Genomic DNA, 56,271 nt, shown 5'->3' on the forward strand with positions numbered 1-56,271 from the left:
CAGCTCTTTGGGGATTTTGGGCAGGTCACGCAAGGGTTTCTTTTTGGTTGGCATATATGCACCTCTTACTCATGTTATGCCCGAACACAAAATTTCTGACACCCTCCAGGCCTTACGCCCGATGACAAACGGTTTGATCGCTCTTTCGGCCGCATTGTTGTCGAATGGGCGGGTCACTGACCGCATCGTGGCCGCCCCGCAACGACAGCTGGTCAGCCAGACCCAGCGGGTTGTCCCAGTCCAGGTTCGCGCCCCATTGCTGCTCGCCGGTGCTGCGCTGGCCGCCGTTGTGCCGCGACAGGCCGACACGCCAGGGCTTTTGCGCCGTGTTCTTGACCAGGACTTCACTGCCGCCCACGGCTTTGCCCGGTGCCAGTTCCATTTGCGCCTGGTTCGACGGCAGGCGGTTGAGCTGATCGACCATCTGCTCGATTTCGCGCAGGTTAAGCAGCTCCCCGGTCTTGCCTGGAAAACTCATGGCCAATTGACGGTCGGTGATGCCGCTGCCCTCGGCCCCCTTCAAACCTTCGAGCTTGCCTTCAACCACCTGGATTTTGAGAGTGCCGCTGGAAAGGTCTTGCTGAGGCAGGTAAGCGCGGCTGGTCACCAGGCCTTTGGCGAGGTAACGGTCGGTGATGACCTTGAGTACTTCATTGAGTTGCGGCACGCCCAGGCATTGGCCGATGTAGGGCTGGACCAACTCGTGGCGTTCGGTTTCCGAGAGCGCGTCGGCACCCACGAGTTCGATGGTTTTGATGGGGAAGCAGCGAGTGTCGACCGGTGCCACTGGAGTTGCTGGCGCGGCTGTTTTGCCAGGCAGCTCTTTGAGCTCTTCGAGGCGGCGCTGCTGCTCTTCAAGCAGACGGTCCTGCCGATCACGAATCAGGTCGGTGATACCCGGAGTGCTCTGTGGGGGGGCTGCTTGAGCGCCGCCGGCTGCGCCCAGGCAAAAAAAAGCGGACAACAGGCAGAGCCTGGTCCGACGTAGCAAATGCCACATTTAATAGATCCCTCTACATGGCACCGAGCCATTATTGAGCGGCGATCATAGGGTGGCGATATAGTGGCGTCAATTAAATGTATAAATTTGTTTCATAGTGGATACAGAGCGTGTTCTCCTGAACCGCGGGGCTTAGAAACGGCTTCATGCCGCTTACGCTGCGCGCTGTGCTCCCCCTGGAAAAATCCAAGGCAAAAAAAAAGCCTGCATCTCTGCAGGCTTTTCTCTATCTGGCTCCACGACCTGGACTCGAACCAGGGACCCAATGATTAACAGTCATTTGCTCTACCAACTGAGCTATCGCGGAATGCGGCGTATCTTACTGATTAAAAAGGGGAAGTCAAGCAGCACATGACTACGTGGGCAGCGGTTCGTGCATTTCCTTCGCAAGGTCCAGCCAGGCACGCGCCGCGGGGGGCAGGTGTGCGCTGGCGCGCCAGGCCAGGGAGATGTGCCAGTCGGTGTGGGGTTCGTCCAGTTCGATCAGCACAATGCCCGGGTGTTGATGCTTTTGCGCGAGCATGCGCGGTAGAAACGCCACGCCCAGGCCTGCCGACACCAAGTCCACGATAAAGTCGATCTGGCCGCTGCGCGCGGTCACGCGGGGGGCGACGCCTTTTTTCTCGCACGCGGCCATGATGATGGCGTTCAGCGCAAAGCCCACCTCAAACAATATGAACGGCGAGTCGGCCAACGCGGTGAAATCCACGCGCTTGCGCCGGGCCAGTGGATGGTCCACGGGCATCACCACCACCAGCGGCTCCTTGCGCACTTCTTGATGATCGAACGCGTCGCTCACCGGCAGCAGTAACGCCGCCAGGTCGACCTCGCCCGCTTCCAGGCATTCGCGCAGGCGTTTGCTGCCGTATTCGATCAGTTCGATGTCGATGTTGGGGTAGCGGCTGCGGTAGGTCGCGAACATCGCCGCAAACAATACGCCGCACCCTACCGGCGGCAAGCCCAAGCGCAAGGTGCCGCGCTTGAGGCCGCGCAGGTCGTTGATCTCGGCTATCAGGTCGCTGCGCTCGGCCAGCAGCACCAACGCACGGCGGTAGGCGATTTCGCCAGCGGCTGTCAGTTCGCTGCGATGGCCGAGGCGGTTGAACAGGGGCGTACCCAGTTCTTCTTCCAGGGTCTTGACCGCCTTGCTCACGGTGGACTGGGTCAATGACACCACTTCTGCCGCCTGGGAGAACCCGCCCTGGCGGACCACTTCGACAAACGCGCGCAATGTTCTGAGGTTCATAAGTATTCCAATTGCGACTTATAACAAGAAATAAAAGTTGTTTTTATCATACTCAAGGATTGCCTATCGTGGCCCTGCCTCAGCGACACCGCCGAGCCCCCTAGCCTTTCAGGAATCATCACCATGATCATTTCATCCGCCTCGGATTACCGCGAAGCCGCCAAACGCAAATTGCCACGTTTTCTGTTCGATTACATCGACGGTGGCGCCTATGCCGAACACACCCTGCGCGCCAACGGCGCAGACCTCGCAGGCATCAGCCTGCGCCAACGTGTGTTGCGCAATGTCGAACACCTGAGCCTCAAGACCACGTTGTTCGGCAAGCCTCAAGAGTTGCCGATCATTTTGAGCCCGGTGGGCCTGACCGGCATGTATGCCCGGCGCGGTGAAGTGCAAGCGGCCATGGCGGCGGCCAACAAGGGTATCCCGTATTGCTTGTCGACGGTGTCGGTGTGTTCGATCGAGGAAGTCTCGTCCCAAAGCCCGCAGTCGATCTGGTTCCAGCTCTACGTGCTCAAAGACCGTGGTTTTATGCGCAACGCCCTGGAACGCGCCCAGGCGGCGGGCGTCACCACGCTGGTGTTTACCGTGGACATGCCCACGCCCGGCGCCCGTTACCGTGATGCCCACTCCGGCATGTCCGGCCCGTTCGCTGCGTCCCGGCGCATTCTGCAAGCCACCACCAAACCGGACTGGGCCTTTAACGTCGGCATTCTCGGCCGGCCGCACGACTTGGGCAATATTTCCAAATACTTGGGCAAGGCCACCACGCTTGAAGACTACGTGGGTTGGTTGGGCAATAACTTCGACCCCTCGATCAGTTGGAAAGACCTGGAATGGATCCGCGAATTCTGGAAAGGCTCGATGATCATCAAGGGCATTCTCGACCCGCAGGATGCCAAGGACGCGGTGAGTTTCGGGGCTGACGGGATTGTTGTCTCCAACCACGGCGGCCGCCAACTCGACGGCGTGCTGTCCACCGCCAAGGCGCTGCCCCCGATTGCGCAACAAGTGGGCGATGACCTGACGGTGCTGGTGGACTCGGGCATTCGTTCGGGGCTGGACGTGGTGCGCATGCTTGCCTTGGGCGCCAAGGGCTGCCTGTTGGGCCGCTCGACGGTGTACGCACTCGCTGCCGACGGCCAGCGCGGGGTGGAAAACATGCTGGATATTTTCGCCCAGGAAATGCGCGTGGCGATGACGCTGACGGGGGTGACGTCGATTGATCAGATCGACCGCACCGCCCTGGCCAACGTTGATGTTTAACGCCCCGGCCATGACCCGCATGCGGCTCTCCCAGGCCTCTGAAAACCTGCGCCGCGTGCCCGTGGGCTACGCGGTGTGCGGAGGCATCGTGTGCACCGCCCCCGCGCTGTTGGCGGCGGGTTTGCACGACCCGTTGTTCAGTTGGTCGGCGATTGCGGCGTTCTGGAGCTACCTGTCGCTCCCCGCCGCCAAGGCCACGGCGCGCGGCGCGTTCGGCCTGTGTTTTGGGGTGGTGGGCGCCCTGGCCTCCGGGCTCGGTGCCTGGACGGTGGCTTGGCCAGACCTGGCTATTGTCCTGGTGGCGTTGTTCGGGTTTGCCGGGGCCTACGCCCAGGTGTGTGGTAAAACCATCGGTTTTCCCGCGTTGCTGGTGGCCACCGCCTTTGCCGTCTCCACCGCGTTTGCAGGCAAGGATTTCGCCCACGGCCTGAACTACGCTCGCTACTTTCTCTACGGCAACCTGTGGGCCACCGGCATCGGGCTGCTGTTTCAACGGCCCGTGGTCGATGCGCACACACGCTTGCGGGTATGGGCGGTGCTGAAGGAGCACTTCACGCCCACTTCCCACGCGTTTCTGCACGGTTTGCGGGTGGCGATGGCCGGTGCGCTGTCGGTGGGGCTGGTGCAGGTGTGGTCCCTGGACCACGGTTACTGGATGATCCTGACGGTGTTTCTGATCTTGCAACCCCACGTCGTCAGCACCTTGAAAACTTCGCTGGAGCGTGTCGGCGGCACGGTGTTGGGAGGCTTGATTGCGGCAGCGTTAGGCCATGTCATCCACGATCCGCTGTGGCTCGCCGCGTTGGTCCTGCCGATCTCGATCGGCACCCTGGCAGGACGCGCCATCAGCTATGTCGCCTACATGTTGTTTCTCACTCCCCATTTCATTCTGGTGGAGCAGTTGGCTCAACCCGGTGGCTCGGAGGTTGGCCTGACGCTGCTGCGGTTGTTCAACAGCGTGGGCGGTGCCTTGTTGGCGGTAGGCATTTCGCTGCTGGTGTGCCCTCGGTGGCGGCCACTGGCCCCAAAAACCCAGGCAGGCCCAGGTTTATAAGACGTGCGGCAGTCATTGCCCCGCGCAAACCCGGCTAAACTGTAGAACAGTCCTACGGAACTGAAGGAACAGTATTACGCTCTCAAAAGCCTGTAAGACAGAGCCACCTGCTTAGAGGCCCGCTGATGAAAACACCCACCCAGACCAACGCAATTGACTTTGACAGCGCCAAATTGCAACGCCTGGGCTTTGGACAGCCTTCCCTCCTCACGCGACGCCCCGCCACAGTGGCTCAGCTTCGCCAGCAACTGAGCCTGCTGCTGCAAACCAGCCTTGAACCGGAGCGCATCCTGGGTGTGTTCTTTCGCGAAATCCAACGCCTGGTGCCATTGGACGCCCTGCACTACCGGCACGACGGCAGCGATTTGCGCCTGGAGTTCGGCCATCGCGGCCATCATTCAGTCAGCTATGCGCTTAGCCATGAGGGCGAACACTTGGGCGAACTGGTGTTTCGGCGCAATCAACGTTTTATAGAAGACGAGTTGACCAAGCTCGAAACCCTGCTGGCCACCTTGCTGTACCCCATGCGCAACGCCCTGCTCTACCGCGCGGCCACCCGCAGCGCGCAGTGTGATCCGCTCACGCAAACCGGCAACCGCATCGCGATGGACCAGGCCCTGCAACGGGAAATAGAGATGTCACGGCGGCATGTGCAACCCCTGTCGTTGCTGATGCTCGACATCGATCACTTCAAGCACATCAACGACACCTACGGTCACGCCGTGGGCGACCAGGTGCTAAAAGCCGTTGCCACGGCGATCAAGAATCAACTGCGCAATGTCGACATGGTGTTTCGGTTCGGCGGGGAAGAGTTTCTGATTTTGCTCTCCAACACGGGCCGCGAGGCGGCATCGATGGTCGGCGAGCGCCTGCGTCAGGCGGCGCAGGCCCAGAATTATCGGGCGGATGAAGTGCAGATCGAATTGACGGTCAGCCTGGGCTGCGCCACGTTGCTGGCGGCAGAGTCGGCCGAAAGCCTGTTGCGCCGGGCGGACAATGCGCTGTACGTGGCCAAGCGCGAAGGTCGCAACCGCTTGGCAATGGCGGGTTGAGCCCGCCATTGCCAGGCTGGCTCAGGCCTCGCTGGCGACTAGCACCGGCTGCTTGCCGGGGCTCGCCGAGGCTTTTTCCAACTGCATGCAACGCTCCAGGAACAGGAACATGTAGTCATAGCTTTTGCACACGGCCTGGCGCAACTCCACCTGCAACGCCTTGCTCGGGTTGTTCCCGGCCAGGGTGCAGATGATTTCCAGGGCTTCCCATGGGTGCGCATCATCGTACTGGGCGTGCATCTTCAGCCATTTCATGGCGCGCTTGCGCTCTTCTTCGGGGAACGCCGCGGCGTACACGCCGGTGGAACACACCACCGCGGACCACTCGCCCGTGGCCCCTTCAATGGCATAGTTAGTGGCGGCAATGGCCACGATCAGCGAATCGGACGAGCTGGTGTGCCAGCACCAGTGGCTCAGCGCGTGCAGCTCAGGCGGCACGTTCTGCGCCTGCAGCTCCTCCAGGCTGACGCCATGGGCGCGGGCCCAATGCACCCAATAATCGGCATGGTTGAGCTCCACGCGAATATTGCGCATCAGCCAGCGGCGCGCCATGTCTTCTCCAGGATGGCGGGCAAATTTGGTCTTGGTCAGGTTCTGTGCCATGTACAAGGCAAACTGTTCAACCACCGGCCAACCACCAATCACGTAGTGACGCATCGTGGCAGCGCTGAGCTTATTGTCGCGCATGCGCTGGTACAGCTCATGCTCTACAACGCGGCGCTTGCTCTCGCTACAGTCCTGGATGAGCTGTTGCGCCCAGGCAGGGTAACTGGAGGCTTCCATAAGCGGGCCGGTTCTGTTGAATGTATCGATCACTGTCTAGCTCCTTTTGATGTGATTGGGTACAGACCAGAAAGTGTTTCACCGGAATGTGCCGGGCGCCTTGAACAACAAGGGTCGCGGCCGCACAGGTCGACGCAACAGGCTGTCATGGGTAAACAACTGCGGTCGTTCGATCAGGTAACCCTGAGCGTAGTCCACGCCAATCTCGAGCAAGGCCTGCTCGATTTGAGGGGTCTCGACAAACTCTGCAATTGTGCGCTTACCCATCACGTGGCCGATGTGATTGATCACTTCAACCATCGCGCGGTTAATCGGGTCGTCCAGCATATCCTTTACGAAACTTCCATCGATCTTCAGGAAGTCTACAGGTAAATGTTTAAGATACGCGAACGAAGACATTCCGGCGCAAAAGTCATCCAGAGAGAAGTGGCACCCTAACTCTTTGAGCTCATTGATAAAGCGAATGGCACTGCCCAAATTGGCAATGGCGCTGGTTTCGGTAATTTCAAAACAAATTGTGTGAGGCGGTATCCCGTAGGCGCTGAACTGCTCGCGCAGGAACCCCAAAAAGTCCTCGTCGCCAATGGTCGTGCCCGACAGATTGATCGCACACATGGCCATCGACTGCCCCGGGTGCTCCTGCAAGCAACTGGCGATGATCTTGAACACGTTTTCGACCACCCAGCGGTCCAGCGAGGTCATCAGCCCGTAGCGCTCGGCCGCCGGGATAAAGCTGTCGGGGAGAATGATCCGCCCGGCCTCATCGTGCAGCCGCAGCAGGATCTCGACATGCCCGCCCCCCGGTTCGGTGTGCCCCAGCGCAGCGATTTCCTGGGCGTACAGGCAAAACCGGTCCTCCTCCAGGGCCATGTGCAAGCGCTGTACCCAGGCCATCTCGCCAAACCGCAGGGACAGTTCCGAGTCATCGGCGTGATAGACCTGCACCCGGTTGCGGCCTTTTTCCTTGGCCATGTAACACGCCATGTCGGCGGCCCGCAGCGAGGTTTCGAGCGTGGTCGGGGCTTGTGTGATGTGGACCAGGCCGATACTCACGGTGGTGACAAAAGGCCGGCCTTTCCATACAAAATGCAGGCTTTGCACGGTCCGACGCAGGCTCTCGGCGATTTTTTCGGCCACCGGCGCCGGGCAATTTTCCAGGAGGATGCCAAACTCGTCGCCCCCCAGCCGAGCCAGGGTGTCGCCCTCACGCAGGTCGGACTGCAACAGCGCACAGATATGCCGGAGCAATTCGTCCCCGGCGGCATGCCCGCACGTGTCATTGACCAGCTTGAACTGGTCGAGGTCCAGAAACATCAAGGCATGGTGCCCGGCGCGGTGGCGCCCCACGTTCTGCAACGCCTGCTCCAGGCGGTACTCGAATTCGCGGCGGTTGGCCAGGCCAGTCAGGGCATCGTGCGTTGCCTGCCACGACAGGTTGGCGATGTATTGACGCTCTTGCGTCATGTCATGCAACACCAGCACCGCGCCGCTGACCTTGCCCGCACTGCGGATCGGCGCGCCCACCAGCGTCACCGACACCGTGGTGCCGTCCAGCCGCTGGATCAGCTTGGAATGCTCACTGCCACCGCCGAGCTGGCCCGCCAGGATACGCTCGATCAGGTTGAACCCTTCGGCCTGGGCATTTTCATCCAGCAGATTAAACAGCGTAGCCAGTGGCAAGCCATGGGCCTGGGAGGCTTTCCAGTGGGTGAGGGCTTCGGCTGCCGGGTTCATGTAGGCAATGGAGCCCTCGACATCGGTGGTGATCACCCCGTCGCCAATCGATTCCAGGGTGATCTGCGCCCGCTCCTTCTCCACCTGCAGCGCGTCGGCGAAGGCATGCCGCTGGGCCAGCAGCTTATGGGTACGCAACAGCGCCAACACAATCAGGCCCAGCGCCGTGGCCAGGTTGGTGATCAGCAACAGGTTCAACACCATCCGCGAGCCTTCGCCCAGCGCGTCGCTGAACGCCTTGGCCGCAGGCGTTACCCCGTCGTTGATCGCAAAAATGCGCGCTTTCCAGCCATGCACCTGCGCGGCGCTCGCTTGATTGGCAAGAATGGAGCGGTGCATCTCCTGCGCCAGGTCATCGAGTTGCGCCAGGTACGCGTCGCCGACCGTCCATTGCTCGATGGCCGTTTCCAGGTAACTGAAGTGGCGAAAGTTGAGGTACAGCCAGATCAGGCTTGAAACATCGTCACGGTGGTTCCCGCCCTTGAGGATGCCCGCGCGCGCGGCCGCAAGGTCCGGGGTGGGCTGGTCCAGGGCCAGCCGCAGTTCGTGCCCGCCCTGGGGCACGGCGATGGCGCTGCTGTATTTGAGGAACGTGGCTTCGTCGCGGTTATCGGCGTACAGGTTCAAGTAGTAGATGGCGTCCTTCTGGCCCTTGGACCACAGGCTCTCGCCCGCCACATAGCCGCGCACCGCCGAGAGCACGTAAAGACTGACGCAGCCCAACAATGCCTGGAACAGCACGACAGCGATAAAAGGCCAGACGATGCCCAATAACCGCGGGGTTCCGAGAGTCCGCTTCTGCTTCATGAGGCCCCTTGCACATGCACCGCCAAATACGCACGCGAGTGATACCCGCTCCCAAGAGCAACGCCCGGTCAAGTCAACGCACTTGTTGCAGATGTCCGTAAAGCTTTGCATACAGACCGCCATCAGCGATCAACTGCTGGTGGTCGCCATCTTCGGCGATATGCCCACCATCAAACACTAACACCCGGTCAGCCTGTTTTACCGCCGACAGTCGGTGAGCGATGATCAGTGTAGTACGACCGCTGAGAAACCGCGCCAATGCCTGGTGCAGGTTGTACTCGGTGGCGGCGTCCAGCGCCGAGGTGGCCTCGTCCAGAATCACCACCTTGGGCTCGGCCAGCACCATGCGCGCAATGGCCAGGCGCTGGCGCTGCCCGCCGGAAAACCGCACGCCGGAGCGCCCTACCACGCTGTCCAGGCCCATGGGCAAGGCCCTGACGGTGGCGTCCAATTGAGCAATTTCCAGCGCCTGCCAGCACGCCTGGTCACTGCGCTCGCGCCCCATGGTCAGGTTGGCGCGCACGGTGTCGTTAAACAGCGCCGGGTGCTGCAACACCACCGCAACGTTTTCGCGGATCGTTTCCAGGCCGATCTCCGGCTGGGTGGCACCGCCAAAACGAATACTGCCCGCCTGCGGCGTATAAAGGCCGAGCAACAGCTGCACCAGCGTACTTTTACCGCCGCCACTGGCGCCTACGATGGCGACCTTTTCACCGGGCGCAATCGTCAGGTCCAGTTGATTGAGCACCAGGTCCTCGCCATAACCGAAGTTCAGGCCGCTGACCTCAATCCCCACCGTCTGGCGCCCGCGAAACGGGTCCTGGCCCCCGGCGTATTGCGGCTCGTCCGCCCGCGCCAGCAGCTCGTTGATACGCGTCACCGCCCCGCCAGCCGCGTAATAGGCGTATTGCAGGTTCAGCAGTTGCTCCACCGGGCCGATCATGAACCACAGGTAGCTGAACACCGCGAGCATCTGGCCGATGGACAGGTCGGAAAACAGCACCGTGAGCATCGCCGCCGCGCGAAAAATATCGATGCCGAACTGGAACAACAAACCGCTGGCCCGGCTGGAGGCATCGCTTTTCCACTGAGAATTGACCGCAAAGTCGCGCACCTCACGCGCCCGCAGGCTTAAACGGCCGAGGAAAAAGCCCTGGCGGTTGCCGGCGCGCACTTCCTGGATGGCGTCCAGGGTTTCGGTCAGGGCCTGGGTAAACCGTGAGGTGCTGTCGTTTTCCAGCTTTTTGAGGTGCTTGATCCGCTTGCCCAATTGCACCGTGGCGTAGATCACCAAGGGGTTGAACAGCAGGATCAACAACGCCAGCTGCCAGTGCATCCACACCAGAATCGCCGAGGTGCCCACCAGCGTCAGCATCGCCACCAGGAAGCGGCTCAGGGTTTCACCGACGAACTTGTCCAGCGTGTCCAGGTCGGTGACCAGGTGCGTGGTGACCGTGCCGCTGCCCAGGCTTTCGTATTCGCCCAGGGAAATGCGCTTGAGCCGCTCGATCAGCCGCACGCGAAGGCGATAGACGATGTCTTTGGCCAGCCGCGCAAACAGCCGCGCCTGCAACACGTTGAACACCAGCGCCCCGCAGCGTAGCAGTAACGTCACCAGCAGCATCAGGCCGATGTAGCCCGCCGCCTTCTGCCACCCCAGCGGCAACGCGTGGTTCATCACTTTTAACGCCGCATCGCCCCGCCCCAGCAGGACTTCGTCCACCAGCAGCGGTAATAGCAACGGGATCGGCACGCTGCACAGGGTCGCCAGCACGGCGACGCCATTGGCGATCCAGAGGGAGGATTTATGGCCCAGGGCCAGGCGGCGGACTTCGGCCCAGGTCAGGCGGTCCGGGCGCGGGGGCTGTTTGACGCGGTCCGGCTGGTCATGCACAGGCGGCTCGCTCCAGCCACCGTGCGAGCAACGGCGACAGCTCGGACAGCGGCTGGTAGCCATTGGTCAGCAAGGCCAATTGGCCGTTGCGCTCGGCCAGCAGGGTCGGAAACCCGGCGATGCCCAGGTCTTGCACCCAGGTGAAGTCCGCTGCGGTGGCCGCATGCTGATCGGCGCGGTCAAACGCCTCGGCAAACTCGATACGCGGCACCCCGGCTTTTTCGGCCAACTCCACCAACACATCCGCCCGGGTCACGTCGCGCCCTTCGACATAAAACGCGTGCTGGATCAGCCCCAACAGTGTCCACGCAAGGTTCGGCGCCAGACTGCGCGCCGTGACCAGCGCACGGCATGCAGGCTCAGTGTCGTAGACAAAACCGTCGGGCAACGCGCCCTCCTGCTTGAACGGCTGGCCGGTGGCCTGGGTGACCGCCTGCCAGTGTTCCAGAATGTAGCGCCGGGTGGTCGGCTCCAGCGCCGCACCGCTGCCGGTGCGCAGGCCGCCCACCACCAGGTGCAGTTCCACCCCCGCCGCGCGGGCCTGCTCAACCAAGGCATTGGCCACCGGGGCAAAGCCCCAGCACCAGGAACACATCGGGTCCATTACATAGAGCAGGCGCGCGGACATGGCTCAGGCCTCGGGAGATGGTTGCTTGTAGTTGTAGCCAATCGGGTGCGGCAGGTTGCGGGCCTTGGCCAGCTCGATCTGTTTTTGCCGGTCGGTTGCGCTACGGCGGGTTTTCTCCGCCAGCGTATCCCAGCAATGTGGACAACTGATGCCCGGTACGTAGTGTTCGGATGCCCGGTCTTGGATGCTCACCGGCGTGCGGCACGCATGGCATTGATCGTAGTCGCCTTCGCTCAGGTCGTGGCGCACGGTCACGCGGTTGTCGAACACAAAGCAGTCGCCCTGCCACTTGGTTTCTTCCTGCGGCACCTCTTCCAGGTACTTGAGGATGCCGCCCTTGAGGTGATAGACCTCCTCGAACCCTTCGCCGAGCATGTAGCTGGAGGCTTTCTCGCAGCGGATGCCGCCCGTGCAGAACATGGCGACTTTCTTGTGCTTGGCCGGGTCGAAGTGGGCTTTGATGTAGTCAGGAAATTCGCGAAAACTGGTGGTTTTCGGGTCGATCGCGCCTTCAAAGGTGCCAATCGACACTTCGTAGTCGTTACGGGTGTCGATCAACAGCACCTCAGGATCGCTGATCAGCGCGTTCCAGTCCTGGGGTTCTACGTAGGTGCCGACCTTTTTGTTGGGGTCAACGCCGTCGACGCCCAGGGTCACGATCTCTTTCTTGAGCTTGACCTTGGTGCGGTAGAACGGCTGCTCGTCGCAGTAGGATTCTTTGTGGTCCAGGTCGACCATGCGCGGGTCGTTCTTGAGCCAGGCGATCAGACCGTCGATGCCTTCGCGGCTGCCGGACACGGTGCCGTTGATGCCTTCTTCGGCGATCAGCAAGGTGCCTTTGATGCCGTTCTCGACCATGGCATTGAGCAGGGGTTCGCGCAGGGCGACGTAATCTTCAAGGGTGACGAACTTATACAGTGCCGCCACGACAATCGGGTGTGTCATGGGTATGTCTCCAGGTGGCTACCCTCGTAAAGGGTGAACCGGATGCAAAAAAAACGCGCCGACTCAGCGGCGCGTTGCGGATTCTAGCAAATGACCGAAGTCATAAACACTAGTCATGTCCGCCAGCGCAGGTCGGCGAGGCCGGGGCTGCGTCGATTTTCGCCCATTCTTGCGGCGTGTAAGTGTGCAGCGCCAGCGCATGGAACTCGCCCATCAGGTCACCCAGGGTGGCGTAAACCGTCTGGTGGCGCTTGACGCGGCCCAGCCCCTCGAACTGCTCGCTGACCAGCACGGCCTTGAAGTGGGTCTGTAACCCACGGCTGTGCAGGTGGCTTTCATCCAGCACGTTCAGGTGTTGCGGGCTCATGGCGGCCAGGGCCGATTCGATACGCTGTTGCATGCTCATCACTTACTTCTTCTTGGCCGGGGCTGGGGCTTTAGGCGTCAGCTCGTTGGTCATGTCGTCCAACAGCTTGTTCACCACCGGCACGGCGCTTTCCAGCTTGGCCTGGGTCATCTGGGCCGATTGCTGGGTCAGCTGCGGCATTTTTTCCAGGACTTTCTTGCCCAGTGGCGACTGGTAGAAGGCAACCAGGTCCTTGAGTTCGGACTCGCTGAAGTTGTCGGTGTACAGCTTGATCATGTCCGGCTTGAGCTTGTTCCAGCCGATGGCCTGGTCCAGGGCGGCGTTGGCCTTGGCCTGGTAGGTGTCCAGCACGGTCTGCTTGGACGCAGGTGCCTTGGTCTGCTCGAAACGCTGGGCGAACATTTGCTGCACTTGCATGTAAACCGGCGTGCCCAGCTTGTCGGCATGGGCCAGGGTCAGGAAGGCTTCGGCACTGGCGTTGTGGCTGGCGGTGTCGGCGAAAACCTGGCCGCTGGCACAGACCAGAGCAACCGCGGTACAGATGGCACGAAGACGAGTCATCGAGTGTCCTTTTTCTAGCTGGCGAGGTAAGACCCCAAGGGCGCCCATTCTGCGCCTAACGAACCTCGGCGCTCAACCCCACCCCTCGTCAGGCCCGTCAGGGCGGCGCTTGCACTGGATGAAATGTCTTTTATGGAACCCGTCCAGGCGATCAGGGCCTAAACTGCCCTGACGAACCTTGAGGAGAGTGCCCGATGAGCCGTATCGAAACCGACAGCCTGGGAGACGTTAAGGTCCCGGATGACGCTTACTGGGGCGCGCAGACCCAACGCTCGCTGGTGAACTTCGCCATTGGCGAGCAACGCATGCCACTGGCGGTGTTGCACGCACTGGCTCTGATCAAAAAGGCCGCCGCCCGGGTCAATAACCGCAATGGCGACCTGCCCGCCGACATCGCCCGCCTGATCGAACAGGCCGCCGACGAAGTGCTCGACGGCCAGCATGACGACCAGTTCCCCCTGGTGGTCTGGCAGACCGGCAGCGGCACCCAGAGCAACATGAACGCCAATGAAGTGATCGCCGGTCGCGCCAACGAACTGTCGGGCAAGCCCCGTGGCGGCAAGAGCCCGGTGCACCCCAACGATCACGTCAACCGCTCGCAGAGCTCCAACGACTGCTTTCCCACCGCCATGAGCATCGCTGCGGTGCAGGCGGTGAACGCGCAACTGCTGCCGGCCATTCGTGAACTGTCCGGCGGCCTGGCCGAGTTGTCGGCCCGCCACGCCAACCTGGTGAAGACCGGCCGCACCCACATGATGGACGCCACCCCCGTCACCTTTGGCCAGGAAGTGTCAGCCTGGATCGCGCAGCTCGACTACGCCGAACGGGCCCTGCGCGCCGCCCTGCCCGCCGTGTGCGAACTGGCACAGGGCGGCACTGCCGTGGGCACCGGGCTCAATTCGCCCCATGGGTTTGCCGAGGCGATTGCCGCGGAATTGGCCGCGTTGTCGGGCCTGCCGTTCGTCACCGCGCCGAACAAGTTCGCCGCACTGGCGGGCCATGAGCCCATCGTCACCTTGCACGGTGCGCTGAAAACCCTGGCGGTGGCCCTGATGAAAATCGCCAATGACCTGCGCCTGCTGGGCTCCGGCCCACGTGCGGGGCTGGCCGAAGTGCGCTTGCCAGCCAACGAGCCAGGCAGTTCGATCATGCCCGGCAAGGTCAACCCTACCCAGTGCGAGGCCCTGTCGATGCTGGCCTGCCAGGTGCTGGGCAATGACGTGACCATCGGCCTGGCCGCCAGCCAAGGGCATTTGCAGTTGAACGTGTACAAGCCGGTGATCATCCACAACCTGCTGGAGTCGATCCGCCTGCTGGCCGACGGCAGCCGCAACTTCCAGGAGCACTGCATTGCAGGCCTTGAACCCGACGCCGAGCAAATGGCCGCGCACCTGGAGCGCGGGCTCATGCTGGTGACGGCGCTCAACCCGCACATCGGCTACGACAAGTCGGCAGAAATCGCCAAAAAAGCTTACGCCCAAGGGCTGACGCTACGGGAGGCCGCGCTGCAACTGGGCTACCTCACCGACGCCGAGTTCGACCAGTGGGTACGCCCGCAAAACATGCTGCACGCCGGTCACTGAGCCCGCCGTCGTGCGCGCCGGGCCTTGAGCCCGGCGAGCAATGACGGCGCCAGCGCCACACTCGCCGACCCCAGCACCACCAACAACGCGCCGCCGTACCCCAGCGCGTTGATCTCTTCGGCGTGCACATAGTCGGGCCACCACCACGCCGCCAGCGCCACCGCGACAAAGGTCACCAGCGGGGTAATCGCCAGCGTCGCACTCACCCGCGACGCCTCCCAATGCGCCAGCGCTTCGGCAAACGCGCCGTACGCCACCAGGGTGTTCAGGCAGCACGCCAGCAGCAACCAACGCTGCACCGGGCTCAACTGCAACGCCGCAAGCGGATGCGCCCACGGCGTCAGCAACGCCGCGCAGCACAGGTAGATCACCATCATCACTTGCAGCGAACTCCACACGGTCAGCAATTGCTTCTGGCCCAGGGCGTACATCACCCAAATGGTGGTGGCGAGCAGAATGGTCAGCACCCCCGCCGTGTAGGTGCCCAGCGACATCAACAACTCGGCCAGGCGCTGGTTGAAAAACAGCGCGAACCCCACCAGCAGCACCAGCAGGCCCATGCCCTGCCCCAGGCTGAAACGCTCCTTGAACACCAACACGCTGGCGATCATCAAAAAGATCGGCCCCATTTGCACCACCAGTTGCGCCGTGCCGGGGCTGAGCAGCTTCAGGCCGATGAGGTACAACACGTAGTTGCCCATCAGCCCGCCCACGCCCATCGCCACCAGCCAGCCGCCGTGTGGGCCAAGGGCGCGCAGGTCGGGCAAGCGTCTGACGGCGGCCAGGTACACGAACAGGCAAGAGCCCGACACGATCAGGCGAAACCAGGTGACGGTGATGGGGTCCACCACCTGCAACACCTGTTTGAGTTTGATCGGCAAAATGCCCCACAGAAACGCGGTCAACAGGGTCAAGGACAAGCCATAGACCCAGCGACCGGAAGAGATGTGCATGAGCGCCCCGAATGCCTGAGGTAGAGGAGCCCCATTCTAGAGGGAGGCGGGGCCCTGGCCGCTACTTCTTTTTCTTTTTGTCGCGCTTGTCGGTCTGGTCAAAGGCGTCTTCCAGCGCGCGGTTGATCGTGCGCAGCACCTTGACCCGGGCCCAGCGCTTGTCGTTGGCTTCCACCAGCGTCCAGGGCGACACGTCGGTGCTGGTGCGGTCCACCATGTCGCCCACGGCGGCGCGGTACAGGTCCCACTTGTCGCGGTTGCGCCAGTCGTCCTCGGTGATCTTGAACCGTTTGAAGGGGATGTTCTCCCGCGCCTGGAAGCGTTCCAACTGGGTGTCCTTGTCGATGGCCAGCCAGAACTTGACCACGATCACCCCGGCATTGCGCAATTGCTCTTCAAAGTCGTTGATCTCGCCATAGGCGCGCATCCAGTCCGCGGTGCTGCAAAAACCCTCCACCCGCTCCACCAGCACGCGCCCGTACCAGGAGCGGTCAAACACGGTGAATATGCCCCGCGCCGGGATCTGCCGCCAGAACCGCCACAGGTAAGGCTGGGCCCGCTCGTCTTCGGTGGGCGCGGCAATCGGTACGATACGGTACTGGCGCGGGTCCAGCGCCGCCGCGACACGACGGATCGCCCCGCCCTTGCCCGCCGCGTCATTGCCTTCAAACACCGTGACCAGCGCGTGCTTGCGCATGCGCTTGTCGCGCATCAGGCCCGAAAACCGCGCCTGTTCGGTGACCAGTTGTTCTTCGTAATCAGCCTTGTCCAGGCTCAGGCGCATGTCCAGGCTGTCGAGCAGGCTCAACTGGTCGACCGCTGCTGGCAACGGCGCCGGGTTCATGCCGCTGGCCTTGCCCTTGGCGACGCTCAAGGCGTTTTGCAGGCCTTCGAGCAGAATGCGCCCCACCGTGAGCCCCCGATAATGCGGGTCGACGCCCTCGATCACATGCCACGGCGCGTAGTCGCGGCTGGTGCGACGCAGCACGCGTTCGCCGATGTGCACAAACTTGTCGTACGTCTCGGACTGCTGCCAGTCCAGCGGGCTGATGCGCCAACGGTGCAGCGGGTCGTCCTGCAGGGCCTTGAGCCGGGCCTTCATCTGTTTTTTGGAGAGGTGGAACCAGAACTTGAAGATCAATGCGCCTTCGTCGCACAACATCTTTTCCAGGCGCTCGGCCCCGGCGATGGCCTGGTCCAGGCGGGCGTCCTTGATCTCGCCGTGCACCCGGGCCTGGAGCATCTGGCTGTACCAGTTGCCGAAGAAAATCCCCATGCGCCCCTTGGCGGGCAACTGGCGCCAGTAGCGCCAGGCGGGTGGGCGGGCCAGTTCTTCGTCGGTCTGCTCGTCAAAGGTCCGCACCTCGATCAGGCGCGGGTCCATCCATTCGTTGAGCAGCTTGACCGTCTCGCCCTTGCCGGCGCCTTCGATGCCGTTGATCAATACAATCACCGGGAAGCGCTTCTGCTGCTGCAGCTCGTATTGCGCCTCCAGCAAGGCTTCGCGCAGGGCCGGGACCTCGGCGTCGTAGGTGTCTTTGTCGATGGTGTGACCGATTTCGGCAGACTCGAACATAGGCGGCTTCCCTCCAGGAATTGAGCAAGACTAGCGGATTGGGCAACGCCACGCAGGAGGAAATTCCACGACCACTTGCGCAAGCGCCATGGCTGCCCGGTTGATCGGCTAGAATGGCCGCCTTGTGTTTGCCGAGTCCGCCATGAACCCCGTATTGCCCCATGCCCAGCTCGACTGGGACGACCAGGGACGCCCCCGCTCGCGGGTGTTCGACGATGTGTATTTTTCCGACCAGTCGGGCCTGGACGAAACCCGCTACGTGTTCCTCCAGCAAAACCGCTTGCAGGAACGCTTTGCCGCCCTGCCCCCCGGCGGGCGGCTGGTCATCGGCGAAACCGGGTTTGGCACCGGCCTCAACTTTCTGTGCGCCTGGCAGTTGTTCGCGCAACACGCAGTGCACGGCGCACGCCTGCATTTTGTGAGCGTGGAAAAATACCCGCTGAGCCACGCCGACCTGCAACGCGCCCTCGCGCTGTGGCCTGACCTCAAGCCGTTCGCCGATCAACTGCTGGCGCAGTACATCGCCATCCACCCGGGTTTCCAGCGCCTGGTGCTGGACAACGGCCGCGTCACGCTCACGCTGCTGATCGGCGATGCACGGGAGCAACTGCCCCAGCTCGATGCGCAGGTCGACGCCTGGTTTCTCGACGGCTTCGCCCCGGCGAAAAACCCCGACATGTGGACCGCCGAACTCTTTGCCGAACTGGCCCGCCTGGCCGCGCCGGGCTCGACCATCAGCACCTTTACCAGCACCGGCTGGGTACGGCGTTTGCTCAACGCGGCCGGGTTCAAGATGAAGCGCACCCCGGGCATCGGCCATAAGTGGGAGATCCTGCGCGGCGAGTTTCTCGGCTGGCCCGCCGACACCCCCGCCCCGCCCGCCATCAAACCCTGGTTCGCCCGCCCACCCGCCCCTGCGGGCGAGCGCCGCGCGCTGGTGATCGGCGCAGGCCTGGCCGGTTGCGCCAGCGCCGCCAGCCTGGCGGCGCGCGGCTGGCAGGTGAGCCTGCTAGAGCGCCACGACGGCCTGGCACAAGAAGCCTCCGGCAACCCGCAGGGCGTGCTGTATTTGAAGTTGTCGGCCCACGGCACGGCGTTGTCGCAGATGATCGTCGCCGGGTTCGGCCACACCCGGCGCCTGCTGGAACACCTGCACCGTGGCGTGGACTGGGACGGCTGCGGCGTGTTGCAACTGGCCTTTGATGCCAAGGAAAGCGAGCGCCAGGCCCAACTGGCCCAAGCCTTTGCGCCAGACTTGCTGCACCTGCTGGACCGCGAACAGGCCCAGGCCCGGGCAGGCATTGCGCTGGCCCACGGCGGGCTGTTTTTCCCGCAGGGCGGTTGGGTGTACCCACCGGCCTTGTGCGCCTGGCAAGCGCAGCAACCCGGCGTGAGCGTACTCACCCATCACGATGTGCTCGCGCTGCGCAAAGCCGACGATCAGTGGCAAGCCTGGGACGGCGACCGCCTGCTGGCCAGCGCGCCCGTGGTGGTACTGGCTGGTGCGGCCGAGGTGAAACGCTTCGCAGACCTGCCCCTCAAACGCATTCGCGGGCAGATCAGCTACCTGCCGCAAACCGTCGGCAGCCAGGCGTTGGCGACGGTGGTGTGCGCCGAGGGCTATATCGCCCCTGCGCGCCTGGGGGAACACACGTTGGGCGCCAGTTTCGACTTCAAGAACGACGACCTCACCCCCACCGTTGCCGAACACGCGGGCAACTTGCAGATGCTGCAGGCCATCTCCGAAGACCTCGTCCAGCGCTTGCAGGCCGACGCCCCCGACCGCCTTGAAGGGCGCGCTGCCTTTCGTTGCACCAGCCCCGACTACCTGCCGATCGTGGGGCCGCTCGCTGACAGCCCGGCGTTCGCCGAGGCCTATGCGGTGCTGCGTAAAGATGCCCGACATGTGCCGGACACGCCCTGCCCCTGGCTGGACGGCTTGTACGTCAACAGTGGCCACGGCTCACGCGGCCTGATCACCGCGCCGCTGTCGGCCGAACTGCTCGCCGCCTGGCTCGACGACGAGCCCCTGCCCGTGCCCCGCAGCGTCGCCGAGGCCTGCCACCCCAACCGCTTCGCCGTGAGGACGCTGGTGCGCAGCAACGCCAACAAAGCCTGAAGCTGGTCAACGCAGCACGCAGCCGCCGAGGTCGTCGAGCTTCAGCGCCGCCTCGGTCTGGCGCACCACTTCGGCGTGCTCCGCTGCCTGTTGCTCATGCTGGATCAGGTTCATCTGCTCGCGGTAACTGGCATCGTCCAGCGTCTGGGCCTGGTCGAACACCGCCTCCAGGCGCCTGGCAAACGGCTCATTGACCTCGGCGAACCGGTTCGCCGCCGTGCGCTTGAGGTAGCTGATCCAGAACGGCAGTTTGGCCAGAAACTGCAACCGCTGCGCCGACAGGTCGGCCGCACGAAGTTGCGTCTCGGCGTCCATCAGCGCCTTGGGCGTCACCCCGCCCAGGCTTGCAAACCGCATGTTCCGGGGTTGGCCGGGCAAGTGCAGTTTTTCTGCAAGCCCGGTCCGGTAGGCCAGGCTCACCTCGAGCGGGTCGGCGCCTGGGTTGTCGGCGCTGTGCCGTCGTGCAATCGAACCCAGCATGTCCAGGCGATACAGGCCCTTGCCCAGTTCCAGCAGGGTCTTGACCGGTGGCGGCTGGCCCTGAAACGCGGCGGCCTCGTGCAACTCCACCAAAATTTCCAGGTTGCCGAAACTGTCGGCGGCGGCGTCATCGCAGTTAAGCGGCGTGGCGGCGCGCTGGAAGATTTCGTCACGCAGCCCCTCGTGCCCGGCCCCCGCGCGCAACACACGCCAGATCCGCTGGTTGAGGTCTTCGCGCACCTGCGAGGCGTCCGCCGTACCGCCCAGGTCGGCCAACAGCTTGAACAGCGCGTCGGACCCCGGCTCGTCCTTGAGCCCGTTCCACACCCGCTGCTTGTCCTCAAAGGCCTCCACTCCGGCATCGGGCAGCCACAATTCTTTGGCCCGCTGTTCGTTGAGCCTGGGGATGTCATCTTCGGCGTACCCCATGCCGGTGCCGACACTGTTGCGGTAGTCCTGGACCAACTGCTGGTTGAGCGCATCCAGCGGGTTGTTGCGCAGGTTGAAGCTTTCGGCCTGGCGCCGCGCCAGCTTGAACAGGCCGTCGGGCAAGGTGCGGATGTCGTTCTGGCGCAAGTCGACGAGTTCCAGGTACGGCAGGCGCAAGGCGCCGTCGGGGAAGGTCTTGAGGCGGCAGTTGCGCAGTACCAATTCGCGCAGGTCGAACATGCGGTTGATCAGCGGCGGGTCCAGCAGCGGGTTGTCGCTCAGGTTGAGAACTTCCAGGCTGCGCAGTTCCGCCAGCCGGGCCCGGGCGTAGGGGGTCATTTGCAGGTTGTTGTTGGCCAGCACCAGTTGATTCAGGTACGGCAGTTGCGTGAGCACTTCGGGGACGCGGGTCAATTGGTTGCCGCTGAGGTCCAGCACGCGCAGCCCTTTGAAGTGCTTGATGAAGTACGCCGCGTCATCGTCCAGCGCAAGGTTTTGCAGCGACAGGTAACGCACATGCTCAAAGCTCACCTGGGGCGGCAGCGTCGGCAGCGGGCCCTTGAGCATGCCCGTCAAGACCAGCCCCGGCGCTTTCACGCCCTGTCGGTCGGCCACCACGACCATACGCTGCCAACAGCGCTCGATCATTCTGGCCACCTGGTGGCGGCTGAGCCGGTAGTCCCACAGCGGGCCGTCCTGCTCGGTGTAGCTTGTGCGGTCCTTGCGCCAGGTTTTCAGGGCGCGGTGCAGGGCTTGGTGCTGTTCTTCCAGCGCCTCGACGGCGTGCGCACGGGACAGATGATCGCTGCCCGTATGCTGGATAAAACTCGCCACCTGCCCATCGTCGAACAGCGGGTAGAGCTTGGCGACCTTGCGCACCAGCCCTGTGGGCCACGGCGCGTCCACCGGGGACTGCGCCTGTACACAGGCCGCCGGTTGCGCCGACGCCCCCTCTTTGGCGGGCCGCAAGAGCCCGGCAACACGGTCCCGGCGCTCCTGGCTCGCCAGGCGCAGCTGATTGCGCAGCCGCTCGGCGGCCGTCGAGGTGTGCAGGCCCAGTGCGGGGCGTTGGCGGGCGGGCACGGTATCGACCAGGGCCTGGTAAAACCCGTCCGGCCCGGTGCGTACCGCGCCCAAGGCGGCACCCACCTCGTCCACCGCCTGAAACCCGCCCGGCGTCTTGAGCACGCTGCATCGCACCCGCGCCTGCGCCGGGCCCGCCTCGGCCAACAGGCTGCCGCGCAGGGTCTGGTCACGCACCTGTAACGCCACGTCCTTTGGCCACGCCGGCACATGTTCCAGCAAGCCCGCGGCCACCTGGCGGGTCGGGTCCGTGGCCAATTGCGGCAAATACAGCCCGAGCAGCGCCTGGTCTTCCTCCAGCAGCGCCAGGCTCTCGTTCACCCGCTGGGCCAGGACCAACGGCACACGCCGGGTCGTGCGCAGTTGCGCGCGCCGGGCACGGCTCATCTGCCCCAGCAGTTCCCAGGCCTGGCGCTTGGGCAGTTGCGGGTATTGGCTGGCCAGCGGCACCAGCGGGGGCGTGGCGGTGCCGTCGTAGTCGCGGTAGAGGTGGTCTTGCAGGGTGCGATAGCGGGTCTTGATCGTGTCCAGCAGCACCTGCGCCAGGCGCTTTTGCGCCGCTTCAGGTTCGACGGCCTGCCCCAGCAGCAGGCTGCGCTCCTCGTCATCCAAGGCTTGCAGCAGGGTCGGCATCACTTCACCGGCCTTCAGTTGCCGATGGGTGATGTGGATGCTCAGGTCTTCGTAATCGAAGGGAGCCACGTCCGGGTAGCTTTCCAGCAGGTGGCCCTCGTCGTCGAGCACCTCGAAGAAACGCCCTTTGGGCCAGCCCGGCGCCAAGGGCAGCGCCAGCATCTGGGTGCGTGCGGTGTCCACATGGGGCGGCGTCTGTTGTTCGAGGGCGGTCATCAGGTCACGGATGTGCTGGTCCTGGCGAAACCGGGCGACGCAATCGTGGAACCGCTCGGGCAGGGGATCGTGGAGCTGGTTCAGGCGCGTGAGGTCGGCCAGGGACATGTCGGTGATGGACGCGATGTCTGTCAGCCGCTCGTGCTCAAGCGAGGCCAGGCTGGGGTCCAGACGGGTCAGATGGTAGGCCGGGTTCGCCCATTGCTGCGGTCGCTCGAAACGCTGCTGCCAACCGCCCTGGTGATTGTGCTCCAGCAGCGGGCGATACGCGTGGGCGCGGGTCGGGTGGTTGATGCGCCACTTGCCCAGGGCAGCGTCGTAGCTGATGCCATAGAGTTCGTCGTCCATCTTGATGTAGGAGCGCCCCTTGGTCTGGTACACCCCCAGGTCATTGGCGACGGTTTGCAAGTCGAGGTCGCGGGGCTGGTGGTACGCCAACAGTCGATTGCGCCACAGGCGGGGCTGGTCATCGCTCAGGCGTACGGCTTCAAAGCGGTCGAAGAACTTTGTGGTGTCTGCCAGGCTGCGCTTGAGCGAGCCCACCACCTTGCCCCCCACCGCGAACAGCGCCATGGCGGCGACACTTTCGGCCACGTTCACCAGGTGACGCAGTGCCTCGGTGTTGTCGTGATGTATCCAGTCCTCGACGCCCTCATACACCTCGCCGAGGATCTGCCCCACCGCCACGCCCATCATCAATTGCCCCAGCACCGGCACCACGAACCCCGCCACGTTCAACAGGTCCAGGCCCAGTTCCAGGTAGCGCTCAAGGCGTTTTTCACGGGCGTCTTCGTCCACCTCCGCCACTGGCACCGCCAACACCCGAGCATCGAGCTGGATCTTGCCCACGCAGGCGCGGAAGAAAAACGTGGAAAAACTGCCGGTCGTGGCCAATGTCGTCAATGGCCCCAAGGTGCGGGTGCGGTCAAAGGTCGAGAAAAAGTCCAGGCGCTCGGACTCATCCAGGTAGTGTTTGAAAAACGCCTGGTAGCTGGCCACCTGCAGCTTTAGCGTGAGGTAGACCTTGAAGTCCTCTTGCGAGGTGTACTCGAACCAGGGGCGCACCGGTTCGTTGGGCATGTACACCACAAAGGTGTCCGCGTCGAAATGGCCCGGCGTGTCGTCGCCGATCACCATCACGCCCCACAGGCACGCCCCGCCGATGTTCAGGCCCTGCCAGGCCCACGGCTTGCCGGCGGGCGCTAGGTGGGCAAGCTGGCTGGCCGGGCGATCGGCCTTGATCAGCCCGAGCAGGCGGGCGTGGGTGGCGGGGCTGATGGCTTGCCTGGCCAGGGCGATGTGCAGGTCGATTTGCATGTCCAGGCAGCGCGACTGGCCAATGTCGGCCACCGCCGTGTTGTAGCTCAGGCCCGCGTCGTCGGCGTCATCGGCAGGCAGCAGGCCCATGACCTCGGTGATGTGCTGCTGGTAGGCCTTGCCCAGGTCCAGTTCGCGGCAATAACCGACAAAATCCAGCGCGCTGGGCATGGTGAGCGCCTGCCCCGTGGCTGCGGAGCGGATTTTGGCCTCGGTCGACAGGCTGCCATCCGCCTGCGCCTGGGTGAAGTTCTGCATGGCCGCCTGCACCAGGCTGTGCCGGGCCACCGTCACGGTTTCCACCAACGCGCCTCCCAGGTCCGGGCTCACGCCGCGAAACGAGCGCTTGGGCAACTCCAGCATGTCGCGTCGCACATCCAGGCCGGTAACGCCCTTTTGCACCAGGAACGCCTCGAGCCGCGCCACGCAAAACGACTCCAGCGACGCCAGGCGGGCCAGCCGTGAGCGGGCGCGTCGGCGCGGTTGCAGGCTCTCGGCATGCGCCTGTTCCAGGGCGCGCAGGGTCTCGGCCTTGGCCTCGACCAGCCAGTGCGGCAAGGTCTGGCGCAGCACCCGGGCCTTGTCCAGGTCGCCCGTCAGCTCCAGCAAAACAGCGTCCAGTTCGTGTGAAGTCACCGAGTCAGTGACGCTGATCAAGTCACGTGTGGGGGTCATCAGCCGCACTCCTTAGTGCCGGATAAAGACCCCACACCCTAAGCGCGTCCCGGCCCAAAAGGGATTCAAATACCGGGCCGGTCAGCCGTCGGACCGATCCATTAATCGCCGCCAACCCACACGCTTCTACCACCCCTCAAGCCCAGGCCACGCGGGCCGGGAGGGCCGTTGCCGGGGTGTACGGCGCTTTGCCTTATAACTTATCGGTCTAAAACTCCCATAAAAGCAGCGGGTCACTCTCTGGTACGCGCCTTTTTGGCGCATTGAGTCCTGTGTCTCCCCAACGGAAAAACCGGTAAGGAATTTATGTGCGGATTAGCTGGAGAATTACGTTTCGATGCCCAACCTGCCGACCTGGCAGCGGTTGAGCGCATTACCCATCACCTGGCCCCGCGAGGCCCCGACGCCTGGGGGTTCCAGGCCCAAGGGCCGATTGCCCTGGGCCACCGGCGCCTGAAAATCATGGACCTCTCGGACGGCTCGGCCCAGCCGATGGTCGACGCTCACTTGGGCCTGTCCCTGGCCTTCAATGGCGCCATCTACAACTTCCCGGAACTGCGCCAGGAACTGGAAGCCCTGGGCTACGCGTTCTATTCCGGTGGCGACACCGAAGTGCTGCTCAAGGGTTACCACGCCTGGGGTGAAGCGCTGCTGCCCAAGCTCAATGGCATGTTTGCGTTTGCCGTCTGGGAGCGTGATGCCCAGCGCCTGTTCATCGCCCGTGACCGCCTGGGCGTAAAGCCCTTGTACCTGTCGCGCACCGGCCAGCGCCTGCGCTTTGCCTCCAGCCTGCCTGCGTTGCTCAAGGGCGGCGACATCAGCCCGATGCTCGACCCAGTGGCGCTCAACCACTACCTGAACTTTCACGCCGTGGTGCCCGCACCGCGCACCCTGCTGGCTGGCGTTGAGAAACTGCCGCCCGCCACCTGGATGCGCATCGATGCCCAGGGCAACACCGAGCAGAAAACCTGGTGGACCCTGCCCTACGGGCCGCACGCCGACGAGCGCAACCTGACCCTGCAAGACTGGACCGACCGCGTGCTCGACAGCACCCGCCAGGCCGTGGCCATCCGCCAACGTGCGGCGGTGGACGTCGGCGTGTTGCTCTCCGGCGGCGTGGACTCCAGCCTGCTGGTGGGCCTGCTGCGGGAAGTGGGCGTGGAAGACCTGTCGACCTTTTCCATCGGTTTTGAAGATGCCGGTGGCGAACGCGGGGACGAGTTCCAGTACTCAGACCTGATCGCCAAACACTACGGCACCCGCCATCACCAATTGCGCATCGCCGAAAGCGAGATCATCGAGCAACTGCCCGCGGCCTTTCGCGCCATGAGCGAGCCGATGGTCAGCCACGACTGCATCGCCTTCTACCTGCTGTCGCGCGAAGTGGCCAAGCACTGCAAGGTGGTGCAAAGCGGCCAGGGCGCCGACGAGTTGTTTGCCGGTTACCACTGGTATCCGCAAGTGGACGGCGCGAACGACCCGTATGCCGCTTACCGCCAGGCATTTTTCGACCGCAGCTACGACGACTACGCCGCCACCGTCGCGCCGCAATGGCTGACCGCCAACGACGCTGCCGGCGACTTTGTGCGCGAGCATTTCGCCAGGCCCGGCGCCGAGGCCGCGGTGGACAAAGCCCTGCGCCTGGACAGCACGGTGATGCTGGTGGACGACCCGGTCAAACGCGTCGACAACATGACCATGGCCTGGGGCCTGGAAGCCCGCACGCCGTTCCTGGACTACCGCCTGGTGGAGCTTTCGGCCCGCGTGCCGGGGCAATTCAAACTGCCGGACGGCGGCAAGCACGTGCTCAAGGAAGCCGCGCGCCGGGTGATCCCCAGTGAAGTCATCGACCGCAAAAAAGGCTACTTCCCGGTGCCCGGCCTCAAGCATTTGCAAGGCGACACGCTCAACTGGGTACGCGACCTGCTGCTGGACCCAAGCCAGGATCGCGGCCTGTTCAACCCCGCCATGCTCGACCGCCTGCTGACCGACCCGCAAGGCCAACTCACCCCGCTGCGCGGCTCCAAGCTGTGGCAACTGGCGGCGCTGAACCTGTGGCTCAGCGAACAAGGAATCTGATTGATGAAACCTCACGCCACGGCTTACAGCCAACGTCTGCTGCGCGGCCAGGCGCCCTCTTACGAGCGCCTGCAAGCGCGCTTTGCCGAAGACGGCAGCGAGCCGGGCCCGGCCCCCATTGCGGTGCATTGCGGCTGGGGCCGGTTGCTGATCGGCCACACCTTTCCCGACCCGGCCAGCCTTGCCCTGGAGCTGCTCAACGAGCAGCCCGGCGAGCGGGACATCGCCCTGTATGTGGCGGCGCCCCAGCAGATACTGGGCATCGACCCGCAGCAGTTGTTTCTCGACCCCTCCGACACCCTGCGCCTGTGGTTCACCGATTACCGCCCGGCCACCCGCGTGTTTCGCGGCTTTCGCATCCGCCGTGTGCAGAGCGAGGCCGACTGGCAGGCGGTGAACCTGCTGTATCAGGGGCGCGGCATGTTGCCGGTCGATCCCCGGTTGCTCACCCCCCGTCACCAGGGCGGCCCGGTGTACTGGCTGGCCGAGGACGAGGACAGCGGCGCGGTGATCGGCAGCGTCATGGGGCTCAATCACCAGAAGGCCTTTCACGATCCGGAAAACGGCAGCAGCCTCTGGTGCCTGGCCGTGGACCCGCAATGCACCCGCCCCGGAGTGGGCGAAGTGCTGGTGCGCCACCTCATCGAGCACTTCATGAGCCGGGGCCTCAGTTACCTGGACCTGTCGGTGCTGCACGACAACCGCCAGGCGAAAAACCTGTACGCCAAGCTGGGGTTCCGAGCGCTCGCCACCTTTGCGATCAAGCACAAGAACGGCATCAACCAGCCGCTGTTCCTGGGGCCGGGGCCGCAGGCGGACTTCAACCCGTACGCACGGATCATCGTGGAGGAAGCCCACCGACGCGGCATTGACGTGCAGGTGGACGACGCCGCCGCCGGGTTGTTCACCCTGAGCCACGGCGGGCGCCGCGTGCGCTGCCGCGAGTCGTTGAGCGACCTGACCAGCGCCATCAGCATGACCCTGTGCCAGGACAAGAGCCTGACCCACAAGGTGCTCAAGGCCGCGGGCCTGAAATTACCCGCGCAGCAGTTGGCGGGCAGCGCGGATGACAACCTGGCGTTTCTGGACGAGCACACCCGCCTGGTGGTCAAGCCGCTGGACGGCGAACAGGGCCAGGGCGTGGCGGTGGACCTACAGAGCATCGAAGACGTGCAGCAGGCCATCGACGCGGCACGCCGGTTTGACAGCCGGGTCTTGCTGGAAAGCTTTCACGAAGGGGTGGACCTGCGCATTCTGGTGATTGGCTTTGAGGTGGTCGCCGCCGCCATTCGCCGCCCCGCCGAAATCACCGGCGACGGGCATCACTCCATCGGCGCGCTGATCGAGGCGCAAAGCCGTCGGCGCCAGGCGGCCACGGACGGCGAAAGCAAGATCCCGCTGGACCTCGAAACCCAGCGCACCCTGCACGCCGCCGGGTACGACTACAACAGCATCCTGCCCCGTGGTGAGCGCCTGGCGGTACGGCGTACCGCCAACCTGCACACCGGCGGGTGCCTGGAAGACGTCACCGCAATCCTGCACCCCACACTGGCAGACGCCGCCGTGCGCGCCGCGCGGGCACTGGACATTCCCGTGGTCGGGCTGGACCTGATGGTGCCCGCAGCCGACCAGCCAGCGTATGTGTTTATCGAAGCCAACGAACGGGCCGGCCTGGCCAACCACGAACCGCAGCCCACCGCGCAGCGGTTTGTGGACTTGTTGTTTCCTCTCAGTTGAGGGCGGCAAGCGGCGAGCAGCCAGGAAAAGCGGTGAAGCACACCCTGCTTTTCCTGGCGCTTGACGCTCGCGCCGTGCCTTCCCTTTCCTCCCCCAGGAGTGCCTATGCCACTGCCCGAACCAGACCTCACTTACCTGCAAAAGGTTTTGCTGGAAATGCTCGCCATTCCCAGCCCCACCGGGTTCACCGACACCATCGTGCGCTACGTGGCCGAGCGCCTCGACGAACTGGGCATCCCCTTTGAAATGACCCGGCGCGGCACCTTGCGCGCCACGCTCAAGGGCCAGCAAAGCAGCCCCGACCGCGCCGTGTCGGCGCACTTGGACACCATTGGCGCGGCCGTGCGCGCGATCAAGGACAACGGGCGCCTGACCCTGGCCCCCGTGGGCTGCTGGTCAAGCCGTTTTGCCGAGGGCAGCCGTGTCAGCCTGTTTACCGACAGCGGCGTGATCCGTGGCAGCGTGTTGCCGCTGATGGCCTCGGGGCACGCGTTCAACACGGCGGTGGATGAAATGCCCATCAGTTGGGACCACGTCGAGTTGCGCCTGGACGCCTACTGCACCACCCGCGCCGATTGCGATTCGCTGGGGATCTGCGTAGGCGACTTCGTGGCCTTCGACCCGCTGCCGGAATTTACCGACAGCGGGCACATCAGCGCCCGCCACCTGGACGACAAGGCTGGCGTGGCCGCCCTGCTCGCGGCGCTCAAGGCCATTGTCGACAGCGGTCAGCCCCTGGCCATCGACTGCCACCCGCTGTTCACCATCACCGAAGAAACCGGCAGTGGCGCCGCCGGTGCATTGCCTTGGGATGTGAGTGAGTTCGTCGGCATCGACATCGCGCCAGTCGCGCCCGGCCAGCACTCCAGCGAACACGCGGTGAGCGTGGCGATGCAGGACTCCAGCGGGCCGTATGACTATCACCTGTCGCGCCATTTGCTGCGCCTGGCTTCGGACAACGAACTGCCGGTGCGCCGCGACCTGTTCCGCTATTACTTCAGCGACGCCCATTCAGCGGTCACCGCCGGCCACGACATCCGCACCGCCCTGCTCGCCTTTGGCTGCGACGCCACCCACGGTTACGAGCGCACGCACATCGATAGCCTGGCCGCGCTGAGCCGCCTGTTGAGTGCGTATATCCTCAGCCCGCCGGTGTTTGCCAGCGACGCGCAACCGGCCCAGGGTTCACTGGACCGCTTCAGCCACCAGCTTGAACACGACGCCCAAATGGAGAGCGACACCCGTGTGCCGTCGGTGGACAGCCTGGTGGGGCAAAAGAACTGAGACTGGCAACCTGGGGCCCGGCGCAGTAGCATCGCCGGGTTCCCCCGCCCGAGGCTTGTATGCTGATTCCCCACGATGCACTTGAAGTCGACACCCTGACCCGCCTCATCGAAGACTTCGTCACCCGTGACGGCACCGACAATGGCGACGATACGCCGCTGGAAACCCGCGTGCTGCGGGTGCGCCAGGCGCTGAGCAAGGGCCAGGCGCTGATCGTGTTCGACCCCGAGAGCGAGCAGTGCCAACTGATGCTCAAGCACGATGTGCCCAAGCATCTGTTCGACTAGCTGTCAGGGGTTGGGAACGGGCACCGGATGAGGGGTGGCCTGGCTGCGCTTGAGAATTTTCTGATAGACCTCGGCGCGGTGCACATTGACCCCGGCAGGCGCATCAATGCCCAGTTTCACATGGCTGCCGCTCACTTCCAGAATGCGCAGGGTGATGTGATCACCCACCGAAATTAGTTCGCCGACCGTGCGACTGAGTACCAGCATGGGGTTCGTCCTTTTTTTTGACTGAACCCCGACCATGCCTCTGTCGCTGGCCTACGGCAATGGCTCCCCAACTAAACAGACGCACCTTACAACACGCTGTAAATCGCCTGACAGACAAGCCAGGAATCACCCGTGCTTGCAGGCAGAAATACAACGCTTTGTTTATCTGGATGACTGCGACTTGGCGCGCATCTTGTCGGCCATCACGGTCATTTCGTCGTACAGCAGCTGTGGATTTTTCTGCTTCAAGGCCCAGGCCATGCGGCCCTGCTCGTGGGGCAGGATCATGAACTGCCCGGCGGACACCTGATCGAAGATGTAGTCGGCAATCTGCTCGGCAGTGATCGGCGAGCTTTCCAGCAGTTTGCCGACCTGGGCCTTCATCGCCGGTGTAGGACCGCGAAACGAGTCGAGCAGGTTGGTCTGGAAGAACGACGGGCACACCACGTGTACATCGATTTCCTGCTGCTTGAGCTCCACCAGCAGGCTTTCCGACAACGCCACCACCCCGGCCTTGGCCACGTTGTAGTTGCTCATGGCCGGGCCCTGCATCAAGGCGGCCATGGACGCGATATTGATGATGCGCCCGCGGCTTTTTTCCAGCAGCGGCAGGAACGCCTTGCAGCCCTTGACCACGCCCATCAGGTTGATTGCGATCTGCCAGTCCCAGTCTTCCAGGGACAATTCGCCGAAAAAACCGCCCGAGGCCACACCGGCGTTGTTGACGATCACGTCGATGCCGCCGAACTTTTCCTCGCACGCCTGGGCCAAGGCGGTGAGCTGGCAGTAGTCGCGTACATCACACCGCTGGATAAACCCGTCGCCACCGGCCTCGCGCACCCGCTTGAGGGTGTCTTGCAGGCCGGGCTCGCTCACATCCGACAAGGCCAGCCGCCACCCCGCGCGCGCCCAGCGCAGTGCGATTTGGCGGCCCAGGCCGGAACCGGCGCCGGTGATCATCATGCGGTTTTGCATAGGGAAATAACCTTGTGGTTCACAGAAGAGTGATCGGCAGTGTAGCGAAGGTTCTGGTGGGCCCCCTGCACCATTAAAGTGCTGAATGACTCGGGCAAACCGGGGAGGATGGCGCGCCGTGCAAGTTCAATTTATTTGAACTAGATGACATTAATTGCAACGCACTTAAAAGAAATAACACGCGCTGCAAAACGGTTTAAAAAACTCTGAATTTTTCTGAAGGGCGGTAGGTCACATACATCAAGAGGGTGCTGTTAAGTGCCTCTACTTACTGACTGACAACAAGGGAAATCCACCATGAGCCTTATTCTGATCATTATCCTGATTTTGCTGCTGGTCGGCGGCTTGCCAGTGTTCCCCCACTCGCGTAACTGGGGTTACGGGCCTTCGGGTATCTTGGGGACTATTCTGATCGTGCTGTTGATCCTGTTGTTGTTAGGCAAGATATAACGGCTTTTATGCGTGCAAAAAAAAGAGGCCATTATTAGATGGCCTCTTTTTTTATGCCGTGACGTTAGTCAGGCTTGCCGTCCACCACGCCTGCGGTGTTATCCAGCAAACTTTTGGTGGCGGTTTGCAGGAACGACTCAAGTTTCTGCTTGAGTGCGGCCTCGTCGGAAGACTCGGGGATCAGTTTTCCGTTCGGGTTGGCGCCCAGTTCGTATTGCCACAGCTTGGGCGGCATTTCCTTGGGCAACACCAGCACGCGGTCGGCGGTGAGCAAGGCCACGGTCTGGTCGCTGCCCGACGGTTTGATCACGCCAAACCCCTTGTCGCCTTCGGGCAGGTTGAGCAGGTCGCGGCCCCAGCATTGTTGACGGGTTTCACCGCCCAGGCGGCCCATGATGGTGGGCACGATGTCGATCTGAGTGCCCACGGTGTGGTCACGCTCGCCGAATTTTTCCTGGATGCCCGGTGCGATCATCAGCATGGGCACGTTGAAGCGGCCCAGGTCCATCTCGGTGATCTGCTGCTCGTTACCAAAACCGTGGTCGCCCACGATCACAAACAGGGTTTCCTTGAAGTACGGCTCTTTGCGGGCCTTTTCAAAGAACTGGCCCAGGGCCCAGTCCGAGTAGCGCATGGCCGTCAGATGCTCGTTGAGGCTGCCACGGTCGGTGACTTTCTCCACCGGCAACGGCGTCGGCAAGGCATATGGGGTGTGGTTGGACAGGGTTTGCAGCAGGGCATAGAACGGCTTGCCGCCCTCGCGGGCCTTCAGCTCTTCCAGGCCACGGTTGAACATGTCCTGGTCGGACACGCCCCACGTCGGGTCGGAGAACACCGGGTTGACGAAGTCGTTGCGGCCAACGAAGTTGGTCATGCCCTGGTTGCTGAAAAAGCCCGACTGGTTGTCCCAGGCAAAATCACCGTTGTACACATACACGTCGTTGAAATCCCGCGCGCTGAGCAACTGCGGCAGGCCCGACAGTTTGTGGCTGCCTTCGGGGGTCTGCATCAGGTATTCAAAGCCCGGCAGGTTCGGGAAGCACGCCATGGTGGCGAACATGCCCTGGTGGGTGTGGGTGCCGTTGGAGAAGAAGCGGTCGAACAGCAGGCCTTGCTTGGACAGTGCGTCGAAGTACGGCGTGATGTTGCCCGGACGGCCCAGCGCGCCCACCGAGTGACCGGCGAAGCTTTCCATCAGGATCACCACGACGTTCTTGATGGGCAGGGTTTTCTCGGCAGGCGGCGTGTAGTCACGGCGCACGGCGGCGGTGTCGATATCCACCAGTTTTTCTTGCGGCAATACCAGCATGTCACGCACGGTCTGCGTGGCCAGCGGTTGGGCAAGGGTGGCCTTCCAGATGTTGGAACGCTCTTCGGAGAACCGCGCCTTGGCAGCGCCAATCAGCGACAGCGTGCCGTTGAGGCCCAGTTGGTTGGCGAAGTTGGAGTCGGTGGTGTACATGTCGCCCCAACGCAGCGGCGGGCCCTGACGCAAGGTGCCGCGTGCGGCGACCACGGCGATCAGCAGGCACACCACGAACACCGCAATGCGCCCGTACCACGGCGCCACCGGGCGTGTGCCGATGCTGCCACCGCTGAACGGCCCGCGTGGGCGCGTGGCGCGGTCGGCGCCTTTGAAGGCGATGCTCAAGATCAGCGTTCCCACGGCCCAGGCCAGCAGGTAGCGCACCACGGGGTAGCCGTGCCAGATCATGCTGCCCACGGTGCGTGGGTCTTCCTTCACGTACTGGAAAACCAGGCCATTGAGGCGCTGGTGGAACTCACGGTAGAAGTCCAGTTCCATCACGCCCAGGAACAGGGCGATGCTGGAGGCCACCGTCAGCCACAGGCGGAAGAACCCGCGCGCGGCCATCGCCCGCACGCTGAACAAGGCCAGCAGCAGCGGGACGATGACGTACACCACCAGGCGGATGTCCAGGCGCAGGCCGTTGCCGAACGCTTCAAGGAGGGTCGAGGCCGGGGTGTCGAGGATCATCTCGCGGTTGTAGACCAGCAGCGCCAGGCGCAGCAGGGAGAACATCACCATCATGATGAAGACGCAAAGCAGCGTGTACGCCAGATGGGATTTGACGGTCGGTTGCAGCAAGCGATTGGAGGCTCGCTGCTGACTCAGGGCGTCCGGGTTTGCCATGTCTTTCAGGACCCATTGGAAGTTTAAGGTGCGAAATTGCAGCGCTGCCCCGCGCTCACCCAGGCTGGCTGGGGCAGGCGGTTGACGCAGTGGCGCGAATGGTGCCCGATCAATGGCATCTAGGCTATTGATTCGTGAACATGCGCCGCCCTCCCGCCGTTGACAGCACGTGTTGCAGCGGGTGGGCAGGGACGTAAAGCGGGCGAATTGTCTTGGATGGAATGTGAAAATTCTGTGCAGCGAATATTTCGACACACAAAAAACAAACGAGGCCTGAAAGCCCCCACGGCTGGCGTGGGAGCCGTGGCGGGCGTCAGATCCGCACGTTGCCGCGCGGCCCGGCGATGGCCCAGATAATCAGGCCCAACACCGGCAGCAGCAGGATCAACAGTATCCACAACACCTTCGCGCCGGTGCTGGCGCCGCTTTTGAACACGTTGATGATCGCCCAGATATCCAGCGCCAGGATGATCAGCCCGATCAGACCATTAAAAGTGGAACCCATGGTGTCGCTCCTAAATGAGGGCATGCCTGCTTAGGATAGTCAGCCGCGGCCAGGGTTCCGCTTTTATTTCAGACGTGGACCGCCACCCTCAAGGCTTCCAGGGACGGTTCGCCCTTGATGCCCACCTGCGCGCACAGTTCCAGCACGCGCGGGACTTGATTGCCGTAGACCAGCACGACCTGAAGCGCGTCATCGAGCAACTGGCTGAAATCCAGCAGCGTGTAGCCGCCGTTTTCCGGGTTCAGGGCGCTCATTTGTACCTGGATGCGGTTCAGTGCGGTCAAGGCGTCGGTCTTGGCCAGTTGCTTGGGCTTGAGGTTGAACGCCACGCCCGGGCCGAACGACGCGACGATCTGCGCGAACAGGTCCTGGTAGCTGTCGGCCTGGAACAGCACGGTGTCCGGCAGGCTGCCGACCACCACCCACTCACCCAGCGGGATGGGGAAGGTGTCGTCGTAGTTGATGTCGGGGTTGGCAGTCAGAAACGCTTGCGGGTCTGCGTAGGCCTGGGCCGCTTCATCCGCCACCTGGGCGATCTCGGGCTCGCTCATGCAGCCGGAGCTGATGTTGCTGATGAGTTCGACAAGCGCGGTTTTCATGGGGCGATCCTGGGGTGGCGGCAATGGGGGGCGCGAAGATAGCACTGCTGGGGCGTAGCAACAAATGCGGCCCCGCGTGTGGCCCCCCCGAAGGCTTAAAGCAGCTTGCTCAATTGCGCCGCCGTGTCCGCTGCGCCCATGGTCTGCGCCGCCGCCAGTGCGGTGGCGCCCTGGGCGTCGGTGGCCTTGGGGTTGGCGCCCTGGCTCAACAGGTAGTCGAGCATGTCTGTGCGGTTGAACATCGCCGCCATCATCAGCGCGGTACGCCCGTCGGAGGAGCACGCATCCACCGGCGCGCCGCCTTCGATCAATGCCTTGACCACCGCCAGGTTGCCCTTGAACGCCGCACCGGCGATCGGCAGTTGATTCTTGTCGTTGGCGATCAGCGGGTCGGCCTTGAACTCCAGCAGCACCTTCACCGCGTCCGCATGCCCGTGATAGGCGGCCAGCATCAACAGCGTGTCGCCGTTGTGGTTGCGAAAATTGGCGGGCAGCCCTTTGGCCAAGAGTGCGGCGAGCATGGCCGCATCGCCTCGGCGAGCCACGTCGAAGACCTGCTCGGCAAATTCGGCGGCTTCGTCTTCGGTCATTTGTTTGGCGTGGTCTGACATGTGGGGGGCTCCTTGTCTGATGCTGTATAAGGCGCCCAGTGTCGCGATGGAGTTCCCCCCTGTCATGCGTTTTTTGCTGAAGGTGCCCATAGCCACAATCAATAGCGGAACTTGCCGCCCTGGATTTCGGCCACCATCTGACCGGTGACCGGCACATAGCAGTCAGACCCGGGCAGCCAGGCGTAGATCGGGTCTTCCCCGGCTTTTTGTGGGTCGAAGGCCTCTTCCTTGAGCTTGACCTTCTGGTATTTGAAGGTACCGGTGGTTTCCATTTTGATCTTGACCCGCAGGAACAACGGCACCGCGTAGTGCGGCAACTGGCAATGGGCAAAGTGCAGCAACTCGCGCATGTCCAGCGACGCCAGCGACTCGGTGGGCGTGATCGCGGCCATACCGGCGCGCCCGTTGGTGTTTTCGATCTCGACGCCGTAGGCCACCACTTCGGAGATTTGCGGGTGTTGCAGCAGGATGTTTTCCACTTCGGTGGTGGAAACGTTCTCGCCTTTCCAGCGATAGGTGTCCCCCAGCCGGTCCACGAATTGCGCGTGGCCAAAACCGATACTGCGCAACAGATCGCCGGTGTTGAAGTAGCGGTCGCCCTTTTCAAACACGTCGGTGAGGACCACCTTGCGGTTCTTTTCCGGGTCGGTGTAGCCGTCGAACGGCGCCTTTTCATCGATCCTTGCCAACAGCAGGCCCTGCCCGCCCTTCTGCACCTGGCGCATGAAACCGTCGCTGCCGCGAATCGGCTCGCAGGTGTCATGGGCGTAGTCCACCAGCGCCCAGTGCATCAGGGAAAACCCGATGGTGTTGTCGAAATTAAGCACGTTGGTGAAGCCGATATTGCCGTCACTGGCGGCATACAGCTCGCAGATATGGTCGACGCCAAAGCGCTCCTTGAATTGGGCCCATACGCCGGGACGCAGGCCGTTGCCGATCATTTTGGTCACGCGGTTATCACGGTCCCGGGCGTTCACAGGCTGGTCGATCAGGTAGCGGCACAGCTCGCCGACATAACCCAGCGTGGTGGCCTTGAACGCGCGTGCGTCCTCCCAGAACTGGCTGGCGCTGAACTTGCGCCGGATGGCGAACCCCGAGGCCCCGGCAATCGCCGAGCCCCAACACACGCACAGCCCGGTCGCGTGGTACAGCGGCAGGGTGCAATACACAACGTCGTCGGGGCCCATGTCCAGGGCGATGGTGCCAAAGCTGGCCGAGGACTTCATCCAACGGCCATGCTTGAAAATCCCGGCCTTGGGCAGCCCGGTGGTGCCGGAGGTGTAGATATAAAAGCAGGGGTCGTTGAAGAAGATCTGCTGGGTGCTGGCGGGGTTTTGCGTCGAGGCATCGGCGCAAGCGGCCAGCAGGTCGACATAACCCGGCGGCGCCTCGGCATCCGGCTGGTCTTCTATAAACCACGTGCGGTCGTCACGGATGGCCACCTGCTCACGGACCGCGTCATAGGCCGCCACCAACTCCGCCCCCACCACAATGGCCACGGGTTGCACCAAGTTCAGGCTGTGCACCAGCACGCCCTGGGTCTGCGCGGTATTGAGCATGGCGCAGATGCCGCCCAGCTTGGCCACCGCCAGCACCGTGAGCAGCAACTCCGGGCGATTTTCGATAAACAGCGCCACCACATCGCCCTTGCCGACGCCTTGCGCCTGCAAGTAGTGGCTCATGCGGTTGGCCTGTTCGTTGGCCTGGCGGTAGGTGAGCCGCGTATCGCGGTACAACAGCGCAACCCCGTCGGGGTTGCGTTGGGCGGCCTGTTCAAAGGTCCAGCCCAGCCCGCACGGCTGCTGGGGGTCGGTGATGTTGGCGACGCGGATGCCACGCACCAGGCGCGGCAGGGCTCGGACAATGGTTGGCACCTTACGCAGCATCATGCCCCAGGTGATCATGTCGTTTTGCTGTGGGTTCATAACAGAAACGTCCTTTTTCTTATTATTCGTATGATCCATCGACAGGCCTTCGCTGTAGGACCAACGCCGACTGCCTTGCAGGAAAATACGCCAGCCATTCTTCGGCTGTACACGCAGGATTTGAAAAGTTTTGTATCCCGTCGGGCCCAGGGAACCTTCGGCCCACACCCCGCAAAATGCAGGATGCACGATGGCCATTCATGCAAATTGCACGAACCCGTTAATTTGCGATATTTCCAAGCTATTGATTTATAACGATTTTTATAAATAACAAGACTGGCACACTCACTGCAACTGTTACTCCATCTACGACATTCATGCGTTAAACGGAGCTGATAGACATGAGCCTGATCCAAGACAAGTTTGCCTCTGTATTCTCCCAATACGACGTGACCACCCAGCCCCGCCCGGATGGCGGCATCCTGCTGACCTTGCGCAACAGCGACGGCAAGCAGGTCAAGCGTTCGATTTCGTATCAACAGCTGCACACCGCCGACCAGCTGACCTGGGTCATCAGCGCGATTCGCCGTGACCTGGCTGAACAGGCCAGCGAGCTGCCACAAATTTCCCTGTTGCAGAGCCAGAACCGCTTTGCCCTGCCGACCTATCACTCGGCCTGATCACCCGGTTTTGACACGAGGCCGTGATGCTCTACGCATCACGGCCTTTTTTGTGGCTTGCACAAACGCTGTTTGAACGCCGCATTCGTGGCCTGAACCCGGTTGCTGACCTGTAATTTGGCGTAGATGTTGCGCAGGTGAAATTTCACCGTGGCCTGTGAGATTGCGCGAATTTTGCTGATTTCCCACACCGTCTTGCCCTCTGACGCCCAACGCAGAATCTCCAGCTCTTTGGGCGTCAAAGGCTGGCCGGACAACATCGCACGGGGCTTGGGTTTACTGCGCCGATTCCCCACAGGGGCTGGCTTGCTGTCAGAGGGAGGCAACAGCTGTTGCACCTCTTTGGATCCGCTCATTCCTGCATCTCCCACGCTGATTAGCCAAATACCGCTGGCAATCGGACTGTTGCTATTGACAGGTCATCATTAGCGAGCCGAGAGAGTTACACAAAGAGTGGAATTACAGGGTGGGCCTTAGAACAAACAGCTGGAGCCTACAAACTTATAGGGCTCTTCCCACAACGTTTTCCAACGGCCGTGGGTTGAACTTTCAAAAGAGACAGGTTCAGTCATCCAATCGCGGGAAACGATGGGCGATGTCATCCCCGGTGAAATCCACCCCGCCGCCCTGCGGCTGGCCGCGCAAGCGAATCGCCAGGAAGTGCGGGCGCTCACCCGCATCGAACCAGTGGGCCACCCCGGCGGGCACTGCCAGCAGGTCATTTTTTTCGCACAGGATGGCGTATACGTAATCGCCAATATGCAGGTTGAACAGCCCACGGCCGGTCACGAAAAAGTGCGCGTCGTCGCAGGACTGACGGTATTCCCGGGGGGCGCTGGCGTCAGCGTCGGCGTGTATTACCTCAACGTTTGCGTAACCGCGCGCGCCCATCAGCCGGTCGATGGGCGCCGTGTACGCCGCGAGCACCTGGGCATGGCTGGCGCCTGGCTCAAGCGTTGTCGCCGCCTGCCAGCGCTCGAACAGCACGCCGTGTTCGGCCAGGGTCGAGGCGATATCGTCAGCGTGGGTCAACACCTTGTTTGGCGTGTCGGGCGTAGAGACGGGGTAGACGCACAGGTAACTCATCAAGCGATTCCTTGGGTGGCGGGGTCAAGCGTTCACAGCCTTTGGCTCATGCAAACGAACGCCGATGATAACGGCAGCGGCCAGGGCCGCGACGCTGGCAATGCTAAACGTCAGGGTGGGGCCCAGCAGGTTCCAGCTGTAACCGGCATACAACGCGCCCAGCGCGCCGCCGGTGCCAGCCAGTGCGGCATAGAGTGCCTGCCCCTGCCCTTGCTGGCGAGCACCAAAACTGCGTTGTACAAACTGGATCGACGAGGCATGGAAACTGGCAAACGTGGCCGCGTGCAGCACCTGCGCCAGCAGCAACACCCAGAAAAACTCGGCGAACGCGCCCAGCAGCAACCAGCGCAGCGCCGCCAACACAAAGCTGGCGAGCAACATGCGGCGCACCGAAAAACGTGTGAGGAGGCGGCTCATGCCCAGGAACATCAACACCTCGGCCACCACCCCCAACGCCCACAACAAACCGATCACGCCGCGGCTGTAGCCGAGGTGTTCCAGGTGCAAGGTCAAAAATGTGTAGTAAGGGCCATGGCTCAACTGCATCAGTGCCACGCAGGCATAAAACGCCAGCACGCCGGGGCTGCGCAATTGCCGCCAGAACCCCTCCCCCGCCAGCCGGCCCTGGTTGACCGGCTGCGCATTGGGCACCCACAGGCTGGCCGCGATGATACCGGCCATGATCACCACGACCACCACCGGGTAAATATCCAGGCTGAGCCAGTCGAACAGGCGCCCCATGATCACCACGGTGAGGATGAAGCCAATCGAGCCCCACAGGCGTACCTGGCTGTAGCGTGAGGTCTGGTTGTGCAGGTGGGCCAGGGTGATGACTTCAAATTGTGGCAACACCGCGTGCCAGAAAAACGCATGCAGGGCCATCACCAGCGCCAGCCAGGCGTAGGACTTGTCGATAAAGATCAGCGAAAAGCTCGCCAGGGTACACACCGCGCCAAACCGCACGATGGCCAGGCGCCGGCCGGTGTAGTCACCCAGCCAACCCCACAGATTGGGCGCGACGCAGCGCATCAACATGGGGATGGCCACCAGTTCGCCAATGCGGGCGGCGGGGAACCCCAGGTGGTCGAAGTACAGCGCCAGAAACGGCGCCGTGGCCCCCAGCAGGGCGAAATAGAACAGGTAAAAGCTGGAAAGTCGCCAGTACGGCAGGCCTGGGCTCATGGGGTTTGCACGGGCCGCTTGGCCGCCCCCCGCGAGCCACACACCGTCACAGCTGGCCCAGCACCGGTGTGCTCACCTGCACGTCGGCGTTCTGCCCGCGATGGCGCAGCAGGTGGTCCATCAGCACGATGGCCATCATCGCCTCGGCGATGGGCGTGGCGCGGATGCCCACGCACGGGTCGTGACGGCCTTTGGTGATCACATCCACCGGATTGCCGTGCACATCGATCGAGCGGCCGGGCGTGGTGATGCTCGACGTGGCCTTGAGCGCCAGGTGCGCGACGATCGGCTGGCCGGACGAGATACCGCCCAGGATGCCGCCAGCGTTGTTGCTGAGAAACCCTTCGGGCGTCAGCTCGTCACGGTGCTCGGTGCCGCGTTGGGCGACGCAACTGAAACCTGCGCCGATTTCCACGCCTTTGACCGCGTTGATGCTCATCAGCGCGTGGGCCAGTTCGGCGTCGAGGCGGTCGAAAATCGGTTCGCCCAGGCCCGGCTTGACGCCTTCGGCGACCACGGTGATCTTGGCGCCCACGGAGTCCTGGTCGCGGCGCAACTGGTCCATGTAGGCCTCCAGCTCCGGCACTTTGTCCGGGTCGGGGCTGAAAAAGGCGTTTTGCTCGACGCTGTCCCAGGTCTTGAACGGGATTTCGATAGGGCCCAGTTGGCTCATGTAACCGCGCACGACGATGCCCTGGGTGGCCAGGTATTTCTTGGCGATGGCACCCGCCGCGACGCGCATCGAGGTTTCGCGCGCCGAGCTGCGGCCGCCGCCTCGGTAGTCGCGCTCGCCGTATTTGTGGTGGTAGGTGTAGTCGGCGTGGGCCGGGCGGAACAGGTCCTTGATGGCCGAGTAGTCCTTGGACTTCTGGTCGGTGTTGCGGATCAACAGGCCGATGGCGCAGCCCGTGGTGCGGCCTTCGAACACGCCAGAAAGGATCTCGACTTCGTCGGGCTCCTGGCGCTGGGTGGTGTGGCGGCTGGTGCCGGGCTTGCGGCGGTCGAGGTCACGCTGCAAGTCTTCCAGGGACAGCGCGAGCCCGGGCGGGCAGCCATCGACAATGGCGACCAACGCCGGGCCATGGCTTTCGCCGGCGGTGGTGACTGTGAACAGCTTGCCGAAGGTGTTGCCGGACATGCGGGGCGCTCCGTGAAATCAGTTGAAATAACTCAACCCTGGTAAACAAGTGCGCCAGTATACGCAGGCTCTTGCCGTAGTTCATCCTCGAAACCTTCCCGGCAGGCCTTGGTCCAACCGACACTTCACCAATAATGGCGCGATGATGCTGCGAGTTCTGCTGTTGACCCTCACCCTGTTTTCCAGCGTCGGCTTCGCCGCTGCCCCCGTGGTGCTGCAACGCCCCATCAGCCTGGACACCGGCCATGGCGAGCTGTTTGGTTCGTTGTTGCTGCCCCAGTCCGACAAACCGGTGCCGGTGGTGCTGATCATCGCTGGCTCTGGCCCCACCGACCGCAACGGCAACAGCGCCGACGGCGCCCGCAATGACAGCCTCAAGCGCCTGGCCTGGGTGCTGGCCCGGCACAACATCGCCAGCGTGCGTTACGACAAACGCGGCGTGGCGGCGAGCCTGGCGGCCACCCCCGATGAGCGCAACCTGACCCTGGACGCCTACGTCGCCGACGCCGTGGCCTGGGGCAACTTGCTCAAGGCCGACGCGCGCATGGGCCCCCTGATTGTGCTGGGCCACAGCGAGGGCGCGCTAGTGGCGGCCCTCGCCGCCCCGCAACTGAACCCGGCCGGGGTGGTGTCGCTGTCGGGCAGCGCACGCCCGGTGGACCAGGTGATCCGTCAGCAGCTGGCCGAGCACTTGCCCCCGGCGCTGATGCTGCGCAGCAACCAGATCCTCGATCACCTCAAGGCCGGCCAGCTGGACACCGATGTACCCGGCCCGCTGCAGAGCATTTTCCGACCCAGCGTGCAGCCTTATCTGATCAGCCTGTTCCGTGCCGATCCTTCAGCGGCCTTCGCGAAGCTGAGCATGCCAGCGCTGATTCTCCAGGGCACCCACGACCTGCAAGTGAACGTCGACGATGCCCGGCAATTGCAAAAAGCCAAGCCGGACGCCGAGTTGACGGTGATCGAGGGCATGAACCACGTGATGCGCATCGTGCCCAATGACGTGAAACAACAGTTGGCCTCCTACAACGACCCGCAATTGCCGCTGGCGGCCGAACTGGGCGATCGCCTGGTGGGCTTTATCCAGGGGCTGGGCGCCCGTTAGCGCGCATTCTTTCTCCAGTCCTGGGCAAATCGGCCGATAAGGCAAAGGTCGGCAGCAAAAAGCCTGCCGACCCGCTGAGCTTGACAGGAACGCGCCGAATGACGAACACCGAAGCCACACCTCAATCCACCGCCGACACGCCGGCACCCGCCGTCGCCGACTCGGCCCCGTTGCCGTGGGCGGACGTTCAGGCCGAACATTTCAAAATGCTGCGCCTGGCCCCGCTGGCCACCGATCGCGCCACGGGCCTGCGGCCGCTGCGTTTTGTGCAATTTGGTTACGCCGAGCGTAATAACAAGGACCAGAGCCTGCTGCGGATGGTCATCCAACTGCCCGGCCAGCGGGTGCGCCGCGAGCAGAACCACTTGGACATCTGGGTGGACCACGCCACCCATCGCGTGCATTTTGGCCCGGGCAACAGCCTGGAGATCGAACCGGCCAACCGCGGCCTGGGCCGCTTCCTGGTGGCCCAAGGCGCTGCCTGGGCGAAGAAAAAGTGGTCGCATTACCGCGTCGACGGTGTGGACCTGGCCAACAAAGACGCCCTGAACGAAGCCACCCGCCTGCGGCGCGACCACTTTTTGCGCATCCAGGGGTTTGATGTGGCCTACGCCGATGTCCAGCATTTGAAAGGCAACGTGCAGCCGGGCAAGGTCGGGGATGTGCTCGACAGCTGGAACACCGAGAAGGTGCAGTTTGTCGAGATTCTGGAAGCCGCGCAGATGCTGCAACAGGCCGAGCAAAACCTGGCGGAACAGGAAGTGAAGCTGCGCAACGAAGAAGAAAAGGTGGTGAAGTTCAAGCGCGAGGACAGCGGGTTGCGCTTTACCATCACCTGCCTGGTGGCGTTTACCGTGTTTCAGGCCGGTTTGCTGATCTGGATCGCCACGCACCGCTGACGCACTGAAGGCTCACGCCGTGTGGGAGCCGCAGGCGGGCTCCCACGCCAGGTCCGTTTATACCAGGGACGCGAACAGCGCCTGGTGCGCCCGGCATTGTTCGGCCGTGAGCATGAACACACCGTGGCCGCCGCGCTGGAAGTCCAGCCAGGCAAAGTCCACTTGCGGGTACAAGGCCTCGACATGCACCTGGCTGTTGCCCACCTCGACAATCAGCAAGCCCTTCTCGGTCAGGTGGTTCGCCGCCTCGGCCAGCATGCGCCGCACCAGGTTCAAGCCATCATCGCCACACGCCAGGCCCAGCTCGGGCTCGTGCTGGTATTCGTCGGGCATGTCGGCAAAGTCTTCGGCATCGACATACGGCGGGTTGGATACGATCAAATCAAAACGCTGGCCCGGCAGGCCATCAAAGCCGTCGCCCTGCACGGTGTACACACGCTCGTCGACGCCATGGCGCTCGATGTTCTGGTTGGCCACTTCCAGCGCTTCAAAGGACAGGTCTGCCAGCACCACTTCGGCGTCCTGGAACTCGTAGGCGCAGGCAATCCCGATGCAGCCGGAGCCGGTGCACAGGTCGAGAATGCGCGCAGGCGGCGTGCCCAACCACGGCTCGAAGCGGTTTTCGATCAGCTCGCCAATGGGCGAACGCGGAATCAGCACACGCTCGTCAACGATAAACGACAGCCCGCAAAACCAGGCCTCACCTAGCAGGTAGGCGGTGGGCACGCGCTCCTCGATGCGGCGCTTGAGCAAGCGTTGCAGGTTGACCAGCTCGTCGTCTTCCAGGTTGCAATCCAGGTAGCTGTCGGCGATTTCCCACGGCAGGTGCAGCGCACCGAGTACCAATTGCCGGGCTTCGTCCCAGGCATTGTCGGTGCCGTGGCCAAAAAACAGGTCCTCGCCATGGAAACGGCTGACAGCCCAACGGATATGGTCGCGCACGGTGCGCAGGCGGGAAGTGATCACGGGGGCAAGCTCCTGGAAAAAACGACGGGCGATTCTAACAGCCTTGGGCGGCATCGACGATGTGGGAAAGCGTCGGCGCCATCCGTCGGATTTCACCTCATTTGCGCGTTTTGCGTAAACGTAATGCCCTATTGACATCGCTGCACGCCAACAACGGCGTACCTTACGAGCATAGCCATTCACAGAACCGCTCAGCCAGAGGACAATGTCGCAAAAGCCCCCCTCACAGGAGCCCCAGAATGTCCGTTCCAAAGACGATGTTTCAACTCAGTGGTCGTGGTTATGCGGCAGCCAATCTGCAACACGCCACCCTCGTGATCATCGATGCCCAGAGGGAATACCTCAGTGGCCCCCTCGCCCTTTCGGGCATGGACGCAGCCGTCGAAAACATCAAGCACCTGCTGGCCGCCGCCCGCAGCGCCGGGCGCCCGATCGTGCACGTGCGTCACCTGGGCACCGTCGGCGGGCTGTTCGACCCCCAGGGCGAGCGCGGCAAATTCATCCCGGGCGTTGAGCCCCAGGGTGACGAAACCATCATCGGCAAGTTGCTGCCCAGTGCCTTCCACGGCACGGGCCTGGAAAAACACCTGCAGGACCTGGGCTCGCTGGACCTGATCGTGTGCGGCTTCATGAGCCACTCCAGCGTCAGCACCACCGTGCGCGCCGCCAAGAACCTGGGGTTTCGCTGCACCCTGGTGGAAGACGCCTGCGCCACCCGCGACCTGCCTTACAAGGGCGGCATCCTGAGCGCCGAGCATGTGCAACAAACCGAGATGGCCATCATGGCTGACAACTTCGCCACTCTTGCCCTGACCCACGACCTGGCCTGATTGACCTGCGATGAGCGGCGCGTCTGATGGCCCGCAGTGCCACTACGCACCGCTCATCCGCAACCGGCTGTCGTTTGCTGCAATTGCCTCGGCACCCGGAACAACCTGAGTATCTTCCGGTCGAAGGCCCGATACCCTGGAGGAAAGGTCGGAATGAAGCTATCCGATGGTTTTGATGCACGCCGCTTGCGCCCCAAAGGCCCGCGCAACTGGCGTTTGCGGCTCGGCGCAGGTTTTGCTGCCTTGCTGGCGATTGCCGGCCTGTTGCTGGCAGGGGCGGGCGCCGCCGGTTTGTTGGGGCACTCCCCCGCCTTGGGCGAGCTCAATGCCAGCCCGGGCGGTGCGGCGGTGCTGATCGGGCTGGGCCTGCTGGTGCTGTGGTTGGGCGTGGCCCTGTGGCGGCGGTGCCGTCGGCGCCTGCGTCAGCCCACATCGTTGAACATCGCCTCGCACCTGATGAAAAAGCACAACTGATGGCGTTCTTGCACGTCCTGGCGCCGCGATTTAGGTAAACTGCCCGCCCTTCGCGGAGGCTGACATGCAAGACGACGATTTTTCCCTGTTCAAAAACGAGCTGCGCGGCGTCAAGCCGATCAAGCACGACCGTGCCGACACCGGCAAACCCAAGGCCGACCGCGCGCAGATCGCCAAGCTGCGCCAATCGGCCACGGTGAGCAGCGAAACCACCACCGTGGACGGCCTATCGGACCAATTCGTCATTGACGTGGGCCCCGAAGACGAACTGATGTGGTCCCGCGACGGCGTCCAGGAAAGCCAGGTGCGCAAGCTCAAAGCGGGCCAGATCCCGTTCGAAGGCAGCCTGGACCTGCACGGCATGACCGTGGAAAAAGCCCGCGAAACCCTCTGGGCCTTTCTAGCCGAAGCCACCAAGTTTGAAATCCGCTGCGTGCGCGTCACCCACGGCAAAGCCGTGCGCCTGGACGGCAAGCGGCCGATGATCAAAAGCCACGTCAACACCTGGCTGCGCCAGCATGCCCAGGTGCTCGGCTTCACCTCCTGCCAACCCCGCCACGGCGGCGCGGGGGCGGTGTATGTGATGCTCAAGCGCACGATGATGGAGGGGCGTGACGAGTGACAGACGAAAAAGCCCGGCGCAGACGCCGGACTTTTTATTGAACGCTGTCCTGCCGATCAGTCATCGCGAGGTGCTTGAGCATTCTTCTCTCTTGCAGCAGAAATGACCGCCTTTTGCAGGCTGATCGCCGTATTGGCCGCGTCACGGTAAATCGCACGGCGCTCCTCTATCGAGCCGCTGCGAAAAAACGCTGACATTGCAGTCGAGTGTTTTTTTTCAGTCAGGTCCGTCATTTCACCGTTCATAGGGCTACACCGGTCAAAATTTGCTCAAGTTGCGTTTGATGGTAAGGATGCCTGATAAGGTCGTCAATTTCCTCGACACAAAGATTGATGCCAATGTCCGCATCGGTACCGTCAGTGTCTTTGATAAGAACGTCTACCTGAAGTCGATCTCGAAACTCACCCTTTAGTGCACACACTGTCGTTTTCGCCGCATAAAACTGACGAACAAACTCTTTGCATGGAATATTGCGCCCTTCAATAGCCTCCCGGGCGAGTACAAACTCCCAGGCCAACTCAGGTTTTTGGTACACATAAATGATTTGAACGGCGCGATTTTTCTTGTCGAGTGCGCGCTGAATATTTTTCCGAGCAACGTCAAGATTCGCCAGCGTGCCATCCAGCAAGAATGACTGACTCTGTTGATAAACCAGATCGAGGGTGCGCTCAACGATTACCGTCACCCCACGTTGAAAGAGGCTTGAGTTCGCTCCCGTGTACTCCGGGAAATAAGTTCTGAAATCGTCAGGATCTATGCGTAGCGCCGTAGAACCACCCGCCTCCATCAAACGAATGAACGACTTGGACACCTCCGTCTTACCAGCCCCCGGAGATCCTGCCATAAACACCGAGACGGGGTATTGCTCGCCGGGATATTGACTTAAACAGGCCAGTTCTCGTGCGATCCGGGTCCGATTTGCCTTGGCAAAGATCAACGCACGCTCGCAGATGCCGCTCTCTTGCGCTGCCATCACGTCCTCCAGAGTAAGCGTCGACTTTAACATCCGCTCCGCCCGGGAATACACCTGTGGGCACACCTACGCTACTATGTACGCCATTCACCAGCGCATCTTGCGGGCCGCCTTAATATTCCCGCCTCGCTGAAGCAACGCTTCACATTGGTACAGGCATACACCGTACCGTTCTGAAACCCATACGGAAACAGCCCTGTGACACTGGAACAAAACTACACCGCGATCCTCGGCCAGCTCGGCGAAGACGTATCCCGCGAGGGCCTGCTCGACACGCCAAAACGTGCCGCGAAAGCCATGCAGTACCTTTGCCGCGGTTATGAGCAGACGCTCGAAGACGTTACCAACGGGGCCTTGTTCAGCTCCGACAACAGCGAAATGGTACTGGTCAAGGACATCGAGCTGTATTCGCTGTGCGAGCATCACATGCTGCCGTTCATCGGCAAGGCGCATGTGGCATATATCCCCAGCGGCAAGGTGCTGGGCCTGTCCAAGGTTGCGCGGATTGTCGATATGTATGCCCGCCGCCTGCAGATCCAGGAAAACCTCAGCCGCCAGATCGCCGACGCGGTGATGCAGGTCACCGGCGCGATGGGCGTGGCCGTGGTGATCGAAGCCAAGCACATGTGCATGATGATGCGCGGCGTAGAGAAGCAGAATTCGTCGATGATCACCTCGGTCATGCTGGGTGAGTTCCGCGAAAACGCGGCCACCCGCAGCGAGTTTCTCAGCCTGATCAAGTAACAGGTCGAGGCACAGAAGAACCGGCATTCATCGCCGGTTTTTTTTCGTCCGTGAAAAATCAGGTAAGCTGCCGCCCCTTCGTTAATGGGCAAGAGGTTTACGCCGTGTTAGTCAAAGCACTTCGAGTGGGCCTCGGCCAGATCATCATCCTGGTCGACTTCATCACCCGTCCGCGCAAACTCAAGCGTGGCAACGAGCAGCAAGCGCAGGTGGACGAAGCCGCCAAGGGCCTGACCCTGTACCAGTTCCATGCGTGCCCGTTCTGCGTGAAGACCCGCCGCACCCTGCACCGGCTGAACGTGCCGGTGGCCTTGAAGGACGCGAAAAACAACGCGCACGACCGTCAGACCCTGCTGGAGCAAGGCGGCAAGATCAAGGTGCCGTGCCTGCGCATCGAGCAAGACGGGCAGACCACCTGGATGTACGACTCCAAAGTGATCATCGCCTACCTGGACCAACGCTTCGCAGCGGCCTGACCGGCCAGCCTCAGGCCGGGGCCACCCACTCAAGGTCCAGCAGCGCGCTGCCCAGGCACTTGCCATGGGCGTCCAGCGCCAGTGAACGGGTGACCCCGCCGCGCAAAATCCCCGGCAACACAAAATTCAGCGCCTGCACATGGGGCAGTTCATAACGCCTTACCGGCGCCGCCCCAGGTTCACGCAGTGGCGCAAAAAAGGCGGCCACCCGCTCGGCCGTCAGGTACGCGCACAACAGCGGATAGTCTTCGGCCCGGTAGGCAATGATCGAGATGTTCGAGGTGTCGCCCTTATCTCCCGTGCGGGAATGAGCCAGCTGGCGCAGTTTCATACGTCGATCCTCGGGTTGACTGCACTGCGCGGTAACAGCAGCGACGCCACCGCCACCACCTGCCGCACGCTTTTACTGGCACCGCCGCCGCCGGACGGGCCGTTGGTGTAGAGGGTTTCGACTTCATTACCGACGCGCACGGCCTCGTGGCGGTCGTCACAACGGGCGGCCACCCGCAGGCGCACTTCCCAGGGCTCGACGGCGCTGCGCTCACCGTGCAGCGCGTCCATGCCGATCAGTTCGGCGCGCACCTCCTGCATCTTCACGCCCATCAACGCCAGGCGCTTGAGCACCACGTCCCGCGCCAGTTGCGCACGGGCCACGGCGCCGGGGCCGCCGTAAGACATCTGCCCCTCACCGATCCACCCGTCCAGGTAACCCACGCTGACCTTGAGCTGCTCAGGCCGCGCACGTCCTTGGGCGCCCAGGGCCTGAACCCGGTCGACCGCTTGCTCGACAAACGCCACTTGGGAAAAGTCAGCGGTCACGTCCGGCGTGAGGTACGCCGCCGGGTCGTGCACTTCATAAATCAACTGTTCGATGCAGGTCGCCCGGCTGACCCGCCCACCGGAGCCCGCCACTTTGGTGATCACGGCCGTGCCATCCGCTTCGATTTGCGCCAGCGGGAACCCCAGCCGCGCCAGGTCATCCACGTCTTTGAAGCCCGGGTCGGCAAAATACCCCCCGCTTACCTGCCCCGCGCATTCCAACAGATGCCCCACCAGGGTGCCCTGCCCCAGGCGTTGCCAGTCGTCAGCCGCCCAGCCGAACTCGAACATTTGCGGCGCCAGGAACAGGGACGGGTCCGCCACCCGCCCGGTAATCACCACGTCGGCGTCGGCACGCAGGGCGTCGATAATGCCCTCGGCGCCCAGGTAGGCGTTGGCGGAAATCAACCGCTCGCCCAACGAACCGAGGGTCTGGCCGTTATCCAGCAGGGCCTCTGGCTGGCCGCGCAGCACGGGCAGCACATCATCGCCCACCACCGCCGCCACCTTGAGCGACACGCCCAACACCGCCGCGATCCTGCGCACTTCGGCGGCCGCCGCCACGGGGTTGGCCGCGCCCATGTTGGTGATCACCCGCAGGCGTCGCCGCCCCTCATGCCGACCGACAAACGGCAACACCCGGTGCATGCGCTCGCTCAACAGCGGGTCGTAGCCGCCGTGCGGGTCGCTGATGCGCGCCTGTTGCGCCAGCGCGATGGTGCGCTCGGCCAGGCACTCGAACACCAGGTAATCCAGGTCGCCCTGCTCGGCCAACTCCACCGCAGGTTCGATACGGTCGCCGGAATAGCCGGCGCCAGAACCAATGCGCAAGGTTTTCATCTCAAATCACTCCCAGGAGCAAAGCCGTCAGGGTCATCAACACCGACGCGGCAAACAGAAACGGAATGGTGAAGCGTTGGTGATCGGCCAGTTCGATCTTGCACAGGCCCACCAGCAGGAAGGTCGCTGGGGTCAGCGGGCTGACCGGGAAACCGGTGGTGTGCACGCCCAACAGCGAGGCCTGGGCCACTTGCAGCGGGTCCACGCCCAGGGCCTTACCGACTTCGGCGATCACCGGCATTACGCCGAAATAGTAGGAATCGGGGTCGAACAGCATGCTCAGCGGCATCGACAAAAAGCCCACCACTGCCGGGATCACCTTGCCGTGGCCCGCCGGGATCTGCGCCACCGCTACCTCGGCAATGGCCTTGAGCATGCCGGTGCCTTGCATGATGCCGGTGAACACCCCGGCGGCGAGCAGGATGCTGGCCATGGTCAGCGCGGTCTTGGCGTGGGCGTCGATCCGTGCGCGCTGGGCATCGACGTTGGGGTAGTTGATGCACAGCGCCACCACGGTGCCCAGCATGAACATCACCACCGGGTCCACCCAGCCAGCGATCATCACCACCATCACCAGCACGGTCAACACCAGGTTGACCCAGAACAGGCGCGGGCGACGCAGTTGCAGGTCGTCATCGCTGAGCACCCGCTGCGGCACCGCGCCCGCGTTGGCACCGGCGCCCAGGCCCAGGCGTTTTTCTTCACGGCGGCCCAGCCACCAGGCGCTGGCGAACACAAAGATCAGGCCGACGATCTGCACCGGAATCAGCGGCTGGAACAGGTCCGCCACCGGCACGTGCAGCGCCGCCGACGAACGCAGCACCGGGCCGGTCCAGGGCAGGAAGTTCACCCCCGCCGCCATCGCCGCCACGCAGGCGAGGATGCGTTTATCGATCCCCAGCCGCGTGTACAGCGGCAGCATCGCTGGCACCGTCACCAAAAACGTCACCGCGCCGGAGCCGTCCAGGTGCACCAGCAGCGCAAGCGTCGCGGTGCCCACCACAATGCGCGTAGGGCGCGTCCCCACGGTGCGCAGGATGCGGTCGATGATCGGGTCGAGCATTCCGGCGTCGGTCATGATCCCGAAAAACAGGATGGCAAACACAAACATGCCCACCACCGGGGCGACGTTCTTGATACCGGTGATGATGAAAGCGCTGGTTTGCAGGCCGAAACCGCCGAGCAGCGCGGCGATGATCGGCAAGGCGATCAGCGCTACCAGCGGTGAGAGGCGCTTGCTCATGACGGCAGCGAGCAGGCACAGGATGGTGACAAGTCCCAGGGTGGCAAGCATGGGGGTACTCCACAGTGGCCGTCAGCGGCCCGTTATTGTTTTAAACGGAGTATTGGAATCGCGTTTATTTTTGTAAATTGGAATATTCAGTCGCCAGCGTTCGGAAAAACAAAATGAAAAATTCGATCCAGCACATTCAGGCGTTTCTCGCGGTGGCCCGCACCGGCAGTTTCACCAAGGCGGCCAACGAGTTGCACCTGTCACCGTCTGCGCTGACCGTGCAGGTGCAGCAACTTGAAGACTGGCTGGGCGTGGCCCTGCTCGACCGCAGCCCGCGCCACGTGAGCCTCACCGCCGCTGGCATCGACGCGCGGGGGCCGATGGAGAAACTGCTGTTGGACCTGGACAACATCGTCACCGGCTCCCGGGACCTGGCTGCCCTGCGCCGGGGCGTGGTGACGATCGCCGCCCTGCCCTCGGTGTGCGCGGGCGCCCTGCCCCCGGCATTGCGGGTGTTTCGTGAGTGCTTTGCCGGGATCGAAGTGCGCCTGCACGACCTGGTGGCCCACCGCATTCACGCACAGGTACGCGCCGGTGAGGTGGATTTCGGCATTGGTGTGCGCGCACGGCTGAGCCATGGGCTGGCATTTATGCCGGTACTCAATGACCGGTTGTGCGCCTTTGTGCCGCAGGGTCATCCCTTGAGCGGGCACGCCGTGTTGACGCTTGAGCAACTGGCCGACCAGCCGATCATCCTCACCGGGCGCGACAGCAGCGTGCGCGAGCAGGTGGACGCGCTGTTCGATGAAACCCGGTTAAGGCTGAACGCCGGGATGGAGGCCAACTACATGTCCACCGTGCTGGCGCTGGTGCGCCAAGGGCTGGGGGTCAGCGTGCTGCCGGAGTCGGCGGCAGACAGCCTGGAGGGGTTGCAACGCATTGCGATCGACCACCCGGGGGTCAATCGCGAGATTGGCTTGATCAGCCGCAGCGGCCAGGCATTGAGCCCGGCGGCGCAAAAATGCTTCCACTTGTTGAAGGAAGAACTCGAGGGGGCCCACCGTTCGTGACGCCCCCCGGTTTTACAGCGCGGTAGAGTCCAGCATCGCCACGTGCCGGGGATGGCTGGCCACGCGCTCGATCCAGGCTTGCACCGCCGGGTAAGCGCTCACATCAAAGCCGCCCTCATGCGCCACGTGGGTGTAGGCATACAGCGCCACGTCGGCAATCGAGAATTGCTCGCCCACCAGGTAAGGGGTGAGTTGCAGCTGTTTTTCCATCACCTTGAGCGCCTTGTTGCCGCCCTTTTGCAACTTGCGGTGTTCTTCCCGGCGCGCCTCCGGCAGCCCCAGGTACAGCTGGATAAACCGCGCCACCGCAATGTACGGCTCGTGGCTGTACTGCTCGAAAAACTGCCACTGCAGCACTTGTGTGCGCAGGCGTGGTTCGCTGGGCAGAAATTCGCTGCCATCGGCGAGGAAGTTGAGGATCGCGTTGGACTCCCACAGGCAGGTGCCGTCTTCAAGTTCCAGCACCGGGATTTTGCCGTTGGGGTTCTTGGCCAGGAACTCGGCCGTCTCGGTGTCGCCGTTGAGGATGTCGATGTCCACCCACTGATACGGGACACCCAAAAGGTTGAGCATCAACTTGACCTTGTAGCAGTTGCCCGACTTGTAATCGCCATAAACCTTGTACATGGGGCTCCCCTTATGCCGCTTGCGCGTGCTGTGCTTGACGGACCACCGCGGTTCACCGGGCATGAACGCAATGTTCTGCTCGCGCGCAGGAGCCAACAAAGTGCGGGTGTTGAGCGCGGGTTTCAAGGCCCGCAGGAAGAATAATCCAGCCTGGGGCAACTGCCCGTCGGCCAGGTCGCTGAAAGGGCGCGGCCACAGGGCCTGGAATGCGGCAAGGGAAGGCTGGCCTTTCAGGCCCTTTGCACACACAATCGAAAACATTATTTGCTTTATTTGTATACAAAAGCATAATTCGCTTCGTGCGCACTCTTGACCTAATGGTCAAAAAAATCGCCAGTACCTCAAAGCGTCGCTGCCCACCTCTGTGTCCGGCGCTGGAAATAACAATAAAACTCTTGAGGAGTACTGCTGTGGAAAGCCCAAAATCCGAAGCCCCAACGCTGGAACTCGCCCCGCCCAATGCCGGTTGGCTGGACCGCCTGTTCAAGCTGCGCCTGCACGGCACCACGGTGAAGACTGAGCTGCTGGCCGGCCTCACCACCTTTATCACCATGGCCTACATCATCTTCGTCAACCCCAACCTCATGGCCGACGCGGGCATCGACCACGGCGCGGCGTTCGTGGCCACCTGCATCGCCGCCGCCCTGGGTTGCCTGTTGATGGGCCTATACGCCAACTGGCCAGTGGGCCTGGCGCCGGGCATGGGCCTGAACGCGTTTTTCACCTACACCGTGGTCGGCACCCTGGGCTATCACTGGGAAACCGCGCTGGGGGCGGTGTTTATCTCCGGCTTATTGTTCATGGTCCTGACCCTGTCACGCATTCGCGAGTGGCTGCTCAACAGCATCCCCGTCAGCCTGCGCCACGCCATGGGCGCAGGCGTGGGCCTGTTTCTGGGGGTGATCGGCCTGAAAACCGCCGGCATCATCGTCGACAGCCCGGCCACGCTGATCAAGCTCGGCTCGCTGCACGAGCCTGCACCGCTGTTGGCCGCCGTGTGTTTCCTGCTGATTGCCGTGCTCAGTTACCACCGGGTGTTCGGCGCCATCCTCATCAGCATCATCGCCGTGACCCTGGCCGGGTGGGGCCTGGGGCTGGTGCACTACAACGGCATCCTCTCCGCCCCGCCGAGCCTGGCGCCCACCTGGATGGCCATGGACGTTGCCGGGGCGTTCAACGTGAGCATGATCAGCGTGGTGTTCGCCTTTTTGTTTGTGCACATGTTCGATACCGCCGGCACCCTGATGGGCGTGGCCCAGCGCGCCGGGCTGGTGAAGGCAGACGGGCGCATCGACAACCTGTCCCGCGCCTTGAAAGCCGACAGCGCCTCCAGCGTGTTCGGCGCCATGGTCGGCGTGCCGCCAGTGACCAGCTACGTGGAGAGCGCCGCCGGAGTGGCCGCCGGGGGCCGCACCGGCTTGACCGCCGTCACCGTGGGCCTTTTGTTTGTGGCCGCGATGTTTTTTGCGCCGTTGGCTGGCATGATCCCCGCCTACGCCACCGCCGGGGCGCTGATTTACGTGGCGATGCTGATGATGGCGAGCATGGCCCAGATCGAGTGGGGCGACGCCACCGACAGCATCCCGGCCATCGTCACCGCCATCATGATGCCGCTGACGTTTTCGGTTGCCGACGGCATCGCCCTGGGCTTTATCACCTACGTGGCGCTCAAGGCCGGTACGGGCAAGCACAGGGAAATCTCCCTGAGCCTGTGGGTGTTGTGCGGGATTTTTATCGCGAAATTTGTGTTTCTGTGAGGCGTCGTGGCAAGCGGCTTGACGCTTGCCACGGCCCCCTTAACTTCCTCTAACGGACCCTCGTCATGCCCCTCGACACGTTCCTTCTCTTCAGCACCGCTGCCCTGGTCGTCATTCTGATCCCCGGCCCCTTGTCGCTGTTGATGATCAGCAACAGCCTCAACTACGGCCTGCGCCGTTCCTACCCTGCGTTTCTGGGCGGTGTGTTGGCCTCGATTTGCCTGTTGAGTGCCTCGGCACTGGGGCTGGGCGCGCTGTTGATGGCGTCCGAGCGGCTGTTCAGTGCCTTGAAGATCGTCGGCGCGGTGTACCTGTTCTACCTCGCCTGGCAGAGCTGGCGGCAATCGCGGCAACCGGCCAACGGCGCGGTGGTGCCTCAGGCCCTGCCTGCCCCGCGCTTTCGTGCACTGTTTGGCCGGGCGTTTGTGCTGGGCGCCAGCAACCCCAAGGACATCCTGTTTTTTGCCGCCTTCCTGCCGCAGTTTCTCGACAGCCAGCAACCGTTCTTGCCGCAACTGTTGCTGATGATCGTCACCTGGACGGTGCTGGACCTGATCTGCAAGCTGGCCTACGGCCTGAGTGCCCATGGCGCAGCGCGTTACCTGCGCAGCGGCAAGGGCCAGCACTGGTTCAACCGGGTCAGCGCCGCTCTGTTCGGGGCCGCCGGCGCCGCGGCTTTGCTCCGGGCCTGACACTGCCGAAGCGGACAAAAAACACCGTGGGCGCGGCTTTGGGCGTCCATTGGATACCGGCGATGATCTTCACCAGGCGGTTCTCCTCCAACGCCGTCTTGACCGGGAGAAAATCGGCGGCATACGACCGGGTCTGGCTGCGCCGGACAAACCACTCATCGGTGAGCTGCACCGACCGGTTGGCATGCAGGTTGATATTGGATTTCTGCACCCAGCGCGTCATCACGTAGTACAGGTTGTTGGAGTGCGGGTGGGTGCAGCACAAGTCCACCGAATGCTGCGAGCCGGGCTTCTTTTCTATCCGCTGCACCACGAACCCCTGCTGCTCCAGCAAGGTCTGGACCGCACGCGTATTCACCTGTGCCCGGGCGGTGTAGTTGCGCGTGCTGGGGGTTCGCAGTGCCGTGTCCAGGGGGTGCGGCGGGACAAAATCCAGCCGGCTGTAACCCGGGCTCATGCCGTCGTAGCCGATATAGACGCTGGCCATCGTGCGGCTTTCCAAGGGCCTGAGCATGTTCAGCAAATCGTCGGTGCGGCCCAGTGAATGAGGCGCCAGCCATTTGTCCAGCACCACCCGCAGGCCCAGCAAATGGGTGGCCGTGACGGCAGGATGAGGGTCGATCAGTTGAACCAGCCGCTCGATCACGAAGTAACGGCTGCTGGCAGTCATCAGCGCAAACGCCCGGTGCACCGACACTTCCAGCGGCTCGATAAATAACGGCGGATGCACCCGCCACACGCCGTCCGCCGCCCGCGAAGCCGGCAACGGCTGGTCGGCCAGGGCCGCACCCAGCCAGTGATTGATATTGAGCGAGGCCGAAAGCGCCGGTGGCTGGTTGCGGGTGATAAAGGCCAGGTTTTGCGATGACGTGTCGCGGCCTTCGGGCAGCAGTCGGTAATAGCGG

The 56,271-nt window shown here is 63.0% G+C and carries 51 protein-coding genes, 1 tRNA gene and 2 pseudogenes (1 of these 54 only partly in view); 21 read left to right on the forward strand and 33 right to left on the reverse strand.

Annotated features, from left to right (window positions below):
* Positions 1-93: 93 nt before the first annotated feature.
* The 4 genes and pseudogenes from ACW9H9_RS08945 to ACW9H9_RS08960 all read right to left on the reverse strand — a co-directional run.
* A pseudogene (locus ACW9H9_RS08945) lies at positions 94-168 on the reverse strand (IS66 family transposase); the annotation flags it as partial.
* Between the two features lie 4 nt (positions 169-172).
* Positions 173-1,000 (reverse strand): annotated as a pseudogene (locus tag ACW9H9_RS08950) (ShlB/FhaC/HecB family hemolysin secretion/activation protein); the annotation flags it as partial.
* Positions 1,001-1,231: 231 nt separating this feature from the next.
* Positions 1,232-1,307, reverse strand: a tRNA-Asn gene (locus tag ACW9H9_RS08955).
* A gap of 48 nt (positions 1,308-1,355) precedes the next feature.
* A complete protein-coding gene (locus tag ACW9H9_RS08960; protein WP_457342793.1) occupies positions 1,356-2,246 on the reverse strand; it encodes a LysR family transcriptional regulator in 891 nt (296 codons plus the stop codon).
* Positions 2,247-2,369: 123 nt separating this feature from the next.
* Here ACW9H9_RS08960 and lldD point away from each other — a divergent pair, with 123 nt between their 5' ends.
* The 3 genes from lldD to ACW9H9_RS08975 all read left to right on the forward strand — a co-directional run bounded on the left by lldD (position 2,370) and on the right by ACW9H9_RS08975 (position 5,618).
* Complete coding sequence (gene lldD, locus ACW9H9_RS08965) at positions 2,370-3,512, forward strand: FMN-dependent L-lactate dehydrogenase LldD (RefSeq protein ID WP_457342794.1); 1,143 nt, start codon at positions 2,370-2,372, stop codon at positions 3,510-3,512.
* Positions 3,505-4,566: an FUSC family protein gene (locus ACW9H9_RS08970; protein WP_457342795.1), complete on the forward strand. Its 1,062-nt coding sequence runs from the start codon at positions 3,505-3,507 to the stop codon at positions 4,564-4,566. The genes lldD and ACW9H9_RS08970 overlap by 8 nt, the downstream gene beginning before the upstream one ends.
* A 125-nt stretch (positions 4,567-4,691) precedes the next feature.
* Positions 4,692-5,618, forward strand: a complete 927-nt coding sequence (locus ACW9H9_RS08975) for a GGDEF domain-containing protein (protein ID WP_457342796.1) — start codon at positions 4,692-4,694, stop codon at positions 5,616-5,618.
* 21 nt (positions 5,619-5,639) lie between these two features.
* Here the strand turns inward: ACW9H9_RS08975 and ACW9H9_RS08980 are convergent, their stop codons facing one another.
* The 7 genes from ACW9H9_RS08980 to ACW9H9_RS09010 all read right to left on the reverse strand — a co-directional run bounded on the left by ACW9H9_RS08980 (position 5,640) and on the right by ACW9H9_RS09010 (position 13,337).
* Positions 5,640-6,401 carry a TenA family transcriptional regulator gene (locus ACW9H9_RS08980; protein WP_457342885.1) on the reverse strand — a complete coding sequence of 254 codons (762 nt, stop codon included), beginning with the start codon at positions 6,399-6,401 and terminating at the stop codon, positions 5,640-5,642.
* Between the two features lie 78 nt (positions 6,402-6,479).
* On the reverse strand, positions 6,480-8,942 hold the full coding sequence (locus tag ACW9H9_RS08985) for an EAL domain-containing protein (RefSeq protein WP_457342797.1): 2,463 nt from the start codon (positions 8,940-8,942) through the stop codon (positions 6,480-6,482).
* Between the two features lie 73 nt (positions 8,943-9,015).
* Entirely contained in the window at positions 9,016-10,836 is a 1,821-nt protein-coding gene (locus tag ACW9H9_RS08990; protein WP_457342798.1) for an ABC transporter ATP-binding protein, read from the reverse strand.
* Positions 10,829-11,431 (reverse strand): DsbA family protein, encoded by a 603-nt coding sequence (locus ACW9H9_RS08995; RefSeq protein ID WP_457342886.1) that lies wholly within the window; start codon positions 11,429-11,431, stop codon positions 10,829-10,831. The genes ACW9H9_RS08990 and ACW9H9_RS08995 overlap by 8 nt, the downstream gene beginning before the upstream one ends.
* A 36-nt stretch (positions 11,432-11,467) precedes the next feature.
* On the reverse strand, positions 11,468-12,409 hold the full coding sequence (gene trhO, locus ACW9H9_RS09000) for an oxygen-dependent tRNA uridine(34) hydroxylase TrhO (RefSeq protein WP_457342799.1): 942 nt from the start codon (positions 12,407-12,409) through the stop codon (positions 11,468-11,470).
* Between the two features lie 109 nt (positions 12,410-12,518).
* Positions 12,519-12,815 carry a BolA family protein gene (locus ACW9H9_RS09005; RefSeq protein ID WP_457342800.1) on the reverse strand — a complete coding sequence of 99 codons (297 nt, stop codon included), beginning with the start codon at positions 12,813-12,815 and terminating at the stop codon, positions 12,519-12,521.
* Positions 12,816-12,818: 3 nt separating this feature from the next.
* Positions 12,819-13,337: a DUF2059 domain-containing protein gene (locus tag ACW9H9_RS09010; protein ID WP_457342801.1), complete on the reverse strand. Its 519-nt coding sequence runs from the start codon at positions 13,335-13,337 to the stop codon at positions 12,819-12,821.
* Between the two features lie 194 nt (positions 13,338-13,531).
* Here ACW9H9_RS09010 and ACW9H9_RS09015 point away from each other — a divergent pair, with 194 nt between their 5' ends.
* Positions 13,532-14,920: a class II fumarate hydratase gene (locus ACW9H9_RS09015; RefSeq protein WP_457342802.1), complete on the forward strand. Its 1,389-nt coding sequence runs from the start codon at positions 13,532-13,534 to the stop codon at positions 14,918-14,920.
* On the opposite strand, the gene ACW9H9_RS09020 is transcribed toward ACW9H9_RS09015, so the two are convergent.
* A complete protein-coding gene (locus ACW9H9_RS09020) occupies positions 14,914-15,873 on the reverse strand; it encodes a DMT family transporter (protein WP_457342803.1) in 960 nt (319 codons plus the stop codon). The two genes, ACW9H9_RS09015 and ACW9H9_RS09020, sit on opposite strands and share 7 nt — an antisense overlap.
* Before the next feature lie 61 nt (positions 15,874-15,934).
* Entirely contained in the window at positions 15,935-17,449 is a 1,515-nt protein-coding gene (gene pap / locus ACW9H9_RS09025) for a polyphosphate:AMP phosphotransferase (RefSeq protein ID WP_457342804.1), read from the reverse strand.
* A 142-nt stretch (positions 17,450-17,591) separates the two neighbouring features.
* Here pap and mnmC point away from each other — a divergent pair, with 142 nt between their 5' ends.
* Positions 17,592-19,568, forward strand: a complete 1,977-nt coding sequence (gene mnmC / locus ACW9H9_RS09030) for a bifunctional tRNA (5-methylaminomethyl-2-thiouridine)(34)-methyltransferase MnmD/FAD-dependent 5-carboxymethylaminomethyl-2-thiouridine(34) oxidoreductase MnmC (RefSeq protein ID WP_457342805.1) — start codon at positions 17,592-17,594, stop codon at positions 19,566-19,568.
* Between the two features lie 6 nt (positions 19,569-19,574).
* Here mnmC and ACW9H9_RS09035 read toward each other — a convergent pair whose 3' ends face one another.
* A complete protein-coding gene (locus ACW9H9_RS09035; RefSeq protein WP_457342806.1) occupies positions 19,575-24,401 on the reverse strand; it encodes an NEL-type E3 ubiquitin ligase domain-containing protein in 4,827 nt (1,608 codons plus the stop codon).
* A 306-nt stretch (positions 24,402-24,707) separates the two neighbouring features.
* Here ACW9H9_RS09035 and ACW9H9_RS09040 point away from each other — a divergent pair, with 306 nt between their 5' ends.
* The 4 genes from ACW9H9_RS09040 to ACW9H9_RS09055 all read left to right on the forward strand — a co-directional run bounded on the left by ACW9H9_RS09040 (position 24,708) and on the right by ACW9H9_RS09055 (position 29,788).
* Positions 24,708-26,480, forward strand: coding sequence for an N-acetylglutaminylglutamine amidotransferase (locus ACW9H9_RS09040; protein ID WP_457342807.1), 1,773 nt, complete (start codon positions 24,708-24,710; stop codon positions 26,478-26,480).
* Positions 26,481-26,483: 3 nt separating this feature from the next.
* Positions 26,484-28,217: an N-acetylglutaminylglutamine synthetase gene (ngg, locus tag ACW9H9_RS09045; protein ID WP_457342808.1), complete on the forward strand. Its 1,734-nt coding sequence runs from the start codon at positions 26,484-26,486 to the stop codon at positions 28,215-28,217.
* Positions 28,218-28,322: 105 nt separating this feature from the next.
* Positions 28,323-29,501: an osmoprotectant NAGGN system M42 family peptidase gene (locus ACW9H9_RS09050; protein WP_457342809.1), complete on the forward strand. Its 1,179-nt coding sequence runs from the start codon at positions 28,323-28,325 to the stop codon at positions 29,499-29,501.
* Positions 29,502-29,560: 59 nt separating this feature from the next.
* Entirely contained in the window at positions 29,561-29,788 is a 228-nt protein-coding gene (locus ACW9H9_RS09055) for a YheU family protein (protein WP_457342810.1), read from the forward strand.
* A 3-nt stretch (positions 29,789-29,791) separates the two neighbouring features.
* Here the strand turns inward: ACW9H9_RS09055 and csrA are convergent, their stop codons facing one another.
* A complete protein-coding gene (csrA, locus tag ACW9H9_RS09060; RefSeq protein WP_457342811.1) occupies positions 29,792-29,995 on the reverse strand; it encodes a carbon storage regulator CsrA in 204 nt (67 codons plus the stop codon).
* Between the two features lie 162 nt (positions 29,996-30,157).
* On the reverse strand, positions 30,158-30,970 hold the full coding sequence (locus ACW9H9_RS09065) for an SDR family oxidoreductase (RefSeq protein ID WP_457342812.1): 813 nt from the start codon (positions 30,968-30,970) through the stop codon (positions 30,158-30,160).
* Between the two features lie 297 nt (positions 30,971-31,267).
* On the opposite strand from ACW9H9_RS09065, the gene ACW9H9_RS09070 reads away from it, so the two are divergent.
* The gene (locus ACW9H9_RS09070) at positions 31,268-31,420 is read left to right on the forward strand and encodes a DUF3309 family protein (protein ID WP_457342813.1); all 153 of its coding nucleotides are present in this window, start codon (positions 31,268-31,270) and stop codon (positions 31,418-31,420) included.
* A gap of 64 nt (positions 31,421-31,484) precedes the next feature.
* Here the strand turns inward: ACW9H9_RS09070 and ACW9H9_RS09075 are convergent, their stop codons facing one another.
* The 5 genes from ACW9H9_RS09075 to ACW9H9_RS09095 form a co-directional block, all read right to left on the reverse strand.
* Positions 31,485-33,572 carry an LTA synthase family protein gene (locus ACW9H9_RS09075; RefSeq protein ID WP_457342814.1) on the reverse strand — a complete coding sequence of 696 codons (2,088 nt, stop codon included), beginning with the start codon at positions 33,570-33,572 and terminating at the stop codon, positions 31,485-31,487.
* A gap of 313 nt (positions 33,573-33,885) precedes the next feature.
* The gene (locus ACW9H9_RS09080) at positions 33,886-34,077 is read right to left on the reverse strand and encodes a PLDc N-terminal domain-containing protein (RefSeq protein ID WP_003172956.1); all 192 of its coding nucleotides are present in this window, start codon (positions 34,075-34,077) and stop codon (positions 33,886-33,888) included.
* Between the two features lie 68 nt (positions 34,078-34,145).
* Positions 34,146-34,676: a hypothetical protein gene (locus ACW9H9_RS09085; protein ID WP_457342815.1), complete on the reverse strand. Its 531-nt coding sequence runs from the start codon at positions 34,674-34,676 to the stop codon at positions 34,146-34,148.
* A 95-nt stretch (positions 34,677-34,771) separates the two neighbouring features.
* Positions 34,772-35,287, reverse strand: a complete 516-nt coding sequence (locus ACW9H9_RS09090; RefSeq protein ID WP_457342816.1) for an ankyrin repeat domain-containing protein — start codon at positions 35,285-35,287, stop codon at positions 34,772-34,774.
* A 98-nt stretch (positions 35,288-35,385) separates the two neighbouring features.
* Entirely contained in the window at positions 35,386-37,212 is a 1,827-nt protein-coding gene (locus ACW9H9_RS09095; RefSeq protein WP_457342817.1) for a long-chain-acyl-CoA synthetase, read from the reverse strand.
* 341 nt (positions 37,213-37,553) lie between these two features.
* Between ACW9H9_RS09095 and ACW9H9_RS09100 the strand changes: the two genes are divergently transcribed.
* Positions 37,554-37,832, forward strand: coding sequence for a DUF3509 domain-containing protein (locus ACW9H9_RS09100; protein WP_457342818.1), 279 nt, complete (start codon positions 37,554-37,556; stop codon positions 37,830-37,832).
* Positions 37,833-37,870: 38 nt separating this feature from the next.
* Here ACW9H9_RS09100 and ACW9H9_RS09105 read toward each other — a convergent pair whose 3' ends face one another.
* The 4 genes from ACW9H9_RS09105 to aroC all read right to left on the reverse strand — a co-directional run bounded on the left by ACW9H9_RS09105 (position 37,871) and on the right by aroC (position 41,238).
* Positions 37,871-38,188 carry a helix-turn-helix domain-containing protein gene (locus ACW9H9_RS09105; protein ID WP_457342819.1) on the reverse strand — a complete coding sequence of 106 codons (318 nt, stop codon included), beginning with the start codon at positions 38,186-38,188 and terminating at the stop codon, positions 37,871-37,873.
* Between the two features lie 208 nt (positions 38,189-38,396).
* Positions 38,397-38,918 carry an acireductone dioxygenase gene (locus ACW9H9_RS09110; protein WP_457342820.1) on the reverse strand — a complete coding sequence of 174 codons (522 nt, stop codon included), beginning with the start codon at positions 38,916-38,918 and terminating at the stop codon, positions 38,397-38,399.
* Positions 38,919-38,942: 24 nt separating this feature from the next.
* Entirely contained in the window at positions 38,943-40,100 is a 1,158-nt protein-coding gene (locus ACW9H9_RS09115; protein ID WP_457342821.1) for an MFS transporter, read from the reverse strand.
* A 46-nt stretch (positions 40,101-40,146) separates the two neighbouring features.
* A complete protein-coding gene (gene aroC, locus ACW9H9_RS09120) occupies positions 40,147-41,238 on the reverse strand; it encodes a chorismate synthase (protein ID WP_457342822.1) in 1,092 nt (363 codons plus the stop codon).
* A 142-nt stretch (positions 41,239-41,380) separates the two neighbouring features.
* On the opposite strand from aroC, the gene ACW9H9_RS09125 reads away from it, so the two are divergent.
* Positions 41,381-42,343, forward strand: a complete 963-nt coding sequence (locus ACW9H9_RS09125) for an alpha/beta hydrolase (protein ID WP_457342823.1) — start codon at positions 41,381-41,383, stop codon at positions 42,341-42,343.
* A gap of 98 nt (positions 42,344-42,441) precedes the next feature.
* Positions 42,442-43,242 carry a hypothetical protein gene (locus ACW9H9_RS09130; RefSeq protein ID WP_457342824.1) on the forward strand — a complete coding sequence of 267 codons (801 nt, stop codon included), beginning with the start codon at positions 42,442-42,444 and terminating at the stop codon, positions 43,240-43,242.
* A 57-nt stretch (positions 43,243-43,299) separates the two neighbouring features.
* Here ACW9H9_RS09130 and prmB read toward each other — a convergent pair whose 3' ends face one another.
* On the reverse strand, positions 43,300-44,208 hold the full coding sequence (gene prmB, locus ACW9H9_RS09135; protein WP_457342825.1) for a 50S ribosomal protein L3 N(5)-glutamine methyltransferase: 909 nt from the start codon (positions 44,206-44,208) through the stop codon (positions 43,300-43,302).
* 239 nt (positions 44,209-44,447) lie between these two features.
* Here prmB and ACW9H9_RS09140 point away from each other — a divergent pair, with 239 nt between their 5' ends.
* From ACW9H9_RS09140 to ACW9H9_RS09150, 3 genes are all read left to right on the forward strand, one after another.
* Positions 44,448-45,038: a cysteine hydrolase family protein gene (locus ACW9H9_RS09140; protein ID WP_457342826.1), complete on the forward strand. Its 591-nt coding sequence runs from the start codon at positions 44,448-44,450 to the stop codon at positions 45,036-45,038.
* 153 nt (positions 45,039-45,191) lie between these two features.
* Positions 45,192-45,512, forward strand: coding sequence for a hypothetical protein (locus ACW9H9_RS09145; protein ID WP_457342827.1), 321 nt, complete (start codon positions 45,192-45,194; stop codon positions 45,510-45,512).
* A 64-nt stretch (positions 45,513-45,576) separates the two neighbouring features.
* Complete coding sequence (locus tag ACW9H9_RS09150; protein WP_457342828.1) at positions 45,577-46,134, forward strand: Smr/MutS family protein; 558 nt, start codon at positions 45,577-45,579, stop codon at positions 46,132-46,134.
* A gap of 56 nt (positions 46,135-46,190) precedes the next feature.
* Here the strand turns inward: ACW9H9_RS09150 and ACW9H9_RS09155 are convergent, their stop codons facing one another.
* Positions 46,191-46,379, reverse strand: a complete 189-nt coding sequence (locus tag ACW9H9_RS09155) for a hypothetical protein (protein WP_457342829.1) — start codon at positions 46,377-46,379, stop codon at positions 46,191-46,193.
* Positions 46,376-47,107 (reverse strand): zeta toxin family protein, encoded by a 732-nt coding sequence (locus ACW9H9_RS09160; RefSeq protein ID WP_457342830.1) that lies wholly within the window; start codon positions 47,105-47,107, stop codon positions 46,376-46,378. Before ACW9H9_RS09160 ends, ACW9H9_RS09155 begins: the two co-directional genes overlap by 4 nt.
* Positions 47,108-47,305: 198 nt before the next feature.
* On the opposite strand from ACW9H9_RS09160, the gene folE reads away from it, so the two are divergent.
* Together folE and ACW9H9_RS09170 are read left to right on the forward strand one after the other, a co-directional pair.
* Positions 47,306-47,851, forward strand: a complete 546-nt coding sequence (gene folE / locus ACW9H9_RS09165) for a GTP cyclohydrolase I FolE (protein ID WP_457342831.1) — start codon at positions 47,306-47,308, stop codon at positions 47,849-47,851.
* A 104-nt stretch (positions 47,852-47,955) separates the two neighbouring features.
* Positions 47,956-48,327 (forward strand): glutaredoxin family protein, encoded by a 372-nt coding sequence (locus tag ACW9H9_RS09170; RefSeq protein WP_457342832.1) that lies wholly within the window; start codon positions 47,956-47,958, stop codon positions 48,325-48,327.
* A gap of 10 nt (positions 48,328-48,337) precedes the next feature.
* Here the strand turns inward: ACW9H9_RS09170 and ACW9H9_RS09175 are convergent, their stop codons facing one another.
* The 3 genes from ACW9H9_RS09175 to ACW9H9_RS09185 are packed head-to-tail and all read right to left on the reverse strand — an operon-like array spanning position 48,338 to position 51,280.
* On the reverse strand, positions 48,338-48,658 hold the full coding sequence (locus ACW9H9_RS09175; protein WP_457342833.1) for an AtuA-related protein: 321 nt from the start codon (positions 48,656-48,658) through the stop codon (positions 48,338-48,340).
* Entirely contained in the window at positions 48,655-49,986 is a 1,332-nt protein-coding gene (locus ACW9H9_RS09180) for an acyclic terpene utilization AtuA family protein (RefSeq protein ID WP_457342834.1), read from the reverse strand. The genes ACW9H9_RS09175 and ACW9H9_RS09180 overlap by 4 nt, the downstream gene beginning before the upstream one ends.
* A 1-nt stretch (position 49,987) precedes the next feature.
* Positions 49,988-51,280, reverse strand: a complete 1,293-nt coding sequence (locus ACW9H9_RS09185; RefSeq protein ID WP_457342835.1) for a CitMHS family transporter — start codon at positions 51,278-51,280, stop codon at positions 49,988-49,990.
* Between the two features lie 113 nt (positions 51,281-51,393).
* On the opposite strand from ACW9H9_RS09185, the gene ACW9H9_RS09190 reads away from it, so the two are divergent.
* On the forward strand, positions 51,394-52,290 hold the full coding sequence (locus ACW9H9_RS09190) for a LysR family transcriptional regulator (protein WP_457342836.1): 897 nt from the start codon (positions 51,394-51,396) through the stop codon (positions 52,288-52,290).
* A gap of 12 nt (positions 52,291-52,302) precedes the next feature.
* Here the strand turns inward: ACW9H9_RS09190 and ACW9H9_RS09195 are convergent, their stop codons facing one another.
* Complete coding sequence (locus ACW9H9_RS09195) at positions 52,303-52,917, reverse strand: glutathione S-transferase family protein (RefSeq protein ID WP_457342837.1); 615 nt, start codon at positions 52,915-52,917, stop codon at positions 52,303-52,305.
* A gap of 410 nt (positions 52,918-53,327) precedes the next feature.
* Between ACW9H9_RS09195 and ACW9H9_RS09200 the strand changes: the two genes are divergently transcribed.
* Both ACW9H9_RS09200 and ACW9H9_RS09205 read left to right on the forward strand, forming a co-directional pair.
* Positions 53,328-54,674 (forward strand): NCS2 family permease, encoded by a 1,347-nt coding sequence (locus ACW9H9_RS09200; RefSeq protein ID WP_457342838.1) that lies wholly within the window; start codon positions 53,328-53,330, stop codon positions 54,672-54,674.
* Positions 54,675-54,739: 65 nt separating this feature from the next.
* Positions 54,740-55,366 carry a LysE family translocator gene (locus tag ACW9H9_RS09205; RefSeq protein WP_457342839.1) on the forward strand — a complete coding sequence of 209 codons (627 nt, stop codon included), beginning with the start codon at positions 54,740-54,742 and terminating at the stop codon, positions 55,364-55,366.
* Here the strand turns inward: ACW9H9_RS09205 and ACW9H9_RS09210 are convergent.
* Positions 55,314-56,271, reverse strand: partial view of a dermonecrotic toxin domain-containing protein gene (locus tag ACW9H9_RS09210; RefSeq protein ID WP_457342840.1) — the 3' end only. It continues 4,127 nt past the right edge of the window; only the last 958 of its 5,085 coding nucleotides appear in the window; its start codon lies beyond the right edge, outside the window; the stop codon is at positions 55,314-55,316. The two genes, ACW9H9_RS09205 and ACW9H9_RS09210, sit on opposite strands and share 53 nt — an antisense overlap.

The organism is Pseudomonas sp. SDO5215_S409, from assembly GCF_054071325.1.

Coding starts and splice junctions, on each gene's coding strand:
- ACW9H9_RS08960 (WP_457342793.1), bottom strand. CDS start 2,246: ATGAACCTCAGAACATTGCGCGCGTTTGTCGAAGTGGTCCGCCAGGGC.
- lldD (WP_457342794.1), top strand. CDS start 2,370: ATGATCATTTCATCCGCCTCGGATTACCGCGAAGCCGCCAAACGCAAA.
- ACW9H9_RS08970 (WP_457342795.1), top strand. CDS start 3,505: ATGTTTAACGCCCCGGCCATGACCCGCATGCGGCTCTCCCAGGCCTCT.
- ACW9H9_RS08975 (WP_457342796.1), top strand. CDS start 4,692: ATGAAAACACCCACCCAGACCAACGCAATTGACTTTGACAGCGCCAAA.
- ACW9H9_RS08980 (WP_457342885.1), bottom strand. CDS start 6,401: ATGGAAGCCTCCAGTTACCCTGCCTGGGCGCAACAGCTCATCCAGGAC.
- ACW9H9_RS08985 (WP_457342797.1), bottom strand. CDS start 8,942: ATGAAGCAGAAGCGGACTCTCGGAACCCCGCGGTTATTGGGCATCGTC.
- ACW9H9_RS08995 (WP_457342886.1), bottom strand. CDS start 11,431: ATGTGTTCCTGGTGCTGGGGCTTTGCCCCGGTGGCCAATGCCTTGGTT.
- trhO (WP_457342799.1), bottom strand. CDS start 12,409: ATGACACACCCGATTGTCGTGGCGGCACTGTATAAGTTCGTCACCCTT.
- ACW9H9_RS09005 (WP_457342800.1), bottom strand. CDS start 12,815: ATGAGCATGCAACAGCGTATCGAATCGGCCCTGGCCGCCATGAGCCCG.
- ACW9H9_RS09010 (WP_457342801.1), bottom strand. CDS start 13,337: ATGACTCGTCTTCGTGCCATCTGTACCGCGGTTGCTCTGGTCTGTGCC.
- ACW9H9_RS09015 (WP_457342802.1), top strand. CDS start 13,532: ATGAGCCGTATCGAAACCGACAGCCTGGGAGACGTTAAGGTCCCGGAT.
- ACW9H9_RS09020 (WP_457342803.1), bottom strand. CDS start 15,873: ATGCACATCTCTTCCGGTCGCTGGGTCTATGGCTTGTCCTTGACCCTG.
- pap (WP_457342804.1), bottom strand. CDS start 17,449: ATGTTCGAGTCTGCCGAAATCGGTCACACCATCGACAAAGACACCTAC.
- mnmC (WP_457342805.1), top strand. CDS start 17,592: ATGAACCCCGTATTGCCCCATGCCCAGCTCGACTGGGACGACCAGGGA.
- ACW9H9_RS09035 (WP_457342806.1), bottom strand. CDS start 24,401: ATGACCCCCACACGTGACTTGATCAGCGTCACTGACTCGGTGACTTCA.
- ACW9H9_RS09040 (WP_457342807.1), top strand. CDS start 24,708: ATGTGCGGATTAGCTGGAGAATTACGTTTCGATGCCCAACCTGCCGAC.
- ngg (WP_457342808.1), top strand. CDS start 26,484: ATGAAACCTCACGCCACGGCTTACAGCCAACGTCTGCTGCGCGGCCAG.
- ACW9H9_RS09050 (WP_457342809.1), top strand. CDS start 28,323: ATGCCACTGCCCGAACCAGACCTCACTTACCTGCAAAAGGTTTTGCTG.
- ACW9H9_RS09055 (WP_457342810.1), top strand. CDS start 29,561: ATGCTGATTCCCCACGATGCACTTGAAGTCGACACCCTGACCCGCCTC.
- csrA (WP_457342811.1), bottom strand. CDS start 29,995: ATGCTGGTACTCAGTCGCACGGTCGGCGAACTAATTTCGGTGGGTGAT.
- ACW9H9_RS09065 (WP_457342812.1), bottom strand. CDS start 30,970: ATGCAAAACCGCATGATGATCACCGGCGCCGGTTCCGGCCTGGGCCGC.
- ACW9H9_RS09070 (WP_457342813.1), top strand. CDS start 31,268: ATGAGCCTTATTCTGATCATTATCCTGATTTTGCTGCTGGTCGGCGGC.
- ACW9H9_RS09075 (WP_457342814.1), bottom strand. CDS start 33,572: ATGGCAAACCCGGACGCCCTGAGTCAGCAGCGAGCCTCCAATCGCTTG.
- ACW9H9_RS09080 (WP_003172956.1), bottom strand. CDS start 34,077: ATGGGTTCCACTTTTAATGGTCTGATCGGGCTGATCATCCTGGCGCTG.
- ACW9H9_RS09085 (WP_457342815.1), bottom strand. CDS start 34,676: ATGAAAACCGCGCTTGTCGAACTCATCAGCAACATCAGCTCCGGCTGC.
- ACW9H9_RS09090 (WP_457342816.1), bottom strand. CDS start 35,287: ATGTCAGACCACGCCAAACAAATGACCGAAGACGAAGCCGCCGAATTT.
- ACW9H9_RS09095 (WP_457342817.1), bottom strand. CDS start 37,212: ATGAACCCACAGCAAAACGACATGATCACCTGGGGCATGATGCTGCGT.
- ACW9H9_RS09100 (WP_457342818.1), top strand. CDS start 37,554: ATGAGCCTGATCCAAGACAAGTTTGCCTCTGTATTCTCCCAATACGAC.
- ACW9H9_RS09105 (WP_457342819.1), bottom strand. CDS start 38,188: ATGAGCGGATCCAAAGAGGTGCAACAGCTGTTGCCTCCCTCTGACAGC.
- ACW9H9_RS09110 (WP_457342820.1), bottom strand. CDS start 38,918: ATGAGTTACCTGTGCGTCTACCCCGTCTCTACGCCCGACACGCCAAAC.
- ACW9H9_RS09115 (WP_457342821.1), bottom strand. CDS start 40,100: ATGAGCCCAGGCCTGCCGTACTGGCGACTTTCCAGCTTTTACCTGTTC.
- aroC (WP_457342822.1), bottom strand. CDS start 41,238: ATGTCCGGCAACACCTTCGGCAAGCTGTTCACAGTCACCACCGCCGGC.
- ACW9H9_RS09125 (WP_457342823.1), top strand. CDS start 41,381: ATGATGCTGCGAGTTCTGCTGTTGACCCTCACCCTGTTTTCCAGCGTC.
- ACW9H9_RS09130 (WP_457342824.1), top strand. CDS start 42,442: ATGACGAACACCGAAGCCACACCTCAATCCACCGCCGACACGCCGGCA.
- ACW9H9_RS09140 (WP_457342826.1), top strand. CDS start 44,448: ATGTCCGTTCCAAAGACGATGTTTCAACTCAGTGGTCGTGGTTATGCG.
- ACW9H9_RS09145 (WP_457342827.1), top strand. CDS start 45,192: ATGAAGCTATCCGATGGTTTTGATGCACGCCGCTTGCGCCCCAAAGGC.
- ACW9H9_RS09150 (WP_457342828.1), top strand. CDS start 45,577: ATGCAAGACGACGATTTTTCCCTGTTCAAAAACGAGCTGCGCGGCGTC.
- ACW9H9_RS09155 (WP_457342829.1), bottom strand. CDS start 46,379: ATGAACGGTGAAATGACGGACCTGACTGAAAAAAAACACTCGACTGCA.
- ACW9H9_RS09160 (WP_457342830.1), bottom strand. CDS start 47,107: ATGGCAGCGCAAGAGAGCGGCATCTGCGAGCGTGCGTTGATCTTTGCC.
- ACW9H9_RS09175 (WP_457342833.1), bottom strand. CDS start 48,658: ATGAAACTGCGCCAGCTGGCTCATTCCCGCACGGGAGATAAGGGCGAC.
- ACW9H9_RS09180 (WP_457342834.1), bottom strand. CDS start 49,986: ATGAAAACCTTGCGCATTGGTTCTGGCGCCGGCTATTCCGGCGACCGT.
- ACW9H9_RS09185 (WP_457342835.1), bottom strand. CDS start 51,280: ATGCTTGCCACCCTGGGACTTGTCACCATCCTGTGCCTGCTCGCTGCC.
- ACW9H9_RS09190 (WP_457342836.1), top strand. CDS start 51,394: ATGAAAAATTCGATCCAGCACATTCAGGCGTTTCTCGCGGTGGCCCGC.
- ACW9H9_RS09195 (WP_457342837.1), bottom strand. CDS start 52,917: ATGTACAAGGTTTATGGCGATTACAAGTCGGGCAACTGCTACAAGGTC.
- ACW9H9_RS09205 (WP_457342839.1), top strand. CDS start 54,740: ATGCCCCTCGACACGTTCCTTCTCTTCAGCACCGCTGCCCTGGTCGTC.